At 55.1% G+C, this 57,671-nt stretch carries 51 protein-coding genes (2 of these 51 cut by a window edge); 31 read left to right on the top strand and 20 right to left on the bottom strand.

The window, feature by feature from the left end; all coding sequences use genetic code 11:
- On the top strand, positions 1–1,828 hold the 3' portion of the coding sequence (locus tag KDC22_RS06200) for an ABC transporter ATP-binding protein (RefSeq protein WP_211722414.1). Its footprint begins 2 nt before the window's first position; 1,828 of the gene's 1,830 nt are visible here — the last part of the coding sequence; only part of the start codon is in view: it crosses the left edge, with 1 base visible at position 1; the stop codon is at positions 1,826–1,828.
- A 132-nt stretch (positions 1,829–1,960) separates the two neighbouring features.
- Here the strand turns inward: KDC22_RS06200 and KDC22_RS06205 are convergent, their stop codons facing one another.
- On the bottom strand, positions 1,961–2,773 hold the full coding sequence (locus KDC22_RS06205; RefSeq protein ID WP_211722415.1) for a Cof-type HAD-IIB family hydrolase: 813 nt from the start codon (positions 2,771–2,773) through the stop codon (positions 1,961–1,963).
- Positions 2,774–3,107: 334 nt separating this feature from the next.
- Between KDC22_RS06205 and KDC22_RS06210 the strand changes: the two genes are divergently transcribed.
- Positions 3,108–3,830, top strand: a complete 723-nt coding sequence (locus KDC22_RS06210) for a metal-dependent hydrolase (protein WP_173139801.1) — start codon at positions 3,108–3,110, stop codon at positions 3,828–3,830.
- 378 nt (positions 3,831–4,208) lie between these two features.
- Here the strand turns inward: KDC22_RS06210 and lplA are convergent, their stop codons facing one another.
- The gene (gene lplA / locus KDC22_RS06215) at positions 4,209–5,213 is read right to left on the bottom strand and encodes a lipoate--protein ligase (RefSeq protein WP_211722416.1); all 1,005 of its coding nucleotides are present in this window, start codon (positions 5,211–5,213) and stop codon (positions 4,209–4,211) included.
- A gap of 318 nt (positions 5,214–5,531) precedes the next feature.
- Here lplA and cobD point away from each other — a divergent pair, with 318 nt between their 5' ends.
- From cobD to KDC22_RS06275, 12 genes are all read left to right on the top strand, one after another.
- Entirely contained in the window at positions 5,532–6,623 is a 1,092-nt protein-coding gene (cobD, locus tag KDC22_RS06220) for a threonine-phosphate decarboxylase CobD (protein WP_211722417.1), read from the top strand.
- Positions 6,624–6,985: 362 nt separating this feature from the next.
- Positions 6,986–7,885, top strand: coding sequence for an adenosylcobinamide amidohydrolase (locus tag KDC22_RS06225; RefSeq protein ID WP_246553322.1), 900 nt, complete (start codon positions 6,986–6,988; stop codon positions 7,883–7,885).
- A 40-nt stretch (positions 7,886–7,925) separates the two neighbouring features.
- Positions 7,926–8,891: an adenosylcobinamide-phosphate synthase CbiB gene (cbiB, locus tag KDC22_RS06230; RefSeq protein WP_211722418.1), complete on the top strand. Its 966-nt coding sequence runs from the start codon at positions 7,926–7,928 to the stop codon at positions 8,889–8,891.
- Between the two features lie 53 nt (positions 8,892–8,944).
- On the top strand, positions 8,945–9,997 hold the full coding sequence (locus KDC22_RS06235; protein WP_211722419.1) for a histidine phosphatase family protein: 1,053 nt from the start codon (positions 8,945–8,947) through the stop codon (positions 9,995–9,997).
- 593 nt (positions 9,998–10,590) lie between these two features.
- Complete coding sequence (locus tag KDC22_RS06240) at positions 10,591–12,051, top strand: aminotransferase-like domain-containing protein (RefSeq protein WP_211722420.1); 1,461 nt, start codon at positions 10,591–10,593, stop codon at positions 12,049–12,051.
- A gap of 9 nt (positions 12,052–12,060) precedes the next feature.
- On the top strand, positions 12,061–13,071 hold the full coding sequence (locus tag KDC22_RS06245; RefSeq protein ID WP_281424966.1) for a D-alanine--D-alanine ligase: 1,011 nt from the start codon (positions 12,061–12,063) through the stop codon (positions 13,069–13,071).
- A complete protein-coding gene (locus KDC22_RS06250) occupies positions 13,068–14,288 on the top strand; it encodes a pyridoxal phosphate-dependent aminotransferase (protein WP_211722421.1) in 1,221 nt (406 codons plus the stop codon). The genes KDC22_RS06245 and KDC22_RS06250 overlap by 4 nt, the downstream gene beginning before the upstream one ends.
- Positions 14,289–14,525: 237 nt before the next feature.
- Positions 14,526–15,587: a nicotinate-nucleotide--dimethylbenzimidazole phosphoribosyltransferase gene (cobT, locus tag KDC22_RS06255; RefSeq protein WP_211722422.1), complete on the top strand. Its 1,062-nt coding sequence runs from the start codon at positions 14,526–14,528 to the stop codon at positions 15,585–15,587.
- Positions 15,584–16,141, top strand: coding sequence for a bifunctional adenosylcobinamide kinase/adenosylcobinamide-phosphate guanylyltransferase (cobU, locus tag KDC22_RS06260; protein ID WP_211722423.1), 558 nt, complete (start codon positions 15,584–15,586; stop codon positions 16,139–16,141). Before cobT ends, cobU begins: the two co-directional genes overlap by 4 nt.
- Positions 16,138–16,950 (top strand): adenosylcobinamide-GDP ribazoletransferase, encoded by an 813-nt coding sequence (cobS, locus tag KDC22_RS06265; RefSeq protein ID WP_173130274.1) that lies wholly within the window; start codon positions 16,138–16,140, stop codon positions 16,948–16,950. Before cobU ends, cobS begins: the two co-directional genes overlap by 4 nt.
- Before the next feature lie 418 nt (positions 16,951–17,368).
- The gene (locus tag KDC22_RS06270) at positions 17,369–18,922 is read left to right on the top strand and encodes a cobyric acid synthase (RefSeq protein ID WP_211723909.1); all 1,554 of its coding nucleotides are present in this window, start codon (positions 17,369–17,371) and stop codon (positions 18,920–18,922) included.
- Positions 18,923–18,957: 35 nt separating this feature from the next.
- Positions 18,958–19,284, top strand: a complete 327-nt coding sequence (locus tag KDC22_RS06275) for a YnfA family protein (RefSeq protein ID WP_173130277.1) — start codon at positions 18,958–18,960, stop codon at positions 19,282–19,284.
- Positions 19,285–19,348: 64 nt separating this feature from the next.
- Here the strand turns inward: KDC22_RS06275 and KDC22_RS33735 are convergent, their stop codons facing one another.
- Positions 19,349–19,480 (bottom strand): hypothetical protein, encoded by a 132-nt coding sequence (locus tag KDC22_RS33735; RefSeq protein WP_281424967.1) that lies wholly within the window; start codon positions 19,478–19,480, stop codon positions 19,349–19,351.
- A 910-nt stretch (positions 19,481–20,390) separates the two neighbouring features.
- Complete coding sequence (locus KDC22_RS06280) at positions 20,391–22,079, bottom strand: methyl-accepting chemotaxis protein (protein ID WP_211722424.1); 1,689 nt, start codon at positions 22,077–22,079, stop codon at positions 20,391–20,393.
- 382 nt (positions 22,080–22,461) lie between these two features.
- Here KDC22_RS06280 and KDC22_RS06285 point away from each other — a divergent pair, with 382 nt between their 5' ends.
- Positions 22,462–23,187: a queuosine precursor transporter gene (locus KDC22_RS06285; RefSeq protein ID WP_173130282.1), complete on the top strand. Its 726-nt coding sequence runs from the start codon at positions 22,462–22,464 to the stop codon at positions 23,185–23,187.
- Between the two features lie 108 nt (positions 23,188–23,295).
- Here KDC22_RS06285 and KDC22_RS06290 read toward each other — a convergent pair whose 3' ends face one another.
- Complete coding sequence (locus KDC22_RS06290) at positions 23,296–24,390, bottom strand: M24 family metallopeptidase (RefSeq protein ID WP_211722425.1); 1,095 nt, start codon at positions 24,388–24,390, stop codon at positions 23,296–23,298.
- Between the two features lie 171 nt (positions 24,391–24,561).
- Here KDC22_RS06290 and KDC22_RS06295 point away from each other — a divergent pair, with 171 nt between their 5' ends.
- From KDC22_RS06295 to KDC22_RS06305, 3 genes are all read left to right on the top strand, one after another.
- Entirely contained in the window at positions 24,562–25,794 is a 1,233-nt protein-coding gene (locus tag KDC22_RS06295) for a PQQ-dependent sugar dehydrogenase (protein WP_246553324.1), read from the top strand.
- A gap of 138 nt (positions 25,795–25,932) precedes the next feature.
- Positions 25,933–26,775, top strand: a complete 843-nt coding sequence (locus KDC22_RS06300; RefSeq protein ID WP_211722426.1) for an SDR family oxidoreductase — start codon at positions 25,933–25,935, stop codon at positions 26,773–26,775.
- Between the two features lie 65 nt (positions 26,776–26,840).
- A complete protein-coding gene (locus KDC22_RS06305; protein ID WP_211722427.1) occupies positions 26,841–27,344 on the top strand; it encodes a GNAT family N-acetyltransferase in 504 nt (167 codons plus the stop codon).
- 38 nt (positions 27,345–27,382) lie between these two features.
- On the opposite strand, the gene KDC22_RS06310 is transcribed toward KDC22_RS06305, so the two are convergent.
- Complete coding sequence (locus tag KDC22_RS06310; RefSeq protein WP_173130291.1) at positions 27,383–27,736, bottom strand: winged helix-turn-helix transcriptional regulator; 354 nt, start codon at positions 27,734–27,736, stop codon at positions 27,383–27,385.
- Between the two features lie 91 nt (positions 27,737–27,827).
- Here KDC22_RS06310 and KDC22_RS06315 point away from each other — a divergent pair, with 91 nt between their 5' ends.
- From KDC22_RS06315 to KDC22_RS06350, 8 genes are all read left to right on the top strand, one after another.
- A complete protein-coding gene (locus tag KDC22_RS06315) occupies positions 27,828–28,088 on the top strand; it encodes a YqkE family protein (RefSeq protein ID WP_211722428.1) in 261 nt (86 codons plus the stop codon).
- Between the two features lie 403 nt (positions 28,089–28,491).
- A complete protein-coding gene (locus KDC22_RS06320; RefSeq protein WP_246553326.1) occupies positions 28,492–29,931 on the top strand; it encodes an RtcB family protein in 1,440 nt (479 codons plus the stop codon).
- A 2-nt stretch (positions 29,932–29,933) separates the two neighbouring features.
- On the top strand, positions 29,934–31,220 hold the full coding sequence (locus tag KDC22_RS06325) for an AAA family ATPase (RefSeq protein ID WP_173130299.1): 1,287 nt from the start codon (positions 29,934–29,936) through the stop codon (positions 31,218–31,220).
- A 475-nt stretch (positions 31,221–31,695) separates the two neighbouring features.
- On the top strand, positions 31,696–32,199 hold the full coding sequence (locus KDC22_RS06330) for a sigma-70 family RNA polymerase sigma factor (protein ID WP_211722429.1): 504 nt from the start codon (positions 31,696–31,698) through the stop codon (positions 32,197–32,199).
- On the top strand, positions 32,192–33,400 hold the full coding sequence (locus KDC22_RS06335) for an anti-sigma factor (protein ID WP_211722430.1): 1,209 nt from the start codon (positions 32,192–32,194) through the stop codon (positions 33,398–33,400). Before KDC22_RS06330 ends, KDC22_RS06335 begins: the two co-directional genes overlap by 8 nt.
- A gap of 250 nt (positions 33,401–33,650) precedes the next feature.
- Positions 33,651–34,157, top strand: a complete 507-nt coding sequence (locus tag KDC22_RS06340) for a metallophosphoesterase family protein (protein WP_076242427.1) — start codon at positions 33,651–33,653, stop codon at positions 34,155–34,157.
- A 20-nt stretch (positions 34,158–34,177) separates the two neighbouring features.
- Entirely contained in the window at positions 34,178–34,639 is a 462-nt protein-coding gene (locus tag KDC22_RS06345) for a GNAT family N-acetyltransferase (RefSeq protein ID WP_211722431.1), read from the top strand.
- Between the two features lie 21 nt (positions 34,640–34,660).
- Positions 34,661–35,374 (top strand): HAD family hydrolase, encoded by a 714-nt coding sequence (locus tag KDC22_RS06350; RefSeq protein WP_211722432.1) that lies wholly within the window; start codon positions 34,661–34,663, stop codon positions 35,372–35,374.
- An 8-nt stretch (positions 35,375–35,382) separates the two neighbouring features.
- Here the strand turns inward: KDC22_RS06350 and KDC22_RS06355 are convergent, their stop codons facing one another.
- The 4 genes from KDC22_RS06355 to KDC22_RS06370 all read right to left on the bottom strand — a co-directional run bounded on the left by KDC22_RS06355 (position 35,383) and on the right by KDC22_RS06370 (position 40,267).
- A complete protein-coding gene (locus tag KDC22_RS06355; RefSeq protein ID WP_211722433.1) occupies positions 35,383–36,480 on the bottom strand; it encodes a Ger(x)C family spore germination protein in 1,098 nt (365 codons plus the stop codon).
- On the bottom strand, positions 36,473–37,555 hold the full coding sequence (locus KDC22_RS06360; protein ID WP_211722434.1) for a GerAB/ArcD/ProY family transporter: 1,083 nt from the start codon (positions 37,553–37,555) through the stop codon (positions 36,473–36,475). The genes KDC22_RS06355 and KDC22_RS06360 overlap by 8 nt, the downstream gene beginning before the upstream one ends.
- 9 nt (positions 37,556–37,564) lie before the next feature.
- Positions 37,565–38,986, bottom strand: a complete 1,422-nt coding sequence (locus KDC22_RS06365; protein WP_211722435.1) for a spore germination protein — start codon at positions 38,984–38,986, stop codon at positions 37,565–37,567.
- A 144-nt stretch (positions 38,987–39,130) separates the two neighbouring features.
- Entirely contained in the window at positions 39,131–40,267 is a 1,137-nt protein-coding gene (locus tag KDC22_RS06370) for an FAD:protein FMN transferase (protein WP_211722436.1), read from the bottom strand.
- A 436-nt stretch (positions 40,268–40,703) separates the two neighbouring features.
- Between KDC22_RS06370 and KDC22_RS06375 the strand changes: the two genes are divergently transcribed.
- A complete protein-coding gene (locus tag KDC22_RS06375) occupies positions 40,704–41,276 on the top strand; it encodes a TetR/AcrR family transcriptional regulator (RefSeq protein WP_211722437.1) in 573 nt (190 codons plus the stop codon).
- Between the two features lie 114 nt (positions 41,277–41,390).
- On the top strand, positions 41,391–43,049 hold the full coding sequence (locus KDC22_RS06380) for an SGNH/GDSL hydrolase family protein (RefSeq protein ID WP_211723912.1): 1,659 nt from the start codon (positions 41,391–41,393) through the stop codon (positions 43,047–43,049).
- A gap of 7 nt (positions 43,050–43,056) precedes the next feature.
- Here KDC22_RS06380 and KDC22_RS06385 read toward each other — a convergent pair whose 3' ends face one another.
- A complete protein-coding gene (locus tag KDC22_RS06385) occupies positions 43,057–43,989 on the bottom strand; it encodes a glycosyltransferase family 2 protein (protein ID WP_211722438.1) in 933 nt (310 codons plus the stop codon).
- 253 nt (positions 43,990–44,242) lie between these two features.
- Here KDC22_RS06385 and KDC22_RS06390 point away from each other — a divergent pair, with 253 nt between their 5' ends.
- Complete coding sequence (locus KDC22_RS06390; protein ID WP_211722439.1) at positions 44,243–44,965, top strand: DsbA family oxidoreductase; 723 nt, start codon at positions 44,243–44,245, stop codon at positions 44,963–44,965.
- Positions 44,966–45,152: 187 nt separating this feature from the next.
- On the opposite strand, the gene KDC22_RS06395 is transcribed toward KDC22_RS06390, so the two are convergent.
- From KDC22_RS06395 to KDC22_RS06435, 9 genes are all read right to left on the bottom strand, one after another.
- Positions 45,153–46,733 carry an oleate hydratase gene (locus tag KDC22_RS06395; RefSeq protein WP_211722440.1) on the bottom strand — a complete coding sequence of 527 codons (1,581 nt, stop codon included), beginning with the start codon at positions 46,731–46,733 and terminating at the stop codon, positions 45,153–45,155.
- Between the two features lie 161 nt (positions 46,734–46,894).
- Complete coding sequence (locus KDC22_RS06400) at positions 46,895–47,464, bottom strand: TetR-like C-terminal domain-containing protein (RefSeq protein ID WP_211722441.1); 570 nt, start codon at positions 47,462–47,464, stop codon at positions 46,895–46,897.
- A gap of 16 nt (positions 47,465–47,480) precedes the next feature.
- On the bottom strand, positions 47,481–47,876 hold the full coding sequence (locus KDC22_RS06405; protein ID WP_211722442.1) for a hypothetical protein: 396 nt from the start codon (positions 47,874–47,876) through the stop codon (positions 47,481–47,483).
- A 24-nt stretch (positions 47,877–47,900) separates the two neighbouring features.
- Positions 47,901–48,377: a hypothetical protein gene (locus KDC22_RS06410; RefSeq protein WP_343221933.1), complete on the bottom strand. Its 477-nt coding sequence runs from the start codon at positions 48,375–48,377 to the stop codon at positions 47,901–47,903.
- A gap of 177 nt (positions 48,378–48,554) precedes the next feature.
- On the bottom strand, positions 48,555–49,526 hold the full coding sequence (locus KDC22_RS06415; RefSeq protein ID WP_173130377.1) for an RluA family pseudouridine synthase: 972 nt from the start codon (positions 49,524–49,526) through the stop codon (positions 48,555–48,557).
- Between the two features lie 82 nt (positions 49,527–49,608).
- Positions 49,609–49,794: a CLC_0170 family protein gene (locus KDC22_RS06420; RefSeq protein WP_211722444.1), complete on the bottom strand. Its 186-nt coding sequence runs from the start codon at positions 49,792–49,794 to the stop codon at positions 49,609–49,611.
- Between the two features lie 42 nt (positions 49,795–49,836).
- Positions 49,837–51,063, bottom strand: coding sequence for a Ger(x)C family spore germination protein (locus tag KDC22_RS06425; protein ID WP_246553328.1), 1,227 nt, complete (start codon positions 51,061–51,063; stop codon positions 49,837–49,839).
- On the bottom strand, positions 51,060–52,157 hold the full coding sequence (locus KDC22_RS06430) for a GerAB/ArcD/ProY family transporter (RefSeq protein ID WP_211722445.1): 1,098 nt from the start codon (positions 52,155–52,157) through the stop codon (positions 51,060–51,062). Before KDC22_RS06430 ends, KDC22_RS06425 begins: the two co-directional genes overlap by 4 nt.
- Complete coding sequence (locus tag KDC22_RS06435) at positions 52,150–53,754, bottom strand: spore germination protein (protein ID WP_173130391.1); 1,605 nt, start codon at positions 53,752–53,754, stop codon at positions 52,150–52,152. Before KDC22_RS06435 ends, KDC22_RS06430 begins: the two co-directional genes overlap by 8 nt.
- Positions 53,755–53,941: 187 nt before the next feature.
- Between KDC22_RS06435 and recQ the strand changes: the two genes are divergently transcribed.
- Positions 53,942–55,768 (top strand): DNA helicase RecQ, encoded by a 1,827-nt coding sequence (gene recQ / locus KDC22_RS06440; protein ID WP_211722446.1) that lies wholly within the window; start codon positions 53,942–53,944, stop codon positions 55,766–55,768.
- A 15-nt stretch (positions 55,769–55,783) separates the two neighbouring features.
- Positions 55,784–57,671, top strand: partial view of a B12-binding domain-containing radical SAM protein gene (locus tag KDC22_RS06445; RefSeq protein ID WP_211722447.1) — the 5' portion only. It continues 131 nt past the right edge of the window; the window shows 1,888 of its 2,019 coding nt (coding positions 1–1,888); its start codon is at positions 55,784–55,786; its stop codon lies beyond the right edge, outside the window.

Consider the following 57,671-nt stretch of genomic DNA (forward strand, 5'->3'; position numbering starts at 1 on the left):
GAAGAAGAAAGGTGCTTTTGCGAGACTGGGTACATACATGCTTAGACACAAGCTAATCTATGCTGTACTGCTGCTGGTCACCGTATTAAGTATTATGCTGGATCTTACGATGGCCTGGTTTCTGGCCCGGATTACGGATGCGGCCGTGCGCTTGGATGTGGAGGCGTTCAAGGGGCTTGCCTGGTTTGGAGTGTTATTCCTGATTGTCGCTGGCCTCAATACCTTCCTTAATGAATTTCTCAAAACCAATATCTCGGCCAAAATCAGAAATGAGCTGCGTCAGGATATGATGAGTCATACGCTGGCCTTGCCGCAGTCTTACTTCGACCGTAATCATTCGGGGGATTTGCTGTCCCGGTTCACGAATGACAATCAGTCGGTCGGCGAAGCCTGCGGGCGGGTGATGATGGATCTGATGCGCAACCCGCTGCTGGCGGTAGCCTCCTTCGCCTATCTGCTCTATATTAACTGGGTGCTTGCGCTGATCTGCCTGTCTATAGGCCCGCTGTTGTTCCTGACCGGCAAAGTCTTCGGCAATGCGATGCGTGTCAACAGTGTGCGGGTGCAGGAGAGCATGAGCAGAACGACATCTTTTCTGAATGATATCCTGGGCAGCAGCATGGTGTTCAAAGCCTTCTCGATAGAGCGCAGGCTGCAGAAGCAATACATAGATTACAGTGAGAGCATCGCCTCTGGGGAGAGGAAGAAGGCCGGTATCGAGGGTGCAACGGGAGCCATTTCTTCTCTGCTTGGTAACCTCACCTTCCTCCTGGCCCTGGTCATTGCCGGCTGGTTCGTGGCTAACGGAAGGCTTGAGGTCGGGGCAATGATCGCCTTTATTCAATTGATGAATTATCTGGTAGGGCCGTTCTCGGTGCTGCCGGGCCTGGTGGCTTCCATGCAGCAGTCGCTGGGTGCGGCTGAACGGATTTTTGAAGTGATGGATGCTCCCGCAGAGGTTGAGGTGCTGCCTGAGGTGCAGGCGGTGCCGCCGGAGTTCGGGGTGCTTCAGCTCACGAATCTGGCCTTTGGATACCCGGATAGTGAGAAGCGGAGTCTTAACCAGATTAGTCTGGAGCTGACGCGCGGACAACAAATGGCTGTGGTCGGCCCGAGCGGCGGCGGTAAATCGACGTTGTTCAAGCTGCTGCTCGGGTTCTATACACCGGATGCTGGTGAGGTCTCCATTAATGGCAGTCCGATTACCGGAATGCGGCTGGAACAGCTAAGAAGTTATTTCGCCTATGTCCCCCAGGAGTCGGGCCTGTATACGGGGAGCATCCGTGACAATATCGAGAGCGGTAAGCCCGGTGCGGCCGACGAAGAGATTATGGAGGCGCTGCGGCAGGCGAACGCTTATGAATTCGTTATGGAGCTGCCGGAGGGTATACACACGGATATTGGCGAGCATGGCTCGAGATTGTCGGGAGGGCAGAGACAGCGCCTGTCCATTGCCAGAGCGATGCTTAAGAATGCGCCGATTCTGCTGCTGGATGAAGCTACGGCTGCACTCGACAACGAGTCGGAGAAAATGGTCCAGCAGGCCATCCGCAAACTGATGAAGGACAAAACAACGCTTGTTATCGCCCACCGCCTCTCAACCATCCAGAATGCCGATATTATTCTGGTGATGGAGAACGGGGAGATTGTGGAGCGGGGCAGTCATGAGGAGCTGCTTGCTGCAAGAGGGCGGTACTCCGAGCTGTATAATACTCAATTGGAGCAGGAGTCTGCGGAGGAGCAAGGGACTTCCGGTAGTACGGAGAGCCGCGGCAGCGACGGAACGGAGTCTGTCAATCAGAAGGCTTCGGTAGCCGGAGCCGTGTAATCGGAGCGGTGTAATTCACAGCGTTGCACGAAAAAAATAAAGGGTGGCGTGCCGCCGGGTTCAATGAATGAACCTGCGGCACGCCACCCTTTTTATGGAAATACGGGGATTGTAGGTTGGGGTCCGGTTGGCTTACGCCTCTTGAACTGCCCCCAGAATGAACTTATCAATCGCGTACTTCACACCGTCTTCATTATTGCTGAGGGTCACGAAGTCAGCGATCTCCTTGAGCGCAGGGATGGCATTCGCCATCGCTACACCGAGTCCGGCAGCTTCCAGCATCTCATGATCGTTCCAGGAATCGCCTACAGCGATGGTCTCGGACAGGTCACAGCCAAAGTGCGCGGCCAGGAATTCCAGCGCCAGACCCTTGGTGCCCTCGTGGTGCATGATCTCCAGGAAATGCGGTTTGGACTTCGTGATATGAACCGAATCGCCCAGGAGGCTGCGCAGGATCGGGGACAGCTCATCCAGGAAGGCCGGATCGTCGATGATCAGCATTTTTGGAGTTTTTTGCGGGACGAGCTTCTCTTCCCAGTCCGGTTCAATGTAGTACTGCGTACCGTTCAGGGTGGAATAATCAATCAGCTTCTGGTTCTCTTCCCGGGCATACAGCTTGTCGTCGATGTAAGTCTGCAGGTGAAGATCATGCTCCACACAATACTGGAACAGCTTGCGTACCGCCTCCTGCGGCACATAACGCTCATAGAGGACTTCTTCATCGAGCAGGTTCTTCACCAGCGCGCCCTGATAGGTGATAATCGGCACGTTGAGTCCGGTCTGGCGGGCAATCGCCTGGGCGGAAGCATAAGCACGTCCTGTAGCGAGTGTTACTACAACGCCTGCGGCTACAGCCTGCTCCAGCGCGGTTTGTGTGGCCGGGGTCACTTCCTTATCGTCATTAATCAGGGTATCGTCGATGTCGATGGCAATCAATTTGTACATTTGGGTTCTCTCCTAAAAGTATGTTGTAGTCCGGCTATCCGCTGCATTTCCCCGCATACCGCCGCCAGTTGCAGACTTAGACCGGCGATTCGTGTGCGATGCACAGGTCATCCATTACAGGGCCAGTTGAGTTGTCCAAATTGTATCCTAAATCAGGGGACAGGACAAGCCGAAACTGCGCCGCCTGCTTGGATGGACGGACGGGAATGACCCGGGTACCAATTATAGTCTGGACAAAAAAGGAAAGCCTTGGTATACTTCGATAACCGCACACACGTTCTCATTTCAGGCATCTCAGAATCATTATACTCTTATATGAAGGAGCGGATTCACCATGATGGGCAAATCCCATTTAGTTATCAGCACCGGGGTTACCTTGTCCGCCATGAGCCTGCTGGGACTGGAAATCACCCTCCCGGCCGTCGCCGTTGCCGTGGTCAGCTCCCTGCTGCCCGACATCGACGAGCCGAATTCCCTGCTGGTACGCAAGGCAGTGCCCGAGTTCCTGCTGCGTATCCTGCAGGTAGCTTTGATCGGCGCCGGCATCTATCTTTATTTTGCCGGGATTGCCGAGCCGCCTTGGAACATAGCGCTGGCTCTGCTCGTGGGCAGTGTATCCTTCCTGCCCAGCCGCAGGCTGCGGCATCTGGTGATGCTGCTGATTGCGCTGGCCTTGTTTGCTTTTGCCGATGCCTATGATCCCTGGAACTATATCGCCGCCTGTGTGCTGGTCGTAGCATCGGTAGTTCCGCACCGCGGGATCACGCATACGCTGTATGCCGTTGCCGGATGGGGGGCGCTGCTCTACTTCGTCTCACCGGGCATGAATGACGGCGGCAGCCTCTGGATTGCCGGGAGTATGTCCTACGGCTTGCATTTGCTCGCCGATTCCCTGACCCAGCGCGGGATCACTCCGCTGCCACCGATCCCGCTGAAGCTGCGGCTGAGGCTGATGAGTACCGGTACGAAGAAGGGCAACGCAGTGGAGAAGGTATGCGTGATGCTTACGCTGGCGCTCGTTGTCTATGTGTTTGTGCTTACGCCATCTTTGGGATGACGTCTGATAACGAACGGGTCAGGTAACGAACGGGTCAGGCCAGGACGCGGTGAGGACCGGAGATAGCAGTTGGATTTCGTACACTTGCTGATGAATGAATGCTTCCTGCTGCAACAGCAGGTGGATAAACAGCACTTACAACCTCTCGATTCACCCTAAGTAGCAAAAAGGAGCAATTATAGATGCTGTTTATCCACTTGCTTCCCTGGATTCCTCAGAAACGGGCGATTTAAGATACGTTTATCCACTTGCTTGTTAAGGGGAGCGACACAGAGCCTGATACAATACCGGCAAGCGTGTACGGCAAAGCCCTCCGGTGCGGAGATCATCCGCGCGGGAGGGCTTTGGCTTGTAATGCCTTCTATTTATTCCTCAAGTTTATTCCTCAAGAAATACCAGACCGATGAAGTCCTCCGGCTCAATGCGGCCGAAGTAATGCTTCAGATCGAGATCCGCGAGCGCCTGCCGTACCTCGGCTTCCTCATAACGTTTGCCGCGCAGCGCGTCTTCCACATCAGCTACATCGCCCACGCCGAAGAAGTCTCCGTAGATTTTGATCTCGCGAATGACAGAATCCTCAATATCCATGCGGATATCGACCAGCCCTGCCGGGAATTTGCGGGTATGCTTCACATTGCTTTTTGGCGAGAGGCCGTAGTTCCAGTCCCAGTTCTGGTAATGCTCCTTGGAGATTTCGTTGATCCGCACCCAGTCGTCCGTGGTCAGCTTGTACTGCGGAACCTCGGCGGCCTCCATCCCGAAGATGGAACGCAGCAGGCCTTCGCGGAACTGTTCAATCGTAAGATCCGGGTTGCCCAGGAGCTCCTTGATATTGGCGACACGGCTGCGTACGGACTTGGTGCTCTTCGATTTGAACTTCTCGGGATTCACATTCAGTGAAGCCTGGACATCATCCAGGTTAAGGTCAAACATTAAGGTGCCGTGGCTGAACATGCGTCCGCGCGTGGAGAACTGGGCGTTGCCGGAGATTTTTTGCTCCCCGACCTGAAGATCATTCCGTCCGCTCAGCTCGGCATTCACCCCCATGGATTGCAGGTAGTCGATCACCGGCTGGGTGAATTTGAGGAAGTTATGGAAAGACTGTCCGTCGTCTTTGGTAATGAAGCTGAAGTTGAGATTGCCCAGATCATGATACACCGCGCCGCCGCCGGACAACCGCCGTACGACCTGGATATTATGCTCCTTCACATACTCCTGGTTGATCTCTTCGATGGTATTCTGGTGTTTGCCGATAATGATCGAGGGGCTGTTGATATAAAAGAGCAGGTAGCTCTCGTCCATCGGCAGGTTTTTGAGGGCAAACTCCTCAATGGCCAGATTGATGGATGCGTCTGTAATTCCGGTATTATCAATAAAAAGCATTTGTGATTCCTCCGCTTGACCATAGTAAACTGCTGTACTTATTATAACCAAAAGAGAGATTTCCACAAAATCGAAAGTTTAACTTATCCCGGGGGAGCTGTGCAAGGCCGCCAGTCCCTCCTCCACTGAGGCTGCCAGCGGACTTCTGTCCGGCAGAATCAGCTTCGCCTGTTAGTTCTCCGGGAGATGATGAGTGCTCGGAACCATGCCGGATGCACTAATGCGTTACTGTGAGCGCATTGACGTATTTCCCGCTGCGGGCTGATAATTGGGAGAAGGGTTACTGAAGTAAGGATGAAGCCCAAAGGGAGTGTATCTATGCTTGAGAAATATGGCCATGGCGGTGATCTGCTGACAGCGGCTGAGCTATACGGGGAGAAGGGCGGCGGCTTCCTGGATTTCAGCGCCAATATTAACCCGCTGGGGCCGCCGCCGGGAGTGCTGGCGCTGCTGCGGGAAGCTGTACCTGCGATTACAGCTTATCCCGATCCGGGTCACCGGAGGCTCAAGGCGCTGCTGGCCGAGAGCCTGGGGGTGGGCACAGACTGGATTACCGTTGCCAATGGAGCTGCCGAGTCGATGGCTCTGCTCCTGCTGGCGGCTGCGCCGCGCCGGGTAGGCATCGTCGAGCCGTGCTTCTCCGAGTACCGCCAGCTCGCGGAGCAGTTCGGCGCGGAGGTGCTGTCCGTTCAGGGGGCCAGCGGCAGGGAGTACCGGGCTGACGTCGACCGGATCTCCGGCCTGCTGGAGCAGGTCGATCTGCTGTTCCTCGGCCAGCCGAACAATCCGAACGGCGTCCAGTATCCGCTGGACGAGCTGCGGCTGCTGGCCCGCAAGGCAGAGGCCTGCGGGACGATTCTTGCCGTGGATGAAGCGTTCATCGACTTCATCCCGGAGACGGACCGGCAATCCCTGCTGCCGGAGCTGGGGGCTTACCGTCATACGGTGCTGGTGCGCTCGATGACGAAGTTCTTTGCCATTCCGGGGCTGCGGCTGGGCTTCACCGCCGCGCACCCGGAGCTTGCCGCGGCGATGACCGGCAAGCAGGTGACCTGGAGCGTGAACGGCCTGGCGCTGCTGGCCGGGGAAGCCTGCCTGCAGAGCGGCGACGGCTACGGGCAGGAGACGCGCGCGCTGATCGCAGCAGAGCGGCAGCGGCTGCGCCAAGGTCTGCTGGAGCTCGGCTGCGAAGTGCCGCCGGGCGAAGCGAACTTCCTGCTGCTGCGGCTGCCCGCTCCGTGGAGCGCGCAGGAGATGCAGCAGCGCCTTGGCGCGGGCGGGATTCTCGTCCGCAGCTGCGCCATGTACCCGGGCCTTGAGCCGGGGCATATCCGCGTCGCGGTGAAGGGCCGGGCGGACAATGCCCGGCTGCTGCGGGAGCTGGGGGCGTTGCTGCAGGCGGGAGTGTGAAGAGGACAACACCTTTGTATGTGACGCCAACAGAAACGGCTGCTCTATCCTATGAAATTCCCTCTGGTAGAGATGGAGGGTTCTTCGGCTGACATCCGCCCTGTCGGAAATATCTTGTATCGTAATTTGAGCGAATTCTTTTTCGATCTGGGACTTGTGTATTTTCCGATCCACCTTACGACTTGATAATCACCAGCTTCGCTAATGAGAAATGCACAATTCCGGCGAATGTGTGAACTAATGTACGGAATCAGACTTTTAAGCAGTATCCAATACAATTTTTTGTTAAAAAATTCAAAAAACAAGTTAGTATATAATCATAAAGTGGATATGAATCACTGTGTGGAAGGAGTGGATGCAAAGTGGAAGAAGTCAAGGTGAATTTGCCCTTTAAGCTTGAAGACGGGGAGACGGCATACAGGAGCAAGGTGTGGCCCGGGCTAACGCTGGACTGGCGCGAAGGCCATCTGCTGCTGGAATTCCCGGCTGAGGCGGAGAGTATATCGAGCGCGGTGTATGGCGGAGGCACAGGACGCCTGAAGCGGGCGGTGAATCAATATGTCACCCGGGACTATGAATGCAGCAATCCGGTACGTGATATGGAAAATAAGCTGCGCGAGTGGGGGTATCCGCTAGAAGGCTGCGCTGGACTGATGACGGCCGTTCCGCTGGAACATGCCGCAGTTGCTGAAGAGGATACCGGATCAGCGGGGATATTCTGCTGCGTGACAGCCGCTGCCGGCAATGCCGCCCGGGCCGGGTCGCAGCGCAGTGTACTGGCGGTGTACCGCCCGGGTACGATTAATATCATGCTCGGCATTGACGGATGGCTGTCGCCGTCGGCCATGGTCAACGCCGTGATGACAGCTACGGAAGCGAAGGCTGCGGCGCTGGCCGATCTCGGAATCGCGGATTCCGAGAATGGGCTGATCGCAACCGGAACCACTACGGATGCCATTGTGCTTGCAGTGAGCGGAAGCCGCCGCTATGCTGCGGAGCATGTATATGCTGGAACCGCTACCGACCTCGGCGGAGCTATCGGCAGACTGGTGTATGGCGCGGTGACGGAGAGCCTGCGTTCGGTGAAGGCAGCGGAAATTCTGCGGAGGGAACAAGAGGAGGCGCCGCAGGCTGCACAAGCGGTAGTGGCGGAACAGGCGGGACAAATGAGGCCAACGGTGCATACGGTGCAAACACCACGGTCGGTGCAGAGGGAGCAAGCACAGTTATCTGGGCAGCATCAGAATGGCGGCCGGGAATGACAGGCATGGACTGCCAAACCCAGCAGTGGGGTGAGTGGAAGTGAGGCTTGCCTTAATCCTACTAGCTGCTTATGTTGTGGACCGGATCGTTGGCGATCCGCGCAAGCTTCCCCATCCTGTTGTCTACATGGGGAAGGCTATTACTGCGATAGAGCGGTTTATCCGCCGCTTCGCCTCGGGGCCTCGTGCCCTTAAGCGGGCTGGCCTGCTGCTTCCGTTGCTGGTGGCGGGCGGCGCATGGGTGCTGACTACGCTGCTTGTCATTCTGCTCTCCCGCCTATCTCCCTGGCTGGCTGGTGTTGCCGAAGTCTGGCTAATCTCCACGACGATCGCCTCCAAAGGCCTGAAGGACGCAGGGATGGCAGTGTATGCCGAGCTGCGCCAAGGCGATATCCCCGCGGCCCGCAGGGCGCTGGGGATGATCGTCGGCCGGGATACAGCCCACCTGGAGAGCCCGGAGATTGTCCGCGGCACGGTGGAGACAGTGGCGGAGAATATCGTGGATGCGATACTCTCGCCGCTGTTCTTCGCCCTGCTGGGCGGGGCACCGCTGGCGATGGCTTACCGTGCGGTGAATACGCTGGATTCCATGGTAGGTTACAAGAACGATAAATACCGCGACCTCGGCTGGGCGTCTGCCCGGCTGGACGACATTGCTAACTACATACCGGCGCGAATTACCGCGCTATTGCTAACCTTATGTGCTGCGCTCTTGCATCTGGACTGGCGTAGATGCTGGCGCACCGTGCGGCGGGATGCCCGTCTTCACCCCAGCCCGAACAGCGGCTACCCTGAATCGGCGGTCGCCGGAGCGCTGGGCATCCGCCTGGGCGGCGAGAATGTGTACCATGGCATAACCTCTTTCCGTGCTTACATGGGCGATCCGCTGCGGACGACGGAGCCGGAGGATATTATAGCAACTTCGCGGCTGATGATGCTGTCTTCCGCCATATTTGTCTGTTTATGTGCAGCCGCCGCCATGCTGTGGCATGGGATTGGAGGCTGATCATGGTGCAGATGGACAAGGATAGGGATAAGGGTAAGAGTAAGGGAGGGCACTTGAAGGAGTTGCACCCGGCAGAACACGGTGCCCCAAGTGATCTGGCACATGAGATTGAGCTGGAACTGGTCCTGATCCGCCACGGGCACACCCAGTGGAATGCTGAACGCCGCTATCTGGGCCAAACGGATCTGCCGCTGCTCCCGGATGCGCATCAGCAGTTGTCCGCACTGAGGAGCCAGCCGATACTAAGCAGAGAGTTCAGCCGCGTCTATTGCAGTGACTTGCGCAGATGCAAGGAGACGCTGGCAGACATGGCTCCGCATCTGGAGCGGCAGGCGATCTTTGACCCGCGGCTGCGGGAGGCAGATTTCGGCGCTTGGGAAGGCTGCACGTATGAGCAACTGAAGGATAACAGGCATTACCGCAGCTGGATCGACGATCCCGGGTCGGTAACCCCGCCGGACGGTGAGCCGTGGGAGGAATTTGCAGCCCGTGTAGACAACTTCTGGTCTCAGCTCCAGCGGGAAGCAGAAGCAGGATTATGGTCAGGAGTAGGAGTAAGTACGGGAGCAGGTGGAAGTGCAGAAGCAGGGGCTGATATAGGGGCAGGGGCAAGTGAAGAAGCAGGAGCTGATGCAGGTACAGGAGTAGGAGCAATTACAGGTGCGGGAGAAAGAACAGGAGCAGGTGAAGACTCTAATGCAGGGAAAGATGCAGGAGCAAATTCAGGAGCTAGTGCAGAAGCTGCAGTAGATACGGGAGTAGGAGCAAGTGCAAAAGTAGAAGCAGGAGCTGATGTAGGAGCTGATGTAGGAGCACTAACAGGATCAGGAGCGGTGCTGGTACATGAGGCTTCTGTAAGGCCGGAAGAACATATTACGAGTGGATGTACTCCAGAGACCACAGCAATGAAGCCAGGGTCAACGCAGGTTCCTAAGGTTTATCGTGTGCTGCTGGTAACGCATGGCGGCGTAATCCGGCAACTGCTGGCACGGATCGTCGAAGGCATGACGTTCTATGCCGCAGCGGCCCCGGATCCGGGTGAGGTTATGGTAATGAATCTTCGCTGTCAGGCGGGAGTTTGGCGTATGATACCATGCGAAATCTAGCGGCCGGGAACAGCAGGGTGAAGCAGGAAATAGCAGGGGATAGCAGGGAATAGCAGAGAGTAGCAGGGTATATAGCCCGGATTAGCAGGGGGAACAGGGAATTACCAATTGGCCGTGTAGCTACTTTTAAGGATTTGAGAATAACAAGGTAGCCATATTGCCGGGAACAGTCCGGTATAGCTGAGAGTAATTTGAAAAAGCAGAAGGTGATTGCACTATGTGCAACAGAATGAGGGGGGAAAGGTCCAAAAACACATTCTATTGTATTTCCTGCAGCAGAATATCGGAAATGGGCCCGATTAGGGTGGAAATCCAAAATTCTAATGTACATAGTGCAACAGAACACAGAAAAGGATAAGTTCTCCCCACTTCTACTGTACAAAATACAACAGATTACCCAAGGTGAATCTTGAACGGGCACATCAGCCCTGACAGTTCCGTTAGCACTGATCAGGTACGTTGATTCACACCCGGAAGTCCCCAGTCACACCGCTTACCCATCCATAGAACCACGGCCGGAAGAAAATCCCGGGGCGGTGGTTCTTTTTTTACGGCCGCGTCTGTGCCATGATAGCTGTGGGGGCGATCACAGGATGTTCAAGGATTTCAAGCTCATTGCCGGACGTCCGGTATATATCCAGGTGAAGGATTATATGAAGCATCTCATTATCAAAAGCGCACTCCAGGGCGGCCAGAAGCTCCCTTCGACACGCGAGCTCAGCACCTTGCTGAAGGTCAGCCGCAACTCGGTAATTTCGGCCTACGAGGGTCTTGAAGACGATGGTTTCGCCTACACGGTGCAGGGCCAGGGCAGTTATGTCTCACAAGGCGCAGCGGCGCAGAGCGGCCCGGAGGCTGCCTCCTGGACTCTGGACTGGACAGAGCGGCTCAGCAGCCAGGCGCTGCTCGCGGAGGAGCTGGACATTATGAAGCGGGGGATACGCGCGGAGAAAGGAACGATTTCTTTTACCAGCATCGCCCCGGATGAGCGCCTCTTCGAGCTGGATCAGGTCCGGAGAGCTTTTCTGGAACGTATGTCCGTAGAGGGCAACGTTCTGCTGAATTATGGATATGCAAAAGGCTATAAGCCATTAATAGACTATCTTAAGCAATATATGGAGCACAAGGGCGTGGATCTGCGCGGGAAGGATCTGCTGATTACTAACGGGTTCACGGAGGGTTTTGACTTGGTGTTGTCGGCTCTTGGCAAGCGGCATGGCGCTGTGGTCTGCGAGAATCCGACCCATCATACGGCGATCAAGAATCTGAAGCTGCACGGCTTCGGCATTCACGGGGTAACGATGGAACGGGACGGCATCCACCTGGGAGAGCTGAAGCGGGCGCTGGAGGAGCGGGAATTCGACTGTGCTTATCTGGTTCCCTCCTACCATAATCCCACCGGCATCGTCATGTCTCCCGAGAAAAGACAAGGACTAATGGAGCTGATGCAGCACTATAACGTGCCGGTGATTGAGGACGGGTTCAACGAGGAGCTGCGTTATTCAGGTGCCCATGTGGCTCCGCTCATTGCGGCGGCAGGCGGCGGGAACGGCGTAGTCTACCTCGGCAGCTTCTCCAAGGTCCTGTTCCCCGGGCTGCGGGTGGGCTGGGTGCTGGCGGATCAGGAGCTGATCTATTATCTCGAAAGCGTCAAGCGGGCACGCACCATTCATACCTCGACGCTCGACCAGTCTATTCTGTACCAATACCTGCTGGGCGGCAATCTGGAGAAGTATCTGAAGAAGGCCCGGCTGGAGTATAAACGCAAATACGAGCTGACCTTGGCCTGCTGCACCGAGCATATTCCATATGCCTCCTTGTCGGGGGACGGGGGGCTGCATCTGTTTGTAACGTTCGCTGAAGGCTTCAGGACAAGGGAGTTGCTGGCGGCGTGCCATGCGCAGGGGGTTATTTTTACAGCGGGAGACATCTTCTTCACAGACGGTACAGGGCAGAACACGCTGCGGCTGGGATTCTCCAGAGTGGCGGATGAGGATATACGCAGAGGGATTGAGATTATCGGCAGGACAGCACGGCAACTAATGAGAGGATGAGGTGCGGATATGATCAGAGTAGGTGTCATTATGGGCGGCGTATCGTCTGAATATGAGGTGTCGATGAAGACCGGCAGGGAGATGCTGAAGGCGCTGGACCCGGCAAAATACATCGGGATTCCTGTACCCATCACCACGCGTAAAGAGCTGCTGGAAGGCGTAAAAGGGCTGGACTTCGCTCTGCTCGCCCTGCATGGAGCCTACGGAGAAGATGGCACCGTACAAGGTACGCTGGAAACACTCGGCATTCCGTATTCCGGGAGCGGGGTGCTCTCCAGCAGCTTGTGTATGGATAAAAGTCTGGCGAAGACGGTGATCCGCAGCCACGGGATTCCCACCCCTGACTGGCTGTGCTGGGACAGTATGAAGGAATACGAACCGCAAGCCGTGGAACGGCTCGGTTATCCGGTGATGGTCAAGCCGAATTCGGGCGGCTCAAGCATCGGCATGACCAAGGTGAATCATCCGCAGGAGCTGCCGGGGGCGGTGGAGAAGGCTTTTGCTTGTGCCGAAGAGGGCCCGGTGCTGATCGAACGTTATATCACAGGGCAGGAGATTACCTGCTCGATTCTGGGGGGAGAGATGCTGCCGGTAATCGGGATTCAGTCCTTGGGTGCTGACTGGTTCGATTATAGCGCCAAATACGAGCAGGGCGGAGCAGAGGAGCGGATCATCCAGCTGCCGGATGCCCTGGACGAACGGGTGCGGACGGCGGCGTTAACCTGCTACCGGGCGCTCAAATGCGCCGTGTATGCCAGAGTGGATATGCTGCTGAAGGACGGCATTCCGTACGTGCTGGAGGTGAATACACTGCCCGGGATGACCGCAACCAGCCTGCTGCCCCAGAGCGCTCAAGCGGCTGGTATTTCCTTCAGTAGCCTGCTGGATAAAATAATAACCGGGTCGCTGCAGGAGCGCGGAGGGGCGGGGCTGGAACCGGAACCGTTGCAGGGAAAGTCGGCGGATTCACCGGATAACGATTTGCCGCAATATGCTGAAGCAGGGGGTGTCAGACGATGAGGAAGAGTCAATCTGCACTGCTGAACGGCAGCAGCTCCTTGTATGAGGAGTTCGTTACTCCCCGCTTAAGGGAGATTCCGCCTTCGGGCATCCGGGCTTTTTTTGATATGGCTGCGGGTAACAACGATGTTATATCACTTGGGGTCGGCGAGCCCGACTTCGCTACTCCTGAGCAGGTAAGGGCTGCCTGTATCCGCGCGCTGGACCGTGGAGAGACAACGTATACCCCGAACAGCGGGATGCCGGAGCTTCGGGAAGAGGTTTCCGGCTATCTGCGGACCAGCTTCGGACTGAGCTATGAGCCAGCGGACGAGATACTGGTTACGGTAGGCAGCAGTGAAGCGGTGGATCTGGCATTGCGTGCGTTCATTGCTCCCGGGGATGAGATCCTCATTCCTTCTCCGGGCTATGTCGCTTATGCGCCTATCGCCTATCTGAACGGCGGGACGCTGGCTACGGTGGAGACGAAGGTGGAGGAGGGCTTCAAGCTTACAGCCGAAGCGCTGCGGCAGGCGGTTACGCCGCGGACGAAGCTGCTGATGGTGAATTTTCCAAGCAATCCTACGGGGGCGGTCATGACTTACGAGGATTGGCTGCCGGTCGCTGAAGTGGTGAAGGAGCACGGGCTGATCGTAATTTCGGATGAGATCTATGCCGAGCTGACCTATGGCGGAAGACATGTAAGTATCGCCTCCCTTCCCGGCATGAAGGAGCGGACGGTGGTGATCAGCGGGTTCTCGAAGGCTTTTGCCATGACGGGCTGGCGGGTGGGGTATGCCTGCGGGAACCGCGAACTTCTCGGAGCCATGCTGAAAATCCATCAATACACCGCCATGTGCGCACCTGTGCTGGGTCAGATTGCCGCTACGGAATCGCTGCGCACGGCGCTGCCGGATAAAGACCGGATGAAGGAGTGCTTCAGAGAACGCCGGTCGCTGCTGGTGGAGGGTCTGCGGTCCGCCGGACTGTCCTGCCATATGCCGGAGGGAGCCTTCTACGCCTTCGCTTCCATCGCCCGCACGGGTATGGGATCAGAGGAGTTCGCCTTGAAGCTGCTGAAGGAGGCTGGCGTTGCAGTGGTTCCGGGCCATGTGTTCGGAGCTGGTGGAGAAGGATATATCCGCTGCTCCTATGCCGCTTCTACGGCGAAGCTGACCGAAGCGCTGGAGCGGCTGGAAGGCTTCATGAAAGTGGACACCCGGAAGGGAAAAATCTAATTGTAAGATTATTTTATATCACCTATAATCCTTAAAGGAAGAAATAGGGATAAGATAGAGTAGATTGGCTTGCAGCCAGTTCAGCGGAGGCCCCCTTCTTCGAAGTTGGGGGGCTTTTTATGTTTTTAAGCTGAAGAGAGTTGTGGGACCGGATGGGTTTTGTGAAATATCAAGGACGGCGTAGCCGTTCAACTTGCAGGGGAATCACTCCTGCATGATCTGACAGGAGGCAATATCATGATCGCAGCCATTCAAGAAGTAACCGGACGAATCACCCCGCCTGACGAACAAGCCGCACTGCGCGCGGTACTCCGCCTGAACAGCCTGACCAAGCCGCCCGGCAGTCTCGGGCGGCTGGAGGAGCTGGCTGTCCGGCTGGCCGGAATCTCCAGAGATGAGCAGCCCAGTTACGGCAAACGTATGGTAGTCGTTATGGCTGCGGACCATGGGGTCTGCAGTGAAGGCGTCAGCGCCTTCCCGCAGGAGGTCACCATACAGATGGCGTATAACTTCCTGAACGGCGGGGCTGCGGTGAACGTGCTGGCCCGCCAGGGCGGCGCAGAGGTGCGGTTCGTGGACATCGGGATCAACGGGGACATAGCACACCCGCAGCTTATTGACCGCAAGGTGCGCCGGGGTACGGATAACATGGCAGCAGGTCCGGCCATGAGCCGGGAGGAGGCCTTGCGCGCGGTTCTGGTTGGGATTCAGGTGGCCCAGGAGGCGGTGAAGGATGGCGCAGAGCTTCTGATTACCGGTGAGATGGGAATCGGCAATACAACAGCCAGTGCTGCGGTATTATGTGCACTGGAAGGGATTCCGGCAGAGGCGGCAGCCGGACGCGGCACAGGCATCGGCGATGAGCGGCTGCAGCACAAGGTCGCGGTGATCGAACGCGCCCTGGAGGTGAATGCCCCGAATCCGGCAGACCCCATAGATGTGCTCTCCAAGGTCGGCGGGCTTGAGATAGCCGGCTTGGCCGGTCTGATTCTCGGGGCGGCCGCGCTGCGGATTCCGGTCATTCTGGACGGGTTCATTTCCGGGGCCGCAGCCTTGGTGGCCAAGGCATTGGCGCCGGAATCCACGGCTTACATGTTCGCTTCCCATGTCTCGGGCGAGCAGGGCCATAAGCTGATGCTGGACCGTCTCGGCCTTGCGGCCCTGCTGGATCTCGGGCTGCGCCTGGGTGAAGGCACGGGCGGCGCTCTGTGTCTGCACTTCATTGATGCGGTCAGCCGGATTATGCGGGAGATGGCCACCTTCGAGAGTGCGGGAGTCTCCGGCTCGGAGAGCGTATGAGTATCCTTGTAACCGGCGGGGCACGCAGCGGCAAAAGCGGCTTCGCCGAGCGCCTGACCCGGAAGCTGGCTGTTTCGCAGCAGGCGGTCTACGTGGCGACCGGTCAAGCGTTCGATGAGGAGATGGAGGCGCGAATTGCCCTGCACCGGCAGCAGCGGCTGGAGGACGGCTTCCGGTGGGAGACCCTGGAGGAGCCGCTTGCACTTACGGCGCTGCTGGAGCGGCTCTCCGGCAGCGGGCAGACCGTGCTGGTGGATTGTCTGACGCTTTGGCTGTCGAATCAACTGCTGGCCGTGGAGGAACGGAGTGACAGGCAACCATGGATAGAGTCTGAGATTACCGCCCTGGAGCAGGGGGTCGCCAGCTTCCAGGGGACGCTTATTCTCGTTACTAATGAAGTAGGCGACGGCATTGTGCCGGAATATGCACTTGGACGGCTGTACCGTGATTTAGCCGGGCGGATGAACGCCCGTTTAGCTGCCCGCTGTGAACAGGTATTCCTGGTTACGGCCGGGATACCGGTTGAGCTAAGAAGCCGGGAGTATCTTCTGTGAGTGCGAGGGGAAATGCCGCTGCCGCCTTTCAGTTCCTGACACGGTTCCCGGTCAGGTACAGCCCGGACTTCTCACCCGGGCTGCTGCGGGCAAGCGTGGTCTATTATCCGCTTGTCGGTGCGGCAATCGGACTCAGCACCGCGCTTGGCGCCGCAGCGGCAGCCTGGCTGCTGCCGGCCTGGCCCGCCGCTGTAATCACCCTCATCCTGTGGGTGGGTCTGACCGGCGGGCTGCATCTTGATGGCTGGATGGACAGCGCCGATGCACTGCTGAGCTACCGCTCCCGGGAGCGGATGCTGGAGATTATGAAGGACAGCCGCGTAGGCGCTATGGGCGTGCTGGCCTGCGTGCTGCTCCTGCTGCTGAAGGCCTCGCTGCTGGCGGCATTTATCGGGGGCGGCAGCTTCAGCCTGCTGCCGCTGCTCCTGCTGCCGCCGGTCTGGGGCCGCTGGTACATGGTGCGGGCCATGGCCCGCTATCCGCTGGCCCGCGGCAATGAGGGGCTGGCCGCCACCTTCGGCGGGCTGCCTGCCCGGCTGGAGCGGCGCGCGCTTTTAAGCGCCGCGCTGCTTACGCTGGCCGCAGCCGCAGCGCCTCTGGCGCTCGGCGCGGGCAGCGGGGCCTGGCCGCTGCTTGCGGCGGCGGCCATCCTGGCGCCGGTGGCTGCGGCTGCCTGCGGCAGGCTTGCAGCACGGCGGGTCAGCAGCCGGCTCGGCGGGCTCACCGGCGACGTCTACGGCGCGCTGTGTGAGCTGCTGGAGACGGTGGTTCTGCTTGTGCTGGTGCTGGTGCAGCACAACCTGCTGTAGCAGGCCGCATCCGGCCTGCACTCAAGGCGCGCATAGCGCTCGAATCGTTCGGCGTTCGCCGCCCTGCACTCAAGGCCGCGCAGCGCTCTAATCGTTCGGCGTTCGCCGACCAGCATCAAACCCGCGCCGTAGCGCTCAATAGGACTGCACCGCCGTCAACTCCGGCCGCAGCAAGAAAGCGAGGAAGATGAACATGGAAGACACATCCGCAGGTAAGACCGCAGCCCAGGCAGGAGCGGGAGAAGCAGCGGAGGCGAATTTCGAGACTATTGCTCCATCGGCCCGTCAAGCTACAGTCCCATCTGCCAGTCAAGCAAAAGCTCCAGCGGTACACCGAGCCGCAGCTCCATCGGCCCGCCAAGCTACAGCCCAGCAAGCTGCGGCGCTATCGCCGAAGCCCGGGCCTGCCGCTGTGCTGATGATCCAGGGGACCGCGTCCGATGTCGGCAAAAGCCTGGTCACTGCCGCCATCGGACGGATCATGACCAGGGACGGGTACCGTACGGCCCCGTTCAAATCGCAGAATATGGCGCTGAATTCCTATGTTACAGCGGACGGCAAGGAAATCGGCCGCGCCCAGGGGATGCAGGCGGAAGCCTTCGGCATTACGGCAACCAGCGATATGAATCCAATTCTGCTGAAGCCTTCCGGTGAGATGAGTGCGCAGATCGTGGTCCACGGGGTGCCCCATGCCGCGCTCAGCGCAAGGGAATACCGGGAGAAGTTCCTCCCCGAAGCCAAAGGGACCGTGATGGATGCGCTGGGTCGTCTGCGGGAGGCCTATGATATTGTGCTGCTGGAAGGCGCGGGCAGCCCGGCTGAGATCAACCTTAAGGCCCGGGATATCGTCAATATGAATCTGGCCGGCTGGGCAGATGCGCCGGTGCTGCTGGTCGCCGACATTGACCGGGGCGGCGTCTTTGCCTTCATTGTCGGTACGCTGGAGCTGCTGGAGCCGCAGGAACGCGCCCGGGTCAAAGGCTTCGTTATCAATAAATTCCGCGGGGATGTCTCCCTGCTGCAGCCCGGACTGGACTGGCTGGAGGAGCGCACCGGCATTCCGGTGCTGGGCGTGCTGCCGTTCCTGCCGCAGCTGCGGATTGAGGCGGAGGATTCCGTAGTTCTGGAAGGAACGTCCGGACGTTTGCGGGGGGATTCAGCGAAAGAGCTTGATATCGCGGTCATCCGTTATCCGCGGATCTCCAACTTCACCGACTTCGATCCGCTGGAGGAGGAGCCGGATGCTGCCGTGCGTTACGTTACCTCGGCAGACGAGCTTGGAACACCGGATGTCATCATCCTGCCGGGCACGAAGAATACGGCGGCTGACCTGCAGTATCTGCGGGAGCAGGGGTTCCCGGAGGCGATAGAACATGCGCTTGGGCAGGGAACACATCAGCTTGCCGGAATCTGCGGCGGATATCAGATGCTGGGATTGAAGCTGCTTGACCCCGATTCCGTAGAGAGTGCAGAACCGGGCGAGAGTGAAGGTCTCGGGTACCTGCCGCTCTCGACATCGTTTCTCCAGCAGAAGACTACGGTGCGTGTGAGCGGAGGGCTGGCTGCGGGCCATCCCCTGCGGTTAAGCCCCGCAGATACCGGAAAAATTGGGAAGCTCCCTGTGACCGGATATGAGATACATATGGGAACGACAACGAACCATGACCCGGCCTCCGTCTTGAGCCTGTTTACGATTGCGGGACCGGAAGAGCTGGCTGTGCCGGAGGGCTGGGGAACCCCGGACGGCAGAATCTGGGGCAGCTATCTGCATGGGCTGTTCCATAACGATGAGCTGCGCCGGAGCTGGCTGAACGGGCTTCGTATAGCCAAAGGGCTGGCGCCGTTAACCGCAACCTTCTCGGCCGCTGCTCTGCGTGAGCAGGAATTTGACCGGCTGGCAGATACGGTGAAGTCACATCTGAACATGGCTGCGGTTTATGAGATTATGGGCTTATCGGCAGGTGCGAACTAGAGAAGCTGGAGGACTAGAGAAGGAGGGGACAAGAGATGGTATTTGCAGTGCTGCTGTTCATTGTGGCCGGTCTGGCTGAGATCGGGGGCGGATATCTCATCTGGCTATGGCTGCGGGAATCCCGTCCGCTATGGTACGGATTAGCAGGCTCCGTCATCCTGATTGCTTATGGAGTAATCCCAACCCTGCAGAAGTTCCCATCCTTTGGCCGGGTGTACGCCGCTTATGGCGGAGTGTTCATTGTGCTTGCTGTGCTGTGGGGCTGGCTGGTGGACCGCAAAACCCCGGACTTCTACGACTGGATCGGAGCGGGCATCTGCGTGATCGGTGTATCCGTCATTTTATGGGCACCCAGGCATTGAGCAGGCGATCCCACCCCATCCTTTGCTTCATCAACCGGACCATCTACATAGCCACATAATCGCATCAATCAACCAATCGAATCATCGAACCAATGGCACCAATCAAAACATGGAACCAATCAAATCCAATCGCGCCAATCCAATCAACAAACCAATCAATCCAATCAAACCAACCGAAAACAAACATGTCTTTCAAGGCACAACTCCAGCATGAAAATGAGCAACGTGGCTAAAAAACAGAACATCGTCTTTTCATTTATTTAACATATTTTAACGGAAAACCAAACACAATTGGACTGGGTACGCCACGTAAGCCAAATGTAATCGAAAAACCAAACACAATTGGACTGAGTACGCCACGTAAGCCAAATGTAATCGAAAAACCGAACACAATTGGACTAGGTACGCCACGTAAGCCAAATGTAATCGAAAAACCGAACACAATTGGACTGGGTACGCCACGTAAGCCAAATGTAATCGAAAAACCGAACACAATTGGACTGGATGTGCTACGTAGGCCGTGCGTTTATCGAAGGTTGTACCAGACGTATTTTCACAGAAAACCGCACCAATATACCAATCCAACCAATCCAATCCGTTCAACCACACCAATCTCACAACCTCATCAGACCAAAAAGCAGTTCCATTAGCCAAGAGGCGTCTGGAACTGCTTTTTAACTTTTACTATATAGATATGCCCCTCACACTGAAACTCATCCTGCTACTTCTCTACGCATTCGTCTTAAGGTACATAGCCTATAAATGTATATTGTACAATTAAAAGACCGCGAAACCCCGGATAAATCAACTTAAATGTACTCTGTGCAATTAAAAACAGCAGGGAGCCCTCGTTTGAGTAATATGGGCGAGTTTAATTGTATGAACTACAATTAAACTTACCATAAGCGTAATCTCCGCCGTTTTAGTTGTACGTTATACAGTTAGAGTTACCGGAGCTGGTCTCATCCCTGTTCCCATGCCCTGCCTCAGCCTGCTGCCATTCATACAAGCCCGGACCCCTCCGGGAATTCCCCGGAATTCACTATATAGAAGGCTGAAATGGTAATAGCCGCCAGGCAGGTGACAGGAAGGTGACAGGTTACCGGTTAAATCTTGAACTGCTCGACCGCCTGCTGCAGCTTCACCGCCTGCTGATACAGATGCTCGACGGTCATGGCGTGGCCTTCCAGCTCCTCATGCTGGCGTGCAGAATTGTCGGCAAGGGTGTCAGCGCTTTGCTGGGACTTGGCGGCAATCTGCGCCGTTTCTTCCACGGAGGCACTGACCTCCTCGGTGCCTGCGGAGATCTGCTGGGTAGCGGCAGATACGGACTGGATGCTGTGGTTGATGCTCTGAATGAGGATCAGCAGGTGGTTGAAGGCATTGCCTGCTTCTACAACCTTATTCACCCCGGAAGCGACCTCTGCGTTGACATGGTTCATTTCCGATACCGAATGGTTCATATCTTCCTGCAGACTGAGCAGGAATTCACGGATCTGTTCATTGGAGGTCTTGGATTGCTCGGACAGCTTACGCACTTCCCCGGCAACGACAGCGAATCCCCGGCCATGCTCGCCTGCGCGGGCGGCTTCAATGGAAGCGTTGAGCGACAGCATCTGAATCTGCTTGGTAATCTCGGTAATGCCCTGCACGACCTCGCCGATCATGAGGGAGCGTTCATTCATCATCCGGAACTGCTCCAGCGACTGTTCGGATGCCTGTTCAACCTGGCGCATCTGCTCCACTGCACTCTGGGCAATATCATTGCCGCTCTGGGCTTCCGTGGAAGCTTCGCTGATCTGCTCGGTGACTTCACCGGCGGCGGAAGCGATATGCTGGATGCCCATATTGATCTCATCCATGGCCCGGGAATTATCCCTCGCACTGCTGGCAATCATGGTGCTGCCCTTGCCGATCTCCTCTACAGAGGATGCCGATTGTTCGGCCATGTGATTCAGAATCTGGACCCGTGCCTTCAGATCATTGGAATCGGCGACAACCGTACCGGAGGTATCCAGCACATGTCCGATCATCTCCTTCAGCCGCTCGCTCATGGTGCGGAAGCTTTCAGAGAGCTGGCCAACTTCATCCGTGCCTTTGAGGGTGAGCGCTTCAGTGAAATCGCCCCCGGCCAGCTTGTTGCTGTAGGCAGCCAGCTGGGTGATCGGGCGGGTGATTCTGCGGCTCATGTAGGCTGCGGCCGAGAGCCCAATTGTAAGTGCCAGCAGGGTAATGCCTGTACTGGTCCAGAGAATGCTGCTCATTTTGTCTTTTACAAAACCCATATCCGAGCTTACCGCCACAATCATTGTGGTTCCGGGAACTCCAACATAGGCACTCTTATGTATACCGTGGCTGTCTTCATAGAGTTCACTAAGTCCGGTTTTTCCTTTGGAGGCCTGCTCCATGGCAGGCGACACCTCAATGGCTTCGTCCGGCTTAAGCTTGGCGCCATGATCTGCGGTCAGCACCTTGGCCTGGCCCTCCTTCAGATCAATAAGGAAGACGGTCTCCACATCCTGCTTCTTCCGCTTCTCCTCAAAAAAGAATTCGACATTGGTCCGTGCCTGTTCATTCTTGTTAAGCGTCTGCTGCGCACTGGTTGCATTCAGGTTCTTATATACATCCTGGGCGGCGGCAGTCAGAGACTTGTCGATCTGCGGCATCACATAGCTGTTTATCGTACCAATAGAGTTGACATAGAAGCTGATACTTAACAAAAGCGAAGTGAGTAACAAAACGACAAACAGCAAAAGCGTAAACTTGCGGCTAATTGATTTTTTGAAGCTAAACATGGCATTCGCTCCTTTTCCGTAAAGTGCATCTTAATCTCCCAAGCCGGACAAAGAGCCAGCAAGCTGCAATATATTCCATGGGTATAGGTCATATATTATGGTTAGCGGAAGGTGATTGATAACTATTCTATAGAATTAACCTCAGGTTGAATAGTGAAAAATTGCTATATACCGCATTATTTTCAGAAAAAACTGAATATTTAAGAAGTCGATCACCAATTCGCCAAAAAGAATGAATCAATTTCCATTTTCATGAAAAATTAAAATTCCATAGCATGTTAGCTTTATATGTGATAGAGTATTAGTGTTTTGTGGTCAGAAGCTGATCTCCGCGGTTCGTAACCATCCCGCGTAACCAAAACTAGGAGGAGTACCAGGCACTATGTTTAATTTGTTGTGGGGAGCTTTATTTGTTGTTGTTAATTTTGTGTTTTTTCTGATCTGCTACCGATTTTTCGGTAAAAAAGGGCTGTATGCCTGGGTCGGCATGGCAACCGTGGTTGCCAACATCCAGGTAGCCAAGACCATTGCGATGCCGTTTGATATCGTCATGACGCTGGGCAATACGATGTACGTCACACTCTATATGACCAGTGACCTGCTCAATGAGCGGTACGGCCGCAAGGAAGCGCGAAGCGCCGTATGGTTCGGATTCTTCACCTTGCTGATGACGACCGTCATTATGCAGATGGTGCTGAAGTTTGAGCCGCAGGAGACGGACATTGCCCAATCTTCCCTGCAGCTGATTTTTGGCCTGATGCCAAGACTTGCTCTGGGCAGTCTTACCGCGTATTTCATCAGCCAGTTTCTGGATGTGCGGCTCTATTCGTGGATACGGAAGTACTACGGCAGCTCACGCCAGCTCTGGATCCGCTCGAACGGCAGCACGATGGTCAGCTCTTTTGTCGATACGCTGATCTTCTGCACGATTGCTTTTGCCGGAATGTATGATCTGAAGGTATGGACCGAGATTCTGCTGACCACCTATCTGGCCAAGTTCATTCTCACTGCCGCAGGCACGCCGGTATTGTATCTCGCCCGCTCGTTCAGATTTGCCGAAGAGGAACAGCCGACTGCTCTGCGGGAGAACGGACAGCTTCCTTTATAGATTGCATGTTGTAATAGAAGAGCCTCTCATTATAAAACCCCAGCCCCCGGATCTCCCGGGCGGCTGGGGTTTTTGTTAAAATATAAGTTATAGCTTTCACCTGATCACTTACAGGTTCAGCACAGTCCATTCTTTGGGGAAGCTGGTCAGAGTCTGCGGGCCTTCTGCTGTAACCAGCACATCATCCTCAATGCGCACACCGCCCAGATTCGGGACATAAATTCCCGGTTCTACCGTGAACACGTTGCCGTTCTGGATGACATCCGTATTCAGCCCATGCAGCGAAGGATATTCATGGGTGTCCATGCCAAGCCCATGACCGACACGGTGCATGAAGTATTGGCCGTAACCGGCGGCTTCAATCACATCCCGCGCCGCCTGGTCGACAGAACCGAAGGTCGCTCCGGCCACGGAGGCGGCAATACCGGCTTCATTGGCCGCCAGCACAGCGTTGTAAATATCCTGCAGCCGGCTGTCCACTTCTCCCACCGCGAAGGTCCGGGTGATGTCAGAGGCGTAGCCTGAGGCATAGACTCCCAGATCGAACATAAGCAGATCGCCCGGCTGAATGAGGCGTTCCCCCGGGACGCCATGCGGCAGGGCCGTGTTCGGGCCGGACAGCACCATGGTGTCGAAGGAGGGGCCGGAGGCGCCCACTTTTTTCATCAGATATTCAAGCTCGGCAACCAGTTCAATCTCGCTGATTCCGTCTTTGACATGCGACAGGCCGCGGCGGAGAACCTCCTCCACCAGCTCGGCGGCATGCCGCATGATGCGGACCTCCTCCGGTGTCTTGATTGCGCGCATCGCGCGGAGCAGGTGGCCGATATCAAGATATGAACCGGCAGCGACGGATTCGGCCAGCAGCTCATACCGGCTGACGGAGAAGTGTTCCTTCTCGATACCGAAGCTGCCCGGACTTCCATTGCCGAAGCGTGACTTCAGCAGGGCGTAGGGATTGTCCGTATCGCTATGCGTCAGAATCGTCTTCACCGAGGAGGCAGCCTGCGCCGCTTCGGCGTCCAGCGCCGGAACGATCAGCACCGGCTCCTCGCTGCGGATCAGCAGCAGGCCCAGGAAACGTTCATGCGGGTTGCTGGCGAAGCCCGTCAAATAGTATACATGCTTGGGATCGGTTACGAGCAGGGCATCCAGGCTTTCGGCTGCCATGTCCTGCTCCAGAGTCTGCAGAGCTACATTCATTTCAATAGTTCCCCTTTCATCTACACGCTATCAACAGCAATGCTCCCATTATAATTCATAATCAGGGAGCCTGCACATCCCGGGGACCCGCAGGATCAGGCGTTTGAGGGAGAGGGGCGCCGGGTAATAGTTGCCACTCTATCTATAATAGACTTGCAGGAGGTTATGAACATGTCTCGAACGGGAAAAAGAATGCTCTCAAATATAACTCTGCTGCGCGGAACACTGATTCTGCTGATGGGCCTGCTGTCAGCCTGCACCACTAATACTGACGCTGAGCCTGGCGGAGCTCCCGCTGCAACCGGGGGCACTCCGGTAACGGAAGCACCGGCGGCGGTCACGCCGGAGGATTCTGCTGAACCGGAGCGGACGGTATCCCCAGAGCTTCCCTATACGGCCCATACACTCGCCAATGGACTGGATGTTCCATGGGAGATGGCGTTCGCGCCGGACGGGCGGATCTTCTTCACCGAACGGCCGGGCAGCCTGCGGGTGATCGAGAACGGCAAGGTGCAAGAGACTCCGCTGCTAGAGTTCCCTGCTCCATTTATGAGCAAGGGCGAAGGCGGACTGCTGGGCCTGGCGCTTGATCCTGAATTTGAACGTAACGGATTCGCGTATGTATACCATACTTACCGGACGGAAGAGGGCGGGACGGCGAACCGGGTGCTGCGGATCAAGATTGGAAGCAGCATAGCAGAGATCAGCCGGGTGCTGCTGGATCACATCCCGGGCGATACCAATCATAACGGCGGACGGATCAAGATCGGGCCGGACGGGAATTTATATGTCACCGCAGGGGATCGCTACGAGCCGGAGCTTGCGCAGGATCAGACCAGCCTGGGCGGCAAAGTTCTGCGGATCACCACCGCAGGCTCCATCCCGGAAGATAACCCGTGGCCCGGATCGCCGGTCTACAGTAAGGGCCACCGCAATCCGCAGGGACTGGCCTGGCAGCCGGAGAGCAGGATGCTCTTCAGCTCTGAGCATGGTCAATCCAGTCATGATGAGCTTAACGTCATTGAGGCCGGAGCCAACTACGGCTGGCCGCTTATTGAGGGCGATGAGACCGGGGATGGCGAGCCGAAGCTTATAGCTCCGCTGGCACACAGCGGGGATGAGACCTGGGCCCCGTCAGGCATCACCTTCATTACACAGGGGCCCTGGTCCGGTGAACTGCTGGTTGCTACTCTAGCAGGGCAGCAAGTCTTGCGGGTATCGCTGTCCTCTTCAGGCGGTAAGCCTGCTGTCACAAGCTTGTTCAAGGAGAAATACGGAAGAATCCGCAATGTGGCGGAAGGGCCGGATGGTACGCTGTACCTTATGACGAACAACCGTGATGGCCGGGGGAACGCGGATGCGCAGGATGATAAGCTGATTGCGCTGCGGCCGAACTGGAAGTGAGGAAGGCTTGCGGTGAACTGCTGGATTCACGGGACTATTTTAACCCTCAGAAATGATGTAACATTAGCTTAGCGCATACACTCGGATAGGGGGGGCGGTATCATAGCCAAGCTGCCCGCGAGAGAGGGGAAGAAGTCCATGCAAGGACAAACTGTACTGATCACCGGTGCGAATTCCGGGATGGGGCTGGCTACAGCAGTAGATATGGCCCGCAGGGGAGCAAGCGTGATTATGGCCTGCCGCAGCCGCAAGCGGGGCGAAGAGGCTCTTGAAGAAGCGGTGCGGCAGAGCGGCTCCGGCAAGATCCGGCTGATGCTGTGCGATCTCGCTTCATTCGCAAGCATCCGTGCTTTTGCCGATGAATTCACCGCCGAATACCCTGTGCTTGATGTTCTGATCAATAATGCAGGTGTGGTCTCGCTCAAGCGTGAGCTGACAGCCGATGGATACGAGCTGGATCTGGGTGTCAACCATCTGGGGCATTTCCTGCTGACCGATCTGCTGCTGGATAGCCTGAAGGCCGCTGAACAGGGACGGATTGTAGTAGTTGCTTCGGGTGCGTTCAAGATGGGCAGGCTGCATCTGGAGGATCACACGTTATCCCGTGGCTTCAATCCGGCCAAGGCATACGCCCGTTCCAAGCTGGCTAACATTCTGTTCACCCGCGAGCTGGCTTCACGCCTGCAGGACACCAGGGTTACTGTGAACTGTCTGCATCCCGGCGCGGTAGGGACGAGTATTGGTGTGAACCGGGAGACGGGCTTTGGCCGCGGCGTGCTGAAGCTGCTGTCATACTTCTTCCTCACCCCTGAGCAGGGCGCGGACACAGCGATTTATCTGGCGACCGCACCGGAGCTGAGCGCAGTCAGCGGACACTATTATTACCGCCGCAAGCTTAAGGAATTAACGCCACGGGCGAAGAATGCAGATGACGCTGCACGCTTGTGGAAATGGAGTCTGGAGCAAACAGGGCTTGACTAAAAGCTTCAAGTTCAAAACTAAGTGCATCTTAATATAGTCACATCACTTTGAGGAGGAATCATAGCATGGATTGGCAGGCTTACAGCATAGAGGATGCAGCAATTGAGGATTTGGGGGAGATTGTGGAGATCTATAATTCGACGGTTGCCGGAAGAGTGGTAACTGCGGATCTTGAACCGGTCAGCGTGGAGGAGCGGGTGGGATGGTTCCATGAGCATAGCAGCCAGCACCGGCCGCTCTGGGTACTAAGACAGGGCAGCGAGATTGCGGCCTGGTTCAGCTTCCAGTCGTTCTATGGACGCCCGGCTTACAATGGAACAGCAGAGATCAGCGTCTATGTGAGCGAGAAGTTCCGCGGCAGCGGCGCCGGAAGTATTCTGCTGGCTAAGGCGGTTGAGGAATGTCCGCGTCTGGGCCTTCAGAACCTCGTCGGCTTTGTCTTTGGCCATAATGAGCCGAGTCTGGCCCTGCTGCGGAAGTTCGGGTTCGAGGAGTGGGGCCTGCTGCCGGGAGTCGCCGTGCTGGATGGTATCCCGCGTGACCTCGTGATTATAGGCCGCAAGCTGTGAAGGTATAGCAGGCTATCGCACGCAGACACAAGGTATGCTTATTGAGGCTGCGGAGGAGCGGTGGAGGCGGGCTGACATTCCTCTTCAGTGATCCAGGATTCCGACCAGTCCTGCAGATCGCGGATGACCGATTCCAGCGCCCGGCCTTTGCCTGTGAGCGAATACTGGATGCGGACAGGGGTCTCAGGGAACACCTCGCGCAGCACGATGCCCTCCTGCTCCAGCTCCTTCAGCCGTTCGGACAGCAGCCTGCCGCTGACAGGAAGCGAGGACTCAATTTCCCCGAAGCGCTGGGGGCCCTGCAAAAGCTGATAGATGATTAAGCCCGTCCAGCGTCTGCCGATAATATCCATGCTTTTTTGTAACCTTGGACATAAGTCTGTGGATTTCATTAGGCTCACCTCTTACTGTACATTATAAACGAAAAGACCTATGCCTAAAACAAAATTGCCCGAAAAGAACACCATGAAAGGATGATTTCCCTTGGCTAAAAAGAAGAAGAATACACCGGCCCCGCGCCCTGCGGCAACGGATGCCCCGGCAACCCTGAAGGATATGCTGAGCGGCGAGGTGCTGGAGAAGCTAAAGGCGCAGTCCGATGCGCTCAAGGTTGAAGAACGGGACAAGAAGGAGGCTGCCCTAAAGGCAGTCGAGGATAAGCGCAAGGCTGAGCAGAAACGGCTGGAGAATGATTTCGGCCACCTGCTGGAGAACAGCAACCAGGACTGGTCCAAATTTAAGTAAAATCATTCTTTACCAAAATAAGGGTTGACAATCTGCTGCAAGGCCATATATTATTGGGTTTATCATTTAGAGAAGGGAGGCTGACAGGTCATGATTGGAACAAATGAACGGAACAGACAGCAGGATCACCTGACAACCGCATATGTACGATCTGATCTCATCGCCTTCGTCCGGAAGACATAATGCGCAGGGTACTGCTTCTGATGTCTGAACTGAATACGGGTGTGCTTTGAACGGGTGCAAGCTTCAACGGGAAGCTGCACCTTGCACGCCGGGAGCCGCAGGATCAGAATCTGATCTGCGGCTCTTTTTTGTGTACCCTGAAACTCGAAATTTACTGAACCCCCTATGGAACCAAACCAGAAACCCAACCTGAGAGGAAATGAACAAATAGATGAATAACATGACACCCCAAGCGGGGGAGATGTCCCGCTACAAACATGAGGTAGCCCTTCCGGGCGGCGACCTTAAGGTCTACGCCAGCGAGCAATTATTCGGCTCACTGGATTACAAGGTCCTGGAAATGGCCAACAACAATCTGCAGATTCCGGGTATTGAATATATGAGCTATACGCCCGATGTGCATGTAGGCGTCGGAACCTGCATCGGAACTACTGCGGTCTGGGATGCCGCGTCCGGCTATGTGTCGCCGTCCATCGTGGGCAGCGATATCGGCTGCGGGATGCGTGTGCATCTGACCAATCTCCATATGGATGATCTGCGTGAAGTGAAGCTGCGCCGGAAGCTGGTCCGTGCGATTGAGAAGTATCTGCCGATGGAGGCCCAGCAGCGCGGCCATTACAGCGATATCCGGCTGGAGAATATTGTCCGCAAGGGACTGCATGGCCTGCCGAACAAATATGTGCCGGACAGCTACACCCCGAAGAAATCAAGCGCGCTGTCCCATGTGGAGATCAGCAAGCTGGCCTTCGATGACGAGATCCTGAATGAGCTGCCGGATATGGCCTGGCACCGCGGCCACCGCCAGCTCGGCACGCTTGGCGGCGGCAACCATTTCGTCGAGATTCAGGCGATTGAGATCGCTGAGGAGCAGCGTGAGGTCGCTGAAGCGTGGGGACTGAAGGACGGGCAGATTGCCGTGATGATCCACTCCGGCTCCCGGGCCTGGGGAGGTATGGTCAATCAGTTCTGTACCCCGGCCTTCGCCAAGGTCATGGGCCAGCTTGGACTGGGCAGTGCCGACCCGCGCCTGATCTATGCGCCTCTGGCACATCCGCAGGCCCGGCGTTATGTTAATCTCATGTACTCGGCGCTGAACTATGCGGTGGTTAACCGCCATCTGATCGCTTATGGTGTACGTGAAGGCTTCCGTGACGTCTTCGGTACGAAGTGCGAGCTGCGTACCCTCTACGATCTGATGCACAATTATGCCTGGGAAGAGGAGACTTCCTCGGGCACCAAGTTCGTGCACCGCAAAGGGGCGACCCGCGCCTTGCCCGCAGACCATGCAGATAACCCGAAGGCTTATGCGGCGACCGGGCATCCGGCGCTGATTCCAGGCTCGATGGGCACTGCTTCCTACATCATGGTCGGCCAGCCCGGAGGAGAAGAGAATTATTATTCAATCTGCCATGGAGCCGGACGTATCCGTTCCCGCTCGGCAACGAAGCGGCTGGTGTCTGTCCATGAATTTTCCCGGTCGATGAAGGTGGGTACGGCAGATGAGATTGTAGTGAATCAGCATTCCCTGGAATCTATCATTGACGAATCTCCCCAGGCCTATAAGAATGTAGATGAGATCATAGAAAGCGTTACGGGCGCCGGCCTGGCTGCCGTTGTGGCCAAATGCAAGCCGCTCGCAGCGATAAAGGGGACGAAATAAAGATGGAGCAGGAGAATAAGAAGCCAGCTGTGATCTATGAATATCATGAGGACAGTGCCGGAATCATCAAAGGTTATGAGGTATACGCGCGCCTGGTAGACGGTATACTTGAAGCCCTTCACACCCGTTACGGCGTCCGTTATGAGCTGTATGCCAGCGATGATCCCAACAGTGAGTACTGGAAGCTGCTGGAGAACGATGTGCAGAGCGGGAATGCCGGAGTGGAGCATGTGGCGCGGATTTTTGACCGCCTGGAGGACCGGACATTCGTGTTCGATGATGAGAAGGAGCAGCCGGAGTACCATATCCATCTGTCGGTCCGCAATAATGTGCTGGCTTATCCGGCCATGGGCGTAGCGCTGGCACGGGTGCCGGTGTTTCAGGAGAACGGCATTAACTTTCAGGATTATGTATTCGCCGCATCCGATGCGCAGCTTCAGTTCTTCCTTGGCAATGTGCGCAACCGGCAGCGGGAGCAGAATATCAACAAGGTGACGGTGTTCACCGACAGACGGAACGGGATCTCCCGTGAGGATGAACCGATTACGCGTGCTGTAAGGCGGGAAGAGGTGATTTTGGATGCCGGTATCAAAAAAGAGATCTACCGCTCACTCGACCAGTTTTTTGATAGCGACCGCAGCTTCTATGTGACCTATGACATCCCGTATAAACGGGGGATTCTGCTCTACGGACATCCGGGCAACGGCAAGACTACGCTGGTCAAATCCATTGCCGGAAGCGTTCCGGGACCTGTGCTCTACTGGCAGATTACGGAGTATACGAGCAGTGAATCGGTGAATGAGGTGTTCGAGGCTGCGGCCCGGCTGGCACCGATGGTGCTGGTGATTGAGGATATTGATTCTATGCCGCAGGAGGTCCGCTCCTTTTTCCTGAACACGCTGGACGGGGCCACCTCCAAGGAGGGCATCTTCCTGATCGGCACCACCAATTACCCGGATAAAATCGACCCCGGCCTCATGAACCGCGCCGGGCGCTTCGACCGGGCTTATGAGATTAAGATGCCGAGCGAGGCGCTGCGCCTTGAATACCTCCAGCTCAGAGGCTTCTCCGCCTTCGTCGGAGAAGAAGGCACGGCCACGGCTGCGCGCCTGACCGGAGATTTCTCCCTGACCCAGCTGGGGGAGCTGTATGTCAGTGCGGCACTGGAATGGCATGAGAACGGCACGGCTGAGGTGGAGTCGCTGGTGCGGGGGATGCGCGGCGAGCTGGACAAGGGCCGCAAACGGGAATGGATGAAGGATGCTTCGTCCAGTATCGGATTCTATTGATTAGTCGGCTGGAGATAGTCCCTATGCGCTCGCGGCAGGGACTGAACTGAATACGAAGCTGTACCGGAGGGAGCCTTGAGGCTCCCTTTTTCCTGGAAGGATAAGAGTTCATGTGTTTGGGGGAGGCGAAGCTTACTCCTTATTTAGGGGCTGCCAGGACTGCTGGCTTAGTTGGAAAAAAGGCACTTAATTCTGCTGAAACGGAGAGTTGTGAGTGAGCAGTTGGAAAAAGTCCACTTCATCCACCGAATACCCTGAATTCAGCTGAAATCGGACCGATTAAGTGTTGTTTTTCCAACTGCTACCTATAAGTGGAACTTTGGCGCCAAATTAGATGTGCTAATTCCACTTAGGTCATCCGTTAACAAACTCAGCTTCCCCTCTGTCCCCTCAGCAACGGCGTGGATACGGGGAATTTCCTGCAGAAGTGTAACTTTTGGCGTTCTCATACGTGGATGGAGTAAGGGGGGAGGAGATGGAGCCGAATTCGCTGGATGAGGTATACGAAAATTATGTTGCGGACATCTACCGCTATCTGCGCTCCCTCTGCCAGGACCACCATGCGGCCGAAGATTTGATGCAGGAGACCTTTTACCGCGCTTATCTGTATCTGGAGGATTGCCGGGAAGAGAAGATTAAGCCGTGGCTGTTCCGCGTGGCTTACAATGCTTTTGTGGATTACAAGCGCAAGGAGAAGCGGAGTGTGTCCAAGGAAGCCGGGTACTTCAGCCGTATGGCTCATCCGGACACGACAGAGGGGACCTTGCTGCGTCAGGAACGCTGGGAGGAAGCGGCCCTTGCGCTTAGTCTTCTGCCGGAAGGACAGCGCCATGCGCTGCTGCTGCATGATTATCACGGGCTGAGTTACAAGGAAGCCGCAGACATTATGGATGTGGGCCTGTCCCAATACAAGATACTGGTATTCCGCGCCAGGCAGAAGCTGCGTGAGGCGGAGCGGAGGAGGAATGAGCATGAGTGAGGAATTCAAAGAGAAGCTGCGCCAATACAGCGAAGGTACCCTTCCGGAGGAAGAGCGCGAGGAGCTGGAGAGTGAGCTGGCGAAGCTCGAAGCGTATCAGCAGTATCTGGAGGAGCAGATGGAGCGGGAGGAGCAGACCAGCGGACGGTGGACCAAGGCGGACCCGGAAGGAGGGGCAGCTCCAGGGCCCAAGAAGGCGAAGAGGAAGGCGAAGCGAAGAGAAAAGTCTATTATTCGCCGGGGCAAATGGAAAGCACGGATCACCAACACGTTTACTGTATTTTCTGCGCTTCTGATCTTTACGGTCATTAGCAGCATTATCACAACGGTCTTCTACAACACCGGAGACCGTGGGGACACTTACAGTGATGTAGTGTCATCGGCGATTGCCGTTACCCGTCCCAATACGACGGTAAGGCTTTCATCGAATGCGCATTATTTTTTTCGCCTGGAGTTAACCGGGAATCTGCTGAGGCAGGTGGGCAGCGAGAGCATTCAGGTGGGCAGCTATACCCAGAACCTCTTTCTGGGAAGAGGCAATCCTGGGGAGTTTAACTGGACGGATGAGCGGAATGGGTCCGGGAATATTTTTTATTATCCGTCTGCGAAGGGCACGGCCGGGAGAGGGGATAACAGCGACCAGTGGAAGAGGCTGGAGAAGCTTCCTGAAGGTACGGTTGCCGAGGCGTATCTGTCGCTGGACCATTTATATACTACAGATGAGCTGCTGAAGCAGCTGGAGCCGCTGAATCTTCAGCCGGTCTGGTTCGGAGCAGATGCCGGATCTTCAACGAGGGAGAATGATGTGGTCGTATATCCGCTTGGCTTCCCTTATCAGCCTATGTGGCACAAGGACGATATGAAGAAATCCGAAGTTACCACTACCAAGACAGGCTGGTTCAGCTCGGTATCCTCCTATAGCAGCGTATCGCCTTCCGTTGAAGAATACGGTAGCGGCGAGTTGCGGGATGCCAACTTTATCAAGACGCTTAAGCTGCTTCAGCAGCATCAGACACTGGCTGGCAGAGCGGTGCATATCAATCAGTTAGACACCTCTCTGGCCTATCTGGAACAGAATGGGGTTAAGCTCTACGGAACCGTTGTCACCGGACCGGTCAAGGAGCTGCTGAAGCTGCGCGAGGCTTCATGGGTCAGCCATATGCAGGTAGGGGAAGTGCGGCTGTGGAACTGGCAGGAATGAGGAAGAGGGAGCTGGGAATATGGAGTAGGAGTAGGAGTAGGAGTAGGAGTAGGAAGCGCCGCCCGGAGACTGCGCATAGGGAGGGCCTGGACTCCGCTTGCTTCTCCCCCCTGCACATCGTACAATTATAGGACGTAAACTTGGGATCTGAACATGAAATGGCTGAGAGTCGCAGTTTACAGCGCTTCTCGGCCATTGTGTTTTTTGAAATGCCGGGTAGGATGACAATAGGAATGGGGAGTGGATGCAGATGAAGGTAGGCGTGGTATCGGATACACATCTCTCAAGCAGGGCCAAGGGGCTGCCCTCCGTGCTTATGGAAGAATTCAGCAAGGTGGATATGATTCTGCATCTGGGCGATTGGGTATCGCTGGAGATATACGATCTACTGGCCGGGCTTGCTCCGGTAGAGGGAATTGCCGGCAACAACGACGGCTATGAGATCATTCAGCGCTTCGGAGAGAGCAAGATCGTTACGCTGGAGGGTATGCGTATCGGGATGATTCACGGACATGCGCCATATTCCCGTAAGGGGACGGATGGAAATGCGCTGCTGGCCTTTGAAGGCCAGGAGGTGGACTGTATTCTCTTCGGCCACTCCCATCAGCCGCTGATGCGCCGGGAGAATGGTATTCTGCTGTTCAACCCCGGCTCTCCTACGGACAAACGCCGGGAGAAGCAGTATTCCTTCGGTCTGATGGACATTGAAGACGGGAAGATTACAGCCCGTCATGTCTTTTACGATTCGAGAGACTAAGGGAAAGCAGGGGAGCAGTTATGTTAAATTACCGTTTTGAACGGGCGGAGCTTGCAGATGTAGAGGAGCTTGCTCCACTCTTTGACGAATACCGCAGCTTTTATGGGCAGGCTCCGGACCCGGAGGCTGCCCGGGAGTTCCTGGCGGCGAGGCTGCAGAATGAGGAATCCGTTATTTTTATGGCCGTTGCCGGTGAGGGTGCAGAACGCCGCACTTATGGCCTGGCCCAGCTATACCCCTCCTTCTCTTCCATCTCGGTCCAGCCGGTATGGATTCTGAACGATCTGTTCGTAACGAAGGAGCAGCGCGGACAGGGACTTGGCTCACTGCTGCTTGAAGGCGTGAAGGGATTCGCACAGGGAACCGGTGCCAAAGGCCTGACGCTGTCTACAATGACCACCAATACCGCTGCACAGCGCCTGTACGAAGCCCAGGGTTATGTGCGGGACGAGAGTTTTTTCACTTATCATTTATATTTCTGAAGCCTAGTTAGGAGAGTTAACGTGGTAGAGACAAGCAACAAGCTGGCTGTGTTTTTTGATCTGGATGATACGCTGTACGACCATCTGGTCCCGTTCAGGGAAGCCGTTCGTGAGGTGCTGGCACCTGATGAGGACAAGCTGGATTACGCGGAGCTGTTCTATACCGTACGGCATCATAGTGACCTGCTGTGGCCGAAGTATCTGAGCGGGGAGCTTGAGCTGGAGGAGACGCGGGTGATGCGGCTGGAGCTGGCTTTTGCCGAGTATGGCTTGCCCCTGACCCGGGAGCAGGCTGTGCGGATACAGGCTTCCTATATTGCCCGCCAGTATACGATTGAGATGATCGAGGGTGTGGCGGAGCAGCTTCAACGGTTCATTAGCCTGGGACACCCGGTAGGCATTATCACCAACGGCCCGCTGGAGCACCAGACGGGCAAGCTGCGCGGGCTGGGCATCGACAAGCTCATTCCGCCGGAGATGATCTTCATCTCGGACGCTGTCGGCCTGGCCAAGCCGGACCCGGCGATCTTCGCCCATGTCAATCAGATGACGGGAACCACGCCGGAGAACAGCCTCTATGTAGGCGACACCTGGGCGAATGACGTAGTGGGTGCGCTTGCGGCCGGCTGGAAGGTCTGCTGGTATAATCCGCGCGGGCGGAAGCCGGGTACGGATCATACACCGAGCTATATTTTCACCAATTATAAGGAGTTCAGTGAGCTGCCGCTGGTGTGAGCCTGGCCTTAATTATACTTTCCATAGTCTTTAATGATTACCTTGGGATGGAATTCAATCTCAATCGAAGGATACACTTTGCTCCAGTCGGTACCCTTCCATGCTCTGTGCGAAAGACTGTTCCTTACATACTGTCCGATGCCCAGACTGTCTACGTGGTGCTGCTGTAAATTCCGGATTATCTGATTTCCCTCGGAAGACAATTTGGCAGAGATTTCATGCTCCAGCTCTTGGCGTTCTGCCTTATTCTGAAGTCTGAGGCTTCCGGTATACTCCAGAACAGAACCTTGAATTTGGACATTGATCTTTACTCTGAACGGAGGGTTCTCCGACCGGATGACCTTAAGTTTACGCTGGCTGACCAGAGAGCTGAACATAACTATACGCTTACGGCCCCCATCTTCACCCAGATTAAGTGCCACCTCCCCTTGTTTGAGACCGCCCCGGAGAAGAGCAAAGATCATGCCGTCTGCGGCAGGGATTTTCATGCGGTAGCGGTCTTTCTCAAAGCAGGCAATTCCTTCAATAGCCACATGGTCTTCCGTCTCTTTAATGATCGGGGCAATGGGATCAATACCATCGTCATTATAATCCCTGGAGAACTCATACAAAGTAATTTGAGGAATACTATTGCTGCCGCCTTCTTTTTCCAGAAGATGGTCAACATACTGCCCGGTGTCCGCATGCTGTTTGTAATTCTTGGATAGCAGTGTACCCGCATCCCCGTCAACAACGGATACCCTAACCCCAAGGGCTACCGATGGATCTCTCATAAGAGTATCTACATAGTCTCCGAGTCCCGCTTTGGTTAGATTCAAGCCAAATAGAACATTCCTGAGTTGTCCGCTCACCACAAATAATTCGGTTTTCCGGGAAAATAGCAGCCTTGCTTCTTTGATGCTATCCGCCTCTACCAACAATAACTCTCTTCGGCTTTCGGATTCCGGATTAACAACTGGAATGCTGGAGGTCACTTTAAGCCTTTGATCCTCACTCAGATCATAGCTTGAGGTCTGTACCATTCCCAGACGCTCCAGAATTCTTTCATCACTTTTACAACCGCTTAACAGGAACATGAGAACAATCACAGCCGACAGCTTACGCATATGAATTCCTCCGTTTTCTTTGAACAAGCAGCAGAACTACCAGCAGCAGAGGCAGGCCGAAGGCGATTCCGGTAGCAGCATAACTCAGATACATAATCCAGGTACTAACCTGGTCCAGAGTTGTGGGTATATAGGAAACGACAAAAGAAATTCCAACCAGAATGCTGCACAGGATAGAAATATTTGCGCGGGGAAGAATTCTCTGCACTGATTCTGCCGCCGCCCACCAATACATGACAACAGTAACAAGAATAAGGAACAGAAAGAATCCATATAGCAGATTCTCCAGCCGTTCAACAAAGGGGAACTGAATGAAGGCCAGTAAATCCAGCAGGGGATAGAGCAGTTTTTTTAATTGGCCCAGGCTGAAGAATCCGAAGCAAATGAAGGCAAAGCTGATATATGCCACACTTAAAATCGTATTCCCCGCATAGACACCGCGCATAGATTTTTTCTTATGATCCATATAAGGGAGGTACAACAGAGACAATTCATACCCGAGGAACGCTGTATAGATATCCAGTCCCCCCCGTACCATATCGTGACCTTCCTTGAAAATAAAGGGGGTCAGCCGGACCCACTGGAAGTTAGGTATAAATCCCAGCAATAATAGATACATCCAAATGGTGACCCAGAAAAAAACTGTCGTAGCTTTGGAGATGGTATAAATCCCTTTCGTAAGCAGCAATAAAGCCAGCAGGTCTATGGCCAGCTTGAAGATCATTGGATTGGTCGTCGGAAAAGAGATCATTTGAAAGAGCAGCACGTATTTTTTGCCAATCATACATCCGAAGATTAACCACACAGATGACAATCCTATATATAGCGGATACAGCACCACTTTGGAGATAGACTGTTCCAGGATTAAGAATATAGACCGTCCCTTACCCATATGGTACACCAAAGAAATCAGGTAGATATTTAGAGAAGAGATCACAAAGCACGGAACCATAAACAGCCAACCGTTTGTCCCGAAATACTCAGCCAGCTGGCGGGGCAACGTGAATATAATGATCCCCGATTGGGTCATGTACACCAGGATGGTGATATGAAAGGGAGTCAGTTTCTCGGCCATCACAATTTCCTACTTTCTCATTTTCTGCCTGATAGTATTAGGTGTCCGGGTCTGGGACGGACGGGTCTTGAGCAGTGCAAACGGAGCGCGGATGAATACATCCTTCCAATCTGTACCTTTCATAGGTGCAACAGGGGATAAGTAAGAAGAGCCGAGACTGGTAAGGCTCGAGAGATGGATGATAAGCAATGCTACTCCCATCGACAACCCCATATTTCCCCATATTCCAGCTAGGATAATGAGCCCGAAACGAACCAGCCGGATGGAAGCGCTCATCATATAGCTGGGAATCACAAATGACGCAATCGCTGAAGAAGCTACGGCAATAATCAGGATATTGCTGGTTAATCCGGCTTGGACCGCGGCTTGTCCGATCACGATCCCGCCTACAATACCGATGGTTTGTCCGATTTTGGTCGGAAGACGCGCTCCAGCCTCTCTTAACAGCTCAATCATGGTTTCCATAAGCAACGCTTCGTATACAGGGGGGAACGGAACTCTGGTTCTGGATTCAGCCAGGGTCCGTAGCAAGGCTTCCGGAATCATCTCATAATGATAAGTGGTTATGGACACGTACATCGCTGTGAATATGATCGTTATAAGCAGAGCCGAATATCTTAACAGTCTTAGTGCCGTTCCCAAAGCCCAGCGCTGATAATAATCATCGGGGGAAGAGAAGAATTCAAAGAAAGAAGCTGGAGCACTGATAGCAGTAGGGCTGTTATCAATAATTGTAATGATTTTGCCGCCCTCCAATTTGGATTCAGCAGAATCCGGCCGCTCTGTAGTCAGAAATTGCGGGAATACCGAGTTGGGGTTATCTTCAATGAATTGGCTTAACATCGCACCTTCATTGATCGCATCAATCTCTATTCTTTGAATCCGTTGCTGCAGCTCTTCCACGTACTCCAGATTAGCAATTCCTTTAATATAGAGGATATACACATCAGTTTTGGAGATCTCCCCGACAGAGCAGCGGATCACTTTTAAATGCGAACTTTTGATCCTCCGCCGGATTAGAGACAGATTCGTACTGGCGGATTCCACAAAAGAATCATGGGGTCCGGTAATAATAGTCTCCGTTTCGGATTGCGCTAAGCTCCGGGTTTCAGGCCCGTAAGCGTCAAACATATAGACCTGATCCATATGGAAAATGGCCACACTGCCCCCCAGTATGCCAACCACTACCTTTTTAACATCCGCCTGAAAAACAAATTGTGATTGTTCCAGCAGTTGTTCTATCTTTTCGCCTTGTGGCCTTGCAAAAGGTTCCAGAATTTCATCCGTAAGAAGCTTGCTGCTTACCAAATGAGGGAAATAGACGATATCGACCCGTATCTCCGGAAAGTTCCGCCGGGATAGATCAGCACATTGGTCAAATTCCTGAAGGATGTGCTGTAAAGACGGTGTCGTTTTCTGATCTCTTCCCATATCAAGCAGCCCCCAATCGTAATTATCTAAGGTAGTATCCCCAAATATTCCAAGGCTATTATAGGCAGGATGAAATACACAAACGTTAAAAAGCAGCGATCCCCGTTATTGGAGAATCGCTGCTTTCTGTTTGTTTTTAGAGTGCTAATTCGCGAAGCTGTACGTCGGATCGGTTAGATTCAGTCGTTCTTTGAGAGCGGCGGTGGCATAAATCTTATTGTCATCTGTGATGAAGAAGGCATCGACCTTCTCCGGCAGTGCTTCAAGATACTTCATGCCGTCTTCAAGGCCCATCAGGAACACGCCGGTAGACAGAGCGTCCGCATCGGTTGCATTCGGACTCATAATAGTAATGCTCTTGAGTCCGTTCTGGGAAGGGAAGCCTGTACGCGGGTCCAGGATATGATGGTAACGTACCCCGTCCTGCAGGAAGAAGCGCTCATATACCCCTGACGCGTCAACCACCTCATCGGTAACCTTAATGGTTCCCAGCTGGCTGCCGCGGCTCTGATCGGGGTCCTGCAGGCCGATATTCCACGGAGAGCCATTGGGCTTGTTGCCAAGGGCGATAATGCTGCTGCCCCCGAGATTGATCATCGCGCTGTTCAGGCCTTCAGCCTTAAGATAGTCTGCGATCCGGTCAGCCGCATAACCTTTGCCGATTCCGCCCATATCCAGCACCATGCCTTCTTTGGCCAGCTTAACGGTCTTCGCAGCCTCATCTACAATAACATCCTTGTAGTTGGTCAGGCTCCGGGCCTTATCAATGGCAGCCTGATCGGGCACATGTTCCCCGCCTTCGCCGATTGCCCAGAGATCTACAAGCGGTCCGACCGTCGGATCGTACAGCCCGTCCATTTCTTCGGCGTATTTAAGGGAGAGCTTCACAATATCCAGTGTTTCATCGGACACGGCAACGGCTTCCTTACCGGCTGCCTGATTCACAGCGTATAATTCCCCGTCCTTCTTGGTACGGCTGAACTCCGTGTCCATCCGTTCCAGCATGGCCTGGATATCATCCATATTCTTCTGCGCTACCGTATCGCCGAACACCTTGATATTCACGACCGTACCATAAATATAAAACGTCTGTTCCAGGGACTTCGTATCGCCATCCTTAGAGGCCGTTGCGCCGCCAGGGGTTGCCGTAGCAGCCGGGCTGTCTTCCCCCTTGTTGCCCAGGGTAAGCCAGATTACCACAGCCGCAGCGATAACAAGGACGAGAACGGCCAGAATGACAACGGTTTTTTTGTTCTTAGATGTTTTTTTGATTTCAGACATATTCCACCATCCATACAATTAGTTTCGTGGTTGCATCTTTACTATCATACCCCAGAAAGAATGACAATGGATACTCATTTGATGACATTTTGTGCAGAAGAGCCGCTTGCAGGGAGGGAGCAGCAGGTAGAATATTGTCTGGGAATATTGTCTTCTTCCCGTTGACATGGTAAATTGCTGGTACCTATATAAGAAGCACTGAAGAAATAAACAAAAAGCAAAAGAAGCGGAGGGGAAATTTGGAACTGTAGGAGCGGTAGCGACCGCCTTTGTCACCGGATTTCCACCGCGAAGAGCGGAATAAATCAAGAAATCTGGGGACAACTGCGGCCGAAAGTCCAAATGTTCACCGCAGTGACGATGAAGCTTCAAGTTCAAAACTTAAGTGTGTCTTATATAATTAATAGCTGAACCCGATAGGAAAGGAGCTTCACCCATGTCCATTGACCGCAAGGCGTTGATCCTGCAGGCAGCAACCTTGTCCTTTGTACAATTTGGCTATAAAGCTACGACTATGGATCAGGTATCCAGAATCGCCAATGTGGGCAAAGGTACGATTTATACCTTTTTCAAAACAAAAGAAGAACTGTTCGAGGAAATTCTGGACAAGGCTACCTCCGAATTAAGGTCGGTGATGAGCCGTGTAGCTGCGGAGCAAACAACCTTTGTCCATAAGCTGCTCAATCTGCTGGATTCCATTCTGGAATTCCGTTCAGATCATGAGCTGTTCGTGAAGCTGGCCCAGGAGGTGCGGGATATCGGTACGGCCCAGGCACTAGAAGGGGTTAAGCGGATGGAAGAATACGCGCTGGAGTTCCTCCAGCAGCAGATTGAGGCGGCTATCGGCAGCGGAGAAGTGAAGTCCTGCGATTCCAGTGTTGCCGCATTTATGATTCTGCGTATGTACCTGGCTCTGACCACAGAATGGAATAAATCCCATGACCCGCTGGACCAGGACCGGATCAAAGAGCATATGATTCTGTTCATTTCAACCGGAATTCTGCAATAACATGAGAGGAGGGTGAGCGAAGTGGAGGAGTACAACAGCAGCAATGAACTTAACAGTCAGGAGGGGCCGGCAGCTCCCAAAGATCCGGTGCAGCGGCGGGACGGCTTCTTCGTCATGTTTGAAACAGCGATAGAGGCGACCGCCAGGGCGGAAGGCAAGCCTTCGGAGGAGGTCTATCTGGAAGGGAACTATCTTATTGATAAGGCCAGGTACATAGGCGGGGTTACGGATGAACAGATGCTGGCGATGCTCACAACCTGGGCCGGCTTCCGCCAATTGGTGCATAGCATCGGAGTGTCCGTGAAGACCGCAAGAGAAGGGGAAGAGGTCTCCTTTCTTATGCAGAATTGGGGCAGAACCAGCAAATATGAGACAGGAACACAGCACCGCGTCGTCTGTCCGGGGGATGGCACAGAGGTGCTGCTGGTACTGGATGAGATCGCCTGGTCTGAGGAGGATACGGCTCCCGGCAAATATGCCTTTGAATTTGGCGGCGAAGGGGAGCTGGCAACGGCGAGCATTGTCCTCTATCTGAATGACGGGTATACTGCGCCTGAGCTTACAGCGGAACCTCGGGTTGACTTCGACTCCCAGCCGTACCGTGAGATGATTGCCAAGTCTCTGCTGCATACCGGCAATAACCGGCGGCTGAAGAAGGCTATAGACAAGGCGGCGAACGGCGAGAATGTGACTATTGCCTATATTGGCGGGTCCATCACTCAGGGGGCCGGTGCTAAGCCGATCCATACTGAATGTTATGCCTATCAGTCTTACCTGAGATTTAAGGAGCTGTTCAGCAAGGGTGGAGGAGAGAACATCCATTTCGTCAAGGCCGGGGTTGGCGGAACGCCCTCCGAGCTTGGGGTGATCCGCTATGAGCGGGATGTGCTGAAGGATGGCGCTGTAGCACCGGATATCGTAATCGTGGAGTTTGCAGTGAATGACGAGGGGGATGAGACGAAGGGCAACTGCTTCGAGAGCCTGTGCCTCAAAATCCTGTCCGCCCCGAACCAGCCTGCCGTAATCCTGCTGTTCAGTGTATTTGTGAATGACTGGAACCTGCAGGAACGGCTCTCTCCTGTGGGCAGGCGCTATAATCTCCCGATGGTCAGCATCAAAGATGCGGTGACCGGGCAGTTCCGGCTCAGCAAGGCAGAAGGGAATATCATCTCAAAACGGCAATTTTTCTACGATATCTACCATCCTACGAATGACGGGCACCGGGTAATGGCGGATGCTCTGGGTTACCTGTTCGCTGAGACCAGCCGGTCGCTTAGAAGCGAGGAAGAGGATTGGACGGCTGGGTTACCGGTGTTTGGTCATGATTTTGCCCGCATCCGGCTGCTGGACCGCAAGAGTGATCTGAGTACTGAGGCTGCCTTGATTGAGATTGCAGCAGGCGGCTTCCACGGAACGGATGAGGATCTGCAGCAGGTGGAGATGGATGCCGATCACTTCGGCACCCCGCAATTTCCGCATAATTGGCTGCACACGGCGTCCTCAGGTGAGGCCGGCTTCAGGCTGACGCTGGCCAGCAAGAACCTGATCCTGGTCTTCAAGGATTCGGGCAGCCCTGATTTTGGCAAAGCGGAGGTCTGGGTTGACGGCAAGCGGGTCCTGACCGCTGATCCGCATGTGAATAGCTGGACACACTGCAACGCGGTGATTCTATATCAGAATGAACAGAGCCGGGAGCATGTAGTCGAGATCAGAATGGCGCCTGGGGATCAGGACAAATGCTTCACCATTCTGGGCTTCGGTTATACAGCATGAGGATTAACTAATCAAGCATGAATTCCCTGTATTTGTCCTTGCGGGGATTGAGTACGAACAGAATTCCGCTGGCATAGCCTGAGACGGCATTGAAATTCCGTTTCAGGGTAGCTTTTCCCGTCAGATAGGTCAGAGTCCAGAGCAGAGCCGCATAATTCTTAACGGGTGCTTTGCGCAGATTAAGCAGATAATAATGATTGACTGCGGTAGCCCGGGCCACCCGGCCTGCCTTGTCACGGGAGCTGGGGGATTCATGGTGGAGGATCTTCATCTCCGGGTTAATAACCAGCTTACCGTATCTGCTGGCCAGATGGCACATATAGATGTCGTCCGCCACTGCATAGCTGGTCATCCATGGATAGGGCTTCATATCCTGCAGCGCCGAAGTACGGAAGGACATATTGCAGCCGTGGAAGAAATCCGTCTCGAATATATTCTCGGTCTCCCCCCACAGCAACAGGGAACCGGCCAGCGTGCTTGCCGACAGTCTGCCTGGGGAAGCCGACATTTGACAGGTCAGTCTGCCGAGCAGCTTGCCGGACTTACTGCTGGAGAGACCCTTGGCGATCCCGCCGACCCCGACAATGGACGGGTCTGAGTCATAGGTATCCAGCATCCGGCGGATATAGAGCGGATCGTCCAGCTCTGCATCGTCATCGAAGCTGAGCAGAATCTCACCGTCGATGAGACCGAGGGCTTCATAGCGGGAGAGCCAGACGCCGGGTTTGGTTTTGCGGTAATAACGCAGCTCCGCATCAGGCAGACGCCCGAGCACCTTGCGGAAATAATCCAGCACATGCTCTTCGATCTCGCCGTCGTCCACAATCAGCAGTTCGATGGAGACATCCTCCAGCCCGGTCTGCCCGCCGATGGATTCAATGCAGAGGGTCAGATCGCTGATCCGGTTGCGTGTGGGAATGACTATAGACAGGTCATGCATGCCGCTGACTCCTTTCGGGACGCGTTAGACCGTCCGCTTTTAATTAGAGATACAATCGTAGCTGCTCTAATTTTACCCGCCCCGTGTGCCGGACGTATATACCTCTTTGGTTTACTTTTATCCTGAACGCTCGCCGGAACTGAGGATACAGGCATTCGGAAAGTTTGTTTGTAATTTTCGGTTTATAACTATATAATAGTAAGCGTATAAGAAGCACGAAAGAAATTAATAAAACCCTTCAGGAGGAATTTCCATGAGAATTGATATATGGTCCGATTATGCCTGCCCGTTCTGCTATATCGGCAAAAGACGGCTGGAGCATGCGCTGAGCCAATTCCCGGGCCGTGACAAGGTGGAGGTAGTGTACCGCAGCTTCCAGCTGGACCCGAATGCCCGCACCGATGAGACGAGAGATATCCACGAGCTGCTGGCCGGCAAATATGGCATGACCCGCGACAAGGCGAAGGCTATGAACGAACAGCTTGGAGAACAAGCGCAGGGAGTAGGGCTGGAATTCAATTTCGATACGATTCGTTCAACGAATACCTTCGATGCCCACCGTTTGAGCCACTATGCGGCAACGGAAGGCAAAGCTCCGCAAATGACCGAACGGCTGCTGCGTGCATATTTCACCGATTCTCTGAATCTGGGTGACCGCAAGGTGCTGGCTGAGCTGGCTGCCGAGGTTGGACTGGATCAGGCTAAGGTTACCGCCGTGCTGGACAGTGAGGCTTATGGTGATAAGGTTCATGCCGATATTGAGCAAGCCCAGCAGTTGAATATTACCGGCGTGCCCTTCTTTGTCTTCAACAATAAATATGCGGTGTCCGGTGCCCAGCCGGGTCCGGTATTCACTGAAGTGCTGGACACCGTGTGGGCCGAGGAGCAGAATACACCTGTGCTTCAGGTAGTTGGTAAGCCGGAGTCCAAGGCTGCTGCTGCGGACGGCTGCGATGACGGCTCCTGCAGTATCTGATTGCGGTCAGATGCAGTGGAGAACACAACGAATGGATGCATCAAACCCCCGCCGCATGTAATTCATGCAGCGGGGGTTTGATTTTTGTACAGGAACCACTCCCCTTGAGCGAAAAACCGAACACAATTGGACTGGGTGCGCCGCGTAGGCTGAATGTAATCGAAAAACCGAACACACTTCCGGTCTGTTACCGGAACGAAGTCACCAGACTGGAGAACAAGGTGCGCACATCATGCTGGTACGCATTGATCGGTTCCACCGGACGGTTCAGGCCAAACAGGGTGTAGACGGCGATTCGGGCGGCGCGGACAGAATACTCTTCCGTGAAAACGATATCGTCCGGGATTTCGCAGTATTGGCCGATAAAGGCCAGATTGGTTGAGCCTTCAGGCACCACCTGCGGCCGGTCGCTGTTCAGGCGCGGCATGAACTGGGAGGTGATGTACGGCATCATGCAGGGAATACAGTTGGCGGTAGCCATGATCTCTTCCTTATGCGCCTCGAAGTGCAGATGTCCGATCAGCTCCTCCATAATCTCCTCGCCGGTACAGTCGCACATTTTTTTGTGCACATAATCGCCGACCCTGTCCGGGTACAGGCCATATCCCCAGAAGACCCTGACATGCTCCGGTTGGTTGCGGAAATGCGGCTGGAAGGCCAGCACGACAGACATCAGCCAGCTGGAATCCTTGAAGGTGACGAGTGCGCCGGTTCCGGCCCGGTTGCGGGTGAACTTCTCCATAAGGTCGAAGAACTTAGAGTCCTGGAAGGTCACCGTGAAGGATTCCCATTTGGATTCATCCACATGATCGTCGAAGGAGGAGGGATTGCCGAGACCCGGCTTCTTCGCGGCGATCGTCTCCCACAGCTTCCATGAGCTGCCCTTACCGTTCATCCCGGGAGCAGAGGTCATGGACCCGAGGCTGGAGCCTTCGGTCATCGAGCCGTTGGTCACAATGACGCGGTCGCCTTCATGAACCTGGATCATGTCCTCCACGCCAGCGCGGACGACCTTCATCGCTGTTACAGTAATGCCGTCGCCTTCTTTGAATTCCAGATCAGTTACCGTACATTTCAAGGTGAAGTCTACGCCCAGCGGCTCCAGATATTGATGCAGCGGCAGAATGATGGAATCATACTGGTTGTATGGGGTGCGGGTTACGCCTTCAAGTGTTTGAATTCTAGGGAACTCGTGCATGAAGCGCAGCATATAACGTTTGAACTCAACCGCACTATGCCAAGGCTGGAAGGCGAAGGTGGTCGCCCACATGTACCAGAAGTTAGTGGTGAAGAAATGCGGGCCGAACCAGTCGTTAATCCGCAAGGTGCCCAAGGCTGGCTCCGGCGTAATGATCAGCTTGCCCAGAGTCAGGCGGTCTGCCATATCGAAGCCCATAGAGGTGACGTCCTGAACCACGCCTGCGCTGTCAATCAGCCGGGCCTGGCCGCGGGTTGGATTGGATTCGTCGAATTGAACGATTTCTTCCCGTAGCGTCAGCCCCGGCTGATCAATGGACGGAATGGTACTTAATAGCTCCCACAGGTTCTCATAGGTCTCATCGTTCAGCATCCGGCCGCCGCGAATGACATACCCATGCTGTGCATCACCGGCTCCGTCATTGCTGCCGCCAAGGATCTTCATCTCTTCAATAATGTGAATGTTCTGTCCGGGAAAATTGCAGTCTCTAACCAGATAGGCCGCACCCGCAAGGGATGCAATGCCACCGCCTACGAAATATACCTGCTCGTTACCGTACTCTTTGTTCACTGATTACCGCCTCCATAGGTTTGCTTGAATACTGGACCTGAACCGAGTGTAATCCTGTCACGGCCCGGAGGGTATGATCAAAGCAATGAATCTGTATAAAATTTGGACATATGGAACAAAGTGTAACGTTTTTGAGCAGAAAAAAGCCGCAACCTCAAAGGTTACGACAATTCCTTCTCATATTCATGCAGCGCCTTCAGGAAGTTCCCTTCAATCAGCACGCTGAGCTTCCCGATGATCTGCTTGGGCTGCTCCTTCATCCCTTGCTGCATCCACTGAATCACAAGTCCGGTGAAGGCCAGTGTGTAAAAGTTAGCGATAAACTGCTTATCCGCCGGCCCGACATTCATTCCCTCCGCCAGCTCGTTGATGACGCCCATCACCAGATCATGGGTCACCTCATAGAGATACGCGTCCAGATGCGTCCGTCCGAGGGAGTCCAGCGTATTACAGCAGAATGCCTTATTGCTCTCAATATAACAGAATATTCTATAAAATCCGTCTGTCCACGTGCTGTAGCTGCGGTACTGGGCGATGCTCTCGACGGCCTCTGTCCTGTATATCCATCCCAGAAGGTCAAAGATATCCTGGAAATGATAATAAAAGGTCTGCCGGTTCACACCGCAATCATCGACCAGATGCTTGACGGTGATCTTGTTCAGGGGAAGATGCCCCATCAGTTCCTTCAGGGAGCGGGCGAGCGCATTTTTGGTCAGCAGGGAATTGGACATAAGGCTCATCAGCTCCTTAGCGTCTGTGCAGATATTGTACCAGCATCCGGCCGCCCTCCACGATCAGACCCAGAACGAAGCCGCCTGCCGTACATATTAGAAAAGTAAGAAAACCCGCAAGATCCTCCCAGCCCGACATCTCACGGTAGGTGTAAATATACATGAGGCAGATCCCAAGCACGATCCCTGCTGTGGAGAAGAACCATACGAGCCGGGCACCGAGCCAGCCGAAGCCGTTAATGATCCCGGAGAACACAAGGGCCAGAAGCGCCCAGCGCACACCAAGTGTAAGATTGGGTTCATTCCCAAGCAGCACGAACCGGTGCACAATCAGCAGCAGCCATACCATCAGCGCGTAACCGGCACACCATGCCAGCCAGCGGCCCGTCCGGGCAGGAGGCAGGAGATTCATAAGCAGCTCACCCCGTGTACAGATTTATACCTCTTCCAGTTCCTCGGCACTCTGCAGCAGGAACTTCAGGAGGTTCGGAATATCTTCCATTTGGTCTTCCGTGATTTGCCGCTTGAATTGCAGCTCTACACAGTTATTGTACGTATCGTTCTCCTGCCCGTAGCGGAAGCTGAGCGATTGCACAGGCTGGAAATCGGGTCCCCATATGGTAGTCAGGATCTCTTCGATAGCCGGACACTGCACGTTCACATCCTCAATCTCCATATAAAAGCGTATTAAAAGACTACAGCCGGGATCACTGCCCGGTGTTTCCAGAATTTCATCGCCCAGCTCTTTCACTGTGGACTGCAGCAGAATCTCGGAGGTTACATTATGGCCTTCGGTCCGCTTGAACGCGAGGCTGAATTCCCGTGACATCAGCGCAAGATTGAGCAGATCGGAACGGTCCGTGACCATAAGAATTCCATCCAGGTTATCATAGTCGTAGATCTGGTTCTCCATTGCAATTTTAATATTGTCAAAGACAGTAGGATGGAACAAGAGCGGCACCTTCTTACGTTTCTCTGTATTGTACCATGACCAGAAAAATAGTGGTTGGGTATAGACACAAAAGGTACCGCGCACGGGGAAAGTACGGGTACCCGGTTGAGCTTGCTCATCTGCACTTCCGGCCAGGAATCAGTTCGTGGGTGCAGGTGCAGTGTATTTCAGGAACGTCTTCGGAATCGCACTCTCAAAAGTCAGGACTTCACCCGTAGTCGGATGAACGAACGAGAGTACGCGGGCGTGCAGCCCGAGGCGGCCGACAGCCTTGGTCTCTGCGCCGTACTTCTTGTCACCGGCAATCGGATGCCCGATGTCTGACATGTGGACCCGGATCTGATTCTTGCGTCCGGTCTCCAGATGTACCTCCAGCAGGGAGAAGTGGCGGTTCGCCTGAATTAGCTTATAACGGGTTACGGCATGCAGCCCGTCTCCTTCATGGGGACTGGAGTACATCTTCAGCGTCGAGGTCTCCTTCAGCCAGGAGCTGATAGTGCCTTCGGCTTTTTTGACAGCCCCTTCCACAAGAGCCACGTAGGAGCGTTCCTTGACGGTCTCCTTCCAGCTGTTCTGCAGGGACTGCTGAATCGCTTCGCTTTTGGCAAACATCATGACGCCGGAGGTATCGCGGTCCAGCCGGTGTACCACAAAGACGCGGTTCTTCGGATTGCTCAGACGGACATGCTCCATCAATTGGCGGTAAGCCGTCAGCTCGTTGTCTTCTCCGGTAGCAATGGACAGCAGGCCGGCATCCTTCTGAATCACAATGATATCGTCATCCTCATGAACAATGGTCAGCCCGAGCATCTCTTTGGCTTCCGCCTGCTTCTCCAGATCAATGGTCACGGTCTGACCGGGATGCAGCTGATGGTTATGCTTCGTCACCGGCTTGCCGTTCACAGCAATCTGTCCGCGGGAGAGCATGGATTTGATGGAGTTGCGTCCCCGGCTGGTCATCGTTTTCAGCAGAAAAGCAAGCAGTTCCGCAGGCTCGGTTACCGTATAGGATTTGGGCGCGGCAGCCGGTTTGGCAGTGGCTCCGGATCTTGCTCCCTGTTTATGGTTAGAGGGTTTATTCCCCTGGCTTCTGGTTCTTCGTGTATTCATACCTGCATTCTCCGTCCTCTAATATTGTACTCCTCAATATACCATGGGCCGGGAAGAAATACTACGGAAGACGCCGGGGCGGCTAGATATATATGATCAGGATGATGATAAGGAGCAGGGAGAGGAAGCCGTAGCTCCAGGCCAGGATGGTGGCGTATTTGTGCTCCCGGAGCCAGCCTCTGCTGCTGTAAATCCTGACATCTACAGCCAGCAGCAGTATAGCGGAGAATAACAGCATCCCGGCGATGCTTCCCAGTAACCGAACCATACGTTCCCTCCTCCTTGCACGGATATTGGACTGGGGCCGAACTTATTTATGCTTGAGTCCGACTCTCCGGATATGCAGGGTCAGCTTAATATCCACATTAACGCTGCTGTACATGCTCTCCCAATCGTTCTTGTCGTGAATATGCTCTTTCCAGTAGGCCGGATGATGGCTTCGGATCATTTCGCCCATCCCGAAGATATCGGAATGATCCTTCTGCGTCTGTTTGACCAGCCGGGTCAGTACCGTCTGAATCTGCTGTTCGAAATCCCGCTCAATCTCACGCAGCTTCAGGGGAGAGTCGATGGGAATATCGCTGCTGTAATGCTCATCCAAATCCCCCTCCAGGAAAATATGATAGCTCAAATGCGGCTTGCCGTCCCTGATCTCGCTGCGGGTCCGGGTGAAGCGTTCATTAATCTGGGTCATAACGATTCCCAGGTTCCCGGTATGGAGCATAGTGGAATACCCGCCGGGGTCCATCCCCATCATGGCCATGAACCCGCCGATCTCTATAGGGGCAGTCTTGCTGACCATCTTGCCGCCGCTGAAATAAGCCAGCCCTTCGATCAGAATATTATCCCTGTTGCGCAGTGCAACATAAGGCAGATAGGCGCTTTGTCCCCACTTGGAATCCGCTGACCAGAAGGTGCCGATATAATCGCGGGGGAACTTGCCGGAGGAGACCGATTTCTCCATCATCGACAAAATATAGAGCGTAGGCACGCGCTGCAGCGGAGGATTCACATCCATAAATGCCGAAGCGCGGCCCTCGGAGACGAGCAGCCAGGTTCGGCGCCGGATTTCCGGATTGCGCCGGAGATAATCATTCAGCTCTTCAAGGTTGCCGCGGGCAATATCCTCGCTGATGATGACGATCCGCAGGTGAACCAGATAACGCGGGTCGGCAATCTGCTGCTGCAGGTTATTCATGGCATCGTCGAGGGATATGCCGTGGACCTTCACCACCCAGACGGGACTGGTCTTGCTGTCACCGGCACTCCCTCCGCCGGTGCCGGGTCCAAGAGGAACTCTGCCCGGGACGGCAATCTGTGCGGTGACACTGATCATCTCAGCCGGCAGACTGCCGTCGTGGATGTGTGTGACTCTGTCTTCCATTTGCGCCTCCTCCGCAGAGATCTTGTCAATGGACAACCCGAGGACAAGGGCGCGGTCCTCAATCTCCACCTGATCCCAGCATCCGCTGAGCAGCGGGGCGGTTATAACCAGCATGAGCAGCAGGGCGAGTGTATGCGGAAGCTGCCTGTTCATGAGGGCACCTTCTTTCCGTGTCGTCTGATCAGATAGACCGTCCATAAGAGCAGCGAATAGCCCAGCATCATTATCATACCGGCATTGCCCAGATGAAGAGACCACCTGTAGGTCTCGAACACATTGGAGGGCAGCATGGCCAGGATGAACATCACCGGCAGCAATACACTTGAGGCCATACGCTGGTCGCGGAGACGCAGCAGCTTGTGCAGCAGATAAGCTGATATGTAGTAGGTCGTATAGATCGTCGTGAAGACAGAGATTACCCAGATGATGATGAAGATAGCATCCAGCCGCTCCAGGAACCCCTCACCGAAGGCCGCCGAACGGGCCATCTCCAGTGTGGGGTAGATCAGCAGCTTGGTCTCTTCGGCACCGAACATACCTACAGAGGCAATTACGATCAGCACGTAGACCGCCCCGGACATGAAGATGGCCCATGCTCCTGCCCGGACGGCATGATTCGGCTTCTCCATCAAAGGAATCAGCAGAACTACAACGAAGGAGCTCTGGAACAGATAGGTGGCTTGCCGTGCGCCGTTCCAGAACTTAACGCCAGGTGCCATCAGCACAGGCTGCAGATTGAGCATGTCCACATTTTTGAGCGAGATGAGGATGGTAACCAGAATAGAGCCTACAATCAGCGGCAGATAGAAAGAATGGATATAAGAGAACTTCAGAACATTGCGCCTGGAGGACAGAAGACTGATGAGCAGCATCAGGAATATAGTTGCTTCTATCGGCGTTTTTTTATACAGCACGGTTGTGGCCACATCCCCGAACTGGCGTACGGTGAGGCCGGTCAGCACAATGAACAGCAGCATGATGGCCAGGGTGAATACAGCGGCAAGCGGACGCCCGATCAGACGGCGGCTGAACACAAACAGGGTCTCCTGGGGGAAACGCTGGCACAGGGAGACCAGCAGCCAATAGATGATGAAGGAGATCAGCACACCGCTTAACGCAACGAATGGAGCGCTGGTGTTGCCCGCTTCTGTCATATAGCGCGGGAAGCTCAGGATTCCCACTCCGATAATCGTGCTGCTGATCACGGCTACCGCGCGCAGGGTTGTGATCTGGCGTGGCTTATTCATTCTTCTCATCTCCCTGCCTGAGAATCTGGTCTATCGCCCGGGACGGAACACTGCGGGGCAGCCTGTCACTATCCTGGGTATGCAGGAAGCTGGGACGGCGGCGCATCCACCATAGCGGCGCCCTTACCAGAGTATCCTTGAGATCGCGCCATTTGCCCGGAATGAACGGGGACATATACGGAACCCCGAAGGATTCCAGGAACAACAGATGATTCAGAATCAGAATTGTACCGATCATGCCGCCATAGAGGCCGAACATACCGGACAGGATGATTAGCGGAAACCGCAGCATCCGCAGGGCGATTGCCGCATTATAGGCGGGGGTGGCGAACGAACCGATCGTCGTCAGGGCTACTATAACAACAGTGATCGGGCTGGCCAGCCCGGCACCCACTGCAGCCTGTCCGATGACAAGGACGCCCACAATAGACAACGCCCCGCCGATCATCTGCGGCAGACGGATCGTCGCCTCACGCAGGACCTCCATGGACACCTCCATGATCAGCACCTCCACAACTGCCGGGAACGGTACGCCCGCTCTTCCGCCCGAGATGGCCACCGCGAAATCCGTAGGCAGCAGCTCGGGGTTGAACGAGATGACAGAAACATATAACGCCGGGAAAAAAAGCGAGCAGGCCAAAGCAATCAGCCGGATGATGCGGATCAGGCTGCCCATAATGAAGCGCTCCGTGTAATCATCCATCGTCTGAAAGAACTGATTGAACAGGGCGGGAACAATCAAGGCAAACGGTGAGCCATCGACCAGAATGGCTACCCGTCCTTCCAGGAGGGCTGCAACGGTCTTGTCCGGCCGCTCGGTGCTCTGCACCTGCGGGAAAGGGGACAGGGGCTGGTCTTCGATGAACTGCTCAATGTACCCGGCATCCAGGATGCCGTCGGTATGAATCATCGAGATTCTGCGCATGGCTTCCGCAACCAGAGCACTGTCAGCGAGGCTGTCTATGTAACACAGAGCCACTCTAGACTGGGTACGCGTACCGAGCGGACTGATCTCAATCCGGAAGTCCGTACTCTGCAGCCGGTAGCGCAGCAGGGAGAGGTTATTCTCCAGCTTTTCCACATAGCCTTCCCGGGGACCCCGGATCACCTGCTCCGTCTGCGGCTGCTCTACACCGCGCATCTCGATCTGCCGCATGTCCAGGTGGAGCGCTTCGGGAACCCCGTCAATCAACAGAATGAGGTCCCCCTTCACGGCGGCCGGAGGAAGCCTGGACAGGTCTGCCGTAGTTGTCCCTTGTGTGACCTGGACTACTGTGCTCCAGATATAATGGGTCATTCCGGCTGCTTGATCCGGCATTCCCGGATGTTCAGAGGGGCGTGCCATTAGCGGCTTCAGCACATGCTCACGGACCTGCTCCGTATTCACGAGGGAAGAGAAGAAGATCATCGCGGCCTGGTGGGTTCCGAAGAGCTGAAAGTCCCGTACGACCAGATCGCCGTTCTCCCCGAGCCGTGCCAGAAGCTCCTGGATATCGGTCTTCAGGTTGCCTGTAAGCTGGCTGCCGCTGGCCGGCTGCGGCGAAGAAGCCTGCTGCTTGTGTAAGTAGGAGGTGTATTTATCCTTCCAATCTTGCAAATAGGTTACCTCCTTAACAGGCAATTGGATTGAATCTATATAAAGTGTTGCTTGATCTTGCTGTTTTTATGTAATTTCTAGGCAACAAGCTCTGAAAGAGTGCTAGGATATCTGCTTCAGGCGGTTGCTTGGCAGCCTGTTGCCCGGTAAACTAAAAGATAGAAAGTCTTAAGGAGTATGAAGAGCTATGGAGATGCAAGGAACATTAATGGAGCAGGCCCAGGCCGAGCTGCAAAAATATTACGGTTATCCCGATTTCCGGGAGGGCCAGAAAAAAATTGTGAACAATCTGCTGGAAGGCCGCGATACGCTGGGTATTCTGCCTACCGGAGGCGGCAAATCCATCTGTTATCAGGTTCCGGCGCTGCTGCAGCCGGGGCTTACACTGGTAGTCTCACCCCTGATTTCACTGATGAAGGACCAGGTGGATGCGCTGACTACGGCAGGGATTCCGGCGGCCTATATCAACAGCACCTTAAGCGGTAAAGAAGTAAATGATCGCATCCGCGCTGCCCGCCGTGGTGAACTGAAGCTGCTCTACGTAGCCCCTGAGCGTCTGGAGCTGGACTGGTTCCGCCTGGAAATGGCGGGTCTGTCCATCTCCTGTGTGGCTGTCGATGAGGCGCACTGCGTCTCGCAGTGGGGTCATGACTTCCGCACCAGTTATCTGGCGGTCTCCCCGTTCGTAGAAGAGCTGCCGCAGCGTCCGATTCTGGCCGCCTTCACCGCTACGGCTACCCCGGAGGTCATGGAGGATATGGTCCGGCTGCTGCGCCTGCGTGAGCCGGGCGTCTTCATGACCGGACTTGGCCGCGATAATCTGGCGATGTCAGTGCTGCGCGGAGAGAACAAACGCGAGTTCGTGCTGGATTATGCGGCGCAGCATGCCCACCAGCCGGGCATCGTCTATGCCGCCACCCGCAAAGAGGTGGATGATCTCTATCAGCGCCTCCAGGCCGCAGGCGTTACAGCCGGGCGCTATCATGCCGGAATGAACGACCAGGAGCGGGCGGACAGCCAGGAAGGCTTCCTCTATGACGATATCCGTGTCATGGTCGCCACGAATGCCTTCGGGATGGGGATCGACAAGTCCAATGTACGTTATGTCATTCATTACAATATGCCGAAGAACATGGAGGCTTATGTCCAGGAGGCGGGCCGTGCCGGGCGTGACGGGGAGCCGAGTGATTGTATTCTGCTCTTCAGTGCGCAGGATATCATGACCCAGAAGTTCCTGATTGAGCAGAACCCGCAGGACACGGAACGCAAAGCCAATGAATACCGCAAGCTCCAGCAGATGATTGATTACTGCTACACCACCCGCTGTCTGCGCAGTGCGCAGCTCGACTATTTCGGGGAGAGCCATGACGATGACCATTGCGGGATCTGCAGTTCCTGTACCGACGAGCGTGAGCTGGTGGATATCACCGTAGACGCGCAGAAGATCTTCTCCTGCATCCACCGGATGCGGGAGCGCTACGGCGTGGCGCTGGTCTCATCCGTGCTGAAGGGCTCGCGTAACCAGAAGGTGCTGCAATACGGCTTCGAGAAGCTGCCGACCCACGGCGCCATGTCCAGCCGCAGCGAGAAGGAAATTACCGAGATCATCAATATGCTGATCTCGGAAGGATATCTGGCCTTGTCTGAAGGCCAGTATCCGGTGGTCCGGCTGCAGCCGCTGGCAGCCGAGGTGCTGCGCGGCCAGCGCCAGGTGCATCAGCGCGTCGCCCGGACGCTTGTCACCTCCGGCACGCGGGACCGCAGCCGTTCGCGCGACACTTCGCCGTCGGCTGTCAACGAGACGGTGTTCGAGCAGCTGCGCCTGATCCGCCGCGAGCTGGCAGGGCGCGAGCATGTGCCTTCGTACATCATTTTCAATGATGCAACGCTGCGCGAGATGAGCGTGGTTTGTCCGCAGACGGAAGCGGAGATGCTGAGGGTGAAGGGTGTCGGTGAAGTGAAATACCGGAAGTACGGCAAGGCCTTCCTGGAGTTTTTTCAAAATGACATGTAAAGAAGGTTATAAGGCATGAGAATCATCCTGGCCACATTAAATGCCAAATATATTCATACGTCGCTTGCGATCCGGCTGCTGAAGGCGTATAGCGAGCATGAGTTCGAGGATATCCTTTTGGCGGAATATACCATCAAAGATCCCGCGATGAACATCGTGTCTGACCTTTTTCAGAAGCAGCCGGATGTGATTGGCTTCTCCTGTTATATCTGGAACATCGAAGAGACGATCAAGCTGGTCGGCATTCTCAAGCAGGTGATGCCGGAGGTGAAGATTGTGCTCGGCGGGCCGGAGGTGTCCTATGAGCCGCTGTACTGGATGAAGCGGGAGGCCGGAGTGGACTTCATCGTGAACGGTGACGGGGAGGAGACCTTCCATCATCTGCTCCAGGAGATCCGGGACGGCCACAAGTACCATTTCGTCTACGGTGCGGCGTACCGCAAAGGCGAGGAGCTGATCGTCAACCCTCCCCGTCCCAAAAGCGACCTTAATACCCTGCCGACCCCGCACCGGTTCGCCGAGGATCTGCCGGAGCTGAGCAAGCGGATTGTGTATTTTGAGACCAGCCGGGGCTGTCCCTTCAACTGCCAGTTCTGCCTGTCCAGCATTGAGGTGGGCGTGCGTTATTATGATATTGAACGGGTGAAGTCCGATCTGCTGTATCTGATCGAAGGCGGGGCCAAGGTCATAAAGTTCCTGGACCGTACCTTCAACATCAACCGCAATTATGCGATGGAAATGTTCCAGTTCCTGATCGACAATCATCAGGGCTGCGTGTTCCAGTTCGAGATTACCGCCGATATTATGCGTCCCGAGGTGCTGGATTTCCTGGCACAGAATGCACCTCCGGGCGTCTTCCGCTTCGAGATCGGCGTCCAGTCCACGAATGACGAGACGAATGAGCTGGTCAAGCGCCGCCAGAACTTCACCAAGCTGTCGCGCACCGTGATGAAGATCAAGGCCAGCGGCAATATCGACCAGCATCTCGATCTGATCGCCGGATTGCCGATGGAGGATTATGCCACCTTCCGCAAGACCTTCAATGACGTCTTCGCCATGGAACCGGAGGAGCTGCAATTAGGCTTCCTCAAAATGCTGCGCGGCACCGGGCTGCGCGCCCAGGCCGCCAAATACGACTATACGTATATGGAGCATGCGCCATACGAGATCCTCAGCAGCCATGTGATGCCGTTCTCGGATATTATCCGGCTCAAGCGGCTGGAGGATGTGCTGGAGAAGTACTGGAACAGCCAGCGGCTGGCTCATTCCGTCAAGTATCTGATCCGCCATGTCTTCCCGTCACCATTCGACTTCTTCCAGGAATTCGGCGACTACTGGGAAGCGCGGGGCTGGCAGAAGATCGGGCATCAGCTGGAGGATCTGTTCACCCGGCTGCATAACTTCCTGACGGACCGTGGCACGCCCTCCATGGACATTGTCACCGGCCTGATGAAGCTGGACTACTTCCTGGCCCATAAGTACAAGCCGCGCAAGATCTGGTGGGAGGATGTACTCGATAAGTCAGAGTGGGCGAAATACCTGAAGCAGATTGCGGAGCAGCCGGAGCGGATCTCGGCCAAGCTGGCCAAGTCCCGTGTCAGCGAACGGGAGCTGCAAAAGTTCATCGTGCTGGATGTGCTGCCCTTCCGGCTGGAGCCGGTGCTGGCGTCGATCAGCGGGCTGCGGTTCGACGGCTTGGCTGGCGCGGAAGCAGAGCCGCAGACTGAAGCTGCGGCTGAGGGCGGCGCTGGAGCTGGAGCTGGATCGGGGGCTGTAGACGCCGATGGTTTGGCGGACGGCCTGGTAGAGAATCTGGGGCTGCACATGGCGGTTAGCGGGAGCGGCAAGAATGAGGGCGGTATGGTTGCTGCCGGGCAATCAGACGCACTGTATTCAGCAGTAG

Source organism: Paenibacillus tritici (assembly GCF_018207515.1).
GTDB classification, from domain to species: domain Bacteria; phylum Bacillota; class Bacilli; order Paenibacillales; family Paenibacillaceae; genus Paenibacillus_AQ; species Paenibacillus_AQ tritici.

What these genes read in the sequence shown, in the direction of transcription:
- KDC22_RS06205 (WP_211722415.1), bottom strand. Translation starts at nt 2,773, where the DNA reads ATGTACAAATTGATTGCCATCGACATCGACGATACCCTGATTAATGAC.
- KDC22_RS06210 (WP_173139801.1), top strand. Translation starts at nt 3,108, where the DNA reads ATGATGGGCAAATCCCATTTAGTTATCAGCACCGGGGTTACCTTGTCC.
- lplA (WP_211722416.1), bottom strand. Translation starts at nt 5,213, where the DNA reads ATGCTTTTTATTGATAATACCGGAATTACAGACGCATCCATCAATCTG.
- cobD (WP_211722417.1), top strand. Translation starts at nt 5,532, where the DNA reads ATGCTTGAGAAATATGGCCATGGCGGTGATCTGCTGACAGCGGCTGAG.
- KDC22_RS06240 (WP_211722420.1), top strand. Translation starts at nt 10,591, where the DNA reads ATGTTCAAGGATTTCAAGCTCATTGCCGGACGTCCGGTATATATCCAG.
- KDC22_RS06245 (WP_281424966.1), top strand. Translation starts at nt 12,061, where the DNA reads ATGATCAGAGTAGGTGTCATTATGGGCGGCGTATCGTCTGAATATGAG.
- KDC22_RS06250 (WP_211722421.1), top strand. Translation starts at nt 13,068, where the DNA reads ATGAGGAAGAGTCAATCTGCACTGCTGAACGGCAGCAGCTCCTTGTAT.
- cobT (WP_211722422.1), top strand. Translation starts at nt 14,526, where the DNA reads ATGATCGCAGCCATTCAAGAAGTAACCGGACGAATCACCCCGCCTGAC.
- cobU (WP_211722423.1), top strand. Translation starts at nt 15,584, where the DNA reads ATGAGTATCCTTGTAACCGGCGGGGCACGCAGCGGCAAAAGCGGCTTC.
- KDC22_RS06270 (WP_211723909.1), top strand. Translation starts at nt 17,369, where the DNA reads ATGATCCAGGGGACCGCGTCCGATGTCGGCAAAAGCCTGGTCACTGCC.
- KDC22_RS06275 (WP_173130277.1), top strand. Translation starts at nt 18,958, where the DNA reads ATGGTATTTGCAGTGCTGCTGTTCATTGTGGCCGGTCTGGCTGAGATC.
- KDC22_RS06280 (WP_211722424.1), bottom strand. Translation starts at nt 22,079, where the DNA reads ATGTTTAGCTTCAAAAAATCAATTAGCCGCAAGTTTACGCTTTTGCTG.
- KDC22_RS06285 (WP_173130282.1), top strand. Translation starts at nt 22,462, where the DNA reads ATGTTTAATTTGTTGTGGGGAGCTTTATTTGTTGTTGTTAATTTTGTG.
- KDC22_RS06290 (WP_211722425.1), bottom strand. Translation starts at nt 24,390, where the DNA reads ATGAATGTAGCTCTGCAGACTCTGGAGCAGGACATGGCAGCCGAAAGC.
- KDC22_RS06295 (WP_246553324.1), top strand. Translation starts at nt 24,562, where the DNA reads ATGTCTCGAACGGGAAAAAGAATGCTCTCAAATATAACTCTGCTGCGC.
- KDC22_RS06300 (WP_211722426.1), top strand. Translation starts at nt 25,933, where the DNA reads ATGCAAGGACAAACTGTACTGATCACCGGTGCGAATTCCGGGATGGGG.
- KDC22_RS06305 (WP_211722427.1), top strand. Translation starts at nt 26,841, where the DNA reads ATGGATTGGCAGGCTTACAGCATAGAGGATGCAGCAATTGAGGATTTG.
- KDC22_RS06310 (WP_173130291.1), bottom strand. Translation starts at nt 27,736, where the DNA reads ATGAAATCCACAGACTTATGTCCAAGGTTACAAAAAAGCATGGATATT.
- KDC22_RS06320 (WP_246553326.1), top strand. Translation starts at nt 28,492, where the DNA reads ATGACACCCCAAGCGGGGGAGATGTCCCGCTACAAACATGAGGTAGCC.
- KDC22_RS06325 (WP_173130299.1), top strand. Translation starts at nt 29,934, where the DNA reads ATGGAGCAGGAGAATAAGAAGCCAGCTGTGATCTATGAATATCATGAG.
- KDC22_RS06330 (WP_211722429.1), top strand. Translation starts at nt 31,696, where the DNA reads ATGGAGCCGAATTCGCTGGATGAGGTATACGAAAATTATGTTGCGGAC.
- KDC22_RS06335 (WP_211722430.1), top strand. Translation starts at nt 32,192, where the DNA reads ATGAGTGAGGAATTCAAAGAGAAGCTGCGCCAATACAGCGAAGGTACC.
- KDC22_RS06340 (WP_076242427.1), top strand. Translation starts at nt 33,651, where the DNA reads ATGAAGGTAGGCGTGGTATCGGATACACATCTCTCAAGCAGGGCCAAG.
- KDC22_RS06345 (WP_211722431.1), top strand. Translation starts at nt 34,178, where the DNA reads ATGTTAAATTACCGTTTTGAACGGGCGGAGCTTGCAGATGTAGAGGAG.
- KDC22_RS06355 (WP_211722433.1), bottom strand. Translation starts at nt 36,480, where the DNA reads ATGCGTAAGCTGTCGGCTGTGATTGTTCTCATGTTCCTGTTAAGCGGT.
- KDC22_RS06360 (WP_211722434.1), bottom strand. Translation starts at nt 37,555, where the DNA reads ATGGCCGAGAAACTGACTCCCTTTCATATCACCATCCTGGTGTACATG.
- KDC22_RS06365 (WP_211722435.1), bottom strand. Translation starts at nt 38,986, where the DNA reads ATGGGAAGAGATCAGAAAACGACACCGTCTTTACAGCACATCCTTCAG.
- KDC22_RS06370 (WP_211722436.1), bottom strand. Translation starts at nt 40,267, where the DNA reads ATGTCTGAAATCAAAAAAACATCTAAGAACAAAAAAACCGTTGTCATT.
- KDC22_RS06375 (WP_211722437.1), top strand. Translation starts at nt 40,704, where the DNA reads ATGTCCATTGACCGCAAGGCGTTGATCCTGCAGGCAGCAACCTTGTCC.
- KDC22_RS06380 (WP_211723912.1), top strand. Translation starts at nt 41,391, where the DNA reads ATGTTTGAAACAGCGATAGAGGCGACCGCCAGGGCGGAAGGCAAGCCT.
- KDC22_RS06385 (WP_211722438.1), bottom strand. Translation starts at nt 43,989, where the DNA reads ATGCATGACCTGTCTATAGTCATTCCCACACGCAACCGGATCAGCGAT.
- KDC22_RS06390 (WP_211722439.1), top strand. Translation starts at nt 44,243, where the DNA reads ATGAGAATTGATATATGGTCCGATTATGCCTGCCCGTTCTGCTATATC.
- KDC22_RS06400 (WP_211722441.1), bottom strand. Translation starts at nt 47,464, where the DNA reads ATGTCCAATTCCCTGCTGACCAAAAATGCGCTCGCCCGCTCCCTGAAG.
- KDC22_RS06405 (WP_211722442.1), bottom strand. Translation starts at nt 47,876, where the DNA reads ATGAATCTCCTGCCTCCTGCCCGGACGGGCCGCTGGCTGGCATGGTGT.
- KDC22_RS06410 (WP_343221933.1), bottom strand. Translation starts at nt 48,377, where the DNA reads ATGGAGAACCAGATCTACGACTATGATAACCTGGATGGAATTCTTATG.
- KDC22_RS06415 (WP_173130377.1), bottom strand. Translation starts at nt 49,526, where the DNA reads ATGAATACACGAAGAACCAGAAGCCAGGGGAATAAACCCTCTAACCAT.
- KDC22_RS06420 (WP_211722444.1), bottom strand. Translation starts at nt 49,794, where the DNA reads ATGGTTCGGTTACTGGGAAGCATCGCCGGGATGCTGTTATTCTCCGCT.
- KDC22_RS06425 (WP_246553328.1), bottom strand. Translation starts at nt 51,063, where the DNA reads ATGAACAGGCAGCTTCCGCATACACTCGCCCTGCTGCTCATGCTGGTT.
- KDC22_RS06430 (WP_211722445.1), bottom strand. Translation starts at nt 52,157, where the DNA reads ATGAATAAGCCACGCCAGATCACAACCCTGCGCGCGGTAGCCGTGATC.
- recQ (WP_211722446.1), top strand. Translation starts at nt 53,942, where the DNA reads ATGGAGATGCAAGGAACATTAATGGAGCAGGCCCAGGCCGAGCTGCAA.